The sequence below is a fragment of the Lentilitoribacter sp. JB5-8 genome, from assembly GCF_055693385.1.
The window spans coordinates 468,024-525,694 of record NZ_CM146332.1; the positions used below are offsets into that span (position 1 = coordinate 468,024).

56 protein-coding genes, 1 pseudogene and 1 riboswitch (2 of these 58 cut by a window edge) are annotated in these 57,671 nt (G+C 45.9%); of the genes and pseudogenes, 29 read left to right on the forward strand and 28 right to left on the reverse strand.

All coding sequences use genetic code 11. The annotated features are described in order from the left end of the window. The 10 genes and pseudogenes from ACZ1GZ_RS02240 to ACZ1GZ_RS02285 form a co-directional block, all read left to right on the forward strand. Nucleotides 1–946: the 3' portion of a DUF1775 domain-containing protein gene (locus ACZ1GZ_RS02240; RefSeq protein ID WP_472666797.1), read on the forward strand. Its footprint begins 41 nt before the window's first position; the window shows 946 of its 987 coding nt (coding positions 42–987); its start codon lies off the left edge, out of view; the stop codon is at nt 944–946. Then, nucleotides 943–1,551 (forward strand): SCO family protein, encoded by a 609-nt coding sequence (locus ACZ1GZ_RS02245; RefSeq protein WP_472666798.1) that lies wholly within the window; start codon nt 943–945, stop codon nt 1,549–1,551. Before ACZ1GZ_RS02240 ends, ACZ1GZ_RS02245 begins: the two co-directional genes overlap by 4 nt. 249 nt (nt 1,552–1,800) lie before the next feature. Beyond that, nucleotides 1,801–2,020: riboswitch (cobalamin riboswitch) on the forward strand. 103 nt (nt 2,021–2,123) lie between these two features. Continuing rightward, on the forward strand, nt 2,124–2,528 hold the full coding sequence (locus ACZ1GZ_RS02250) for a DUF1636 family protein (RefSeq protein ID WP_472666799.1): 405 nt from the start codon (nt 2,124–2,126) through the stop codon (nt 2,526–2,528). Further along, nucleotides 2,525–3,304: an ABC transporter ATP-binding protein gene (locus ACZ1GZ_RS02255; RefSeq protein WP_472666800.1), complete on the forward strand. Its 780-nt coding sequence runs from the start codon at nt 2,525–2,527 to the stop codon at nt 3,302–3,304. The genes ACZ1GZ_RS02250 and ACZ1GZ_RS02255 overlap by 4 nt, the downstream gene beginning before the upstream one ends. 16 nt (nt 3,305–3,320) lie before the next feature. Next, nucleotides 3,321–4,253 (forward strand): ABC transporter substrate-binding protein, encoded by a 933-nt coding sequence (locus ACZ1GZ_RS02260; protein ID WP_472666801.1) that lies wholly within the window; start codon nt 3,321–3,323, stop codon nt 4,251–4,253. An 85-nt stretch (nt 4,254–4,338) separates the two neighbouring features. Next, nucleotides 4,339–5,303, forward strand: a pseudogene (locus tag ACZ1GZ_RS02265) (FecCD family ABC transporter permease). Nucleotides 5,304–5,535: 232 nt separating this feature from the next. Next, complete coding sequence (locus ACZ1GZ_RS02270) at nt 5,536–6,768, forward strand: ABC transporter substrate-binding protein (RefSeq protein WP_472666802.1); 1,233 nt, start codon at nt 5,536–5,538, stop codon at nt 6,766–6,768. 115 nt (nt 6,769–6,883) lie between these two features. Next, nucleotides 6,884–7,747, forward strand: coding sequence for an ABC transporter permease (locus ACZ1GZ_RS02275; RefSeq protein WP_472666803.1), 864 nt, complete (start codon nt 6,884–6,886; stop codon nt 7,745–7,747). Next, a complete protein-coding gene (locus ACZ1GZ_RS02280) occupies nt 7,744–8,568 on the forward strand; it encodes an ABC transporter permease (protein ID WP_472666804.1) in 825 nt (274 codons plus the stop codon). Before ACZ1GZ_RS02275 ends, ACZ1GZ_RS02280 begins: the two co-directional genes overlap by 4 nt. Further along, on the forward strand, nt 8,565–9,602 hold the full coding sequence (locus tag ACZ1GZ_RS02285) for an ABC transporter ATP-binding protein (RefSeq protein WP_472666805.1): 1,038 nt from the start codon (nt 8,565–8,567) through the stop codon (nt 9,600–9,602). Before ACZ1GZ_RS02280 ends, ACZ1GZ_RS02285 begins: the two co-directional genes overlap by 4 nt. A gap of 6 nt (nt 9,603–9,608) precedes the next feature. Here the strand turns inward: ACZ1GZ_RS02285 and ACZ1GZ_RS02290 are convergent, their stop codons facing one another. The 5 genes from ACZ1GZ_RS02290 to ACZ1GZ_RS02310 all read right to left on the reverse strand — a co-directional run bounded on the left by ACZ1GZ_RS02290 (nt 9,609) and on the right by ACZ1GZ_RS02310 (nt 13,834). Continuing rightward, a complete protein-coding gene (locus ACZ1GZ_RS02290; RefSeq protein ID WP_472666806.1) occupies nt 9,609–10,298 on the reverse strand; it encodes an ABC transporter ATP-binding protein in 690 nt (229 codons plus the stop codon). Further along, nucleotides 10,298–11,053, reverse strand: coding sequence for an ABC transporter ATP-binding protein (locus tag ACZ1GZ_RS02295; RefSeq protein WP_472666807.1), 756 nt, complete (start codon nt 11,051–11,053; stop codon nt 10,298–10,300). The genes ACZ1GZ_RS02290 and ACZ1GZ_RS02295 overlap by 1 nt, the downstream gene beginning before the upstream one ends. Then, entirely contained in the window at nt 11,046–12,032 is a 987-nt protein-coding gene (locus tag ACZ1GZ_RS02300; RefSeq protein ID WP_472666808.1) for a branched-chain amino acid ABC transporter permease, read from the reverse strand. The genes ACZ1GZ_RS02295 and ACZ1GZ_RS02300 overlap by 8 nt, the downstream gene beginning before the upstream one ends. Next, a complete protein-coding gene (locus ACZ1GZ_RS02305; RefSeq protein ID WP_472666809.1) occupies nt 12,029–12,937 on the reverse strand; it encodes a branched-chain amino acid ABC transporter permease in 909 nt (302 codons plus the stop codon). Before ACZ1GZ_RS02305 ends, ACZ1GZ_RS02300 begins: the two co-directional genes overlap by 4 nt. A gap of 96 nt (nt 12,938–13,033) precedes the next feature. Then, nucleotides 13,034–13,834 (reverse strand): DUF4198 domain-containing protein, encoded by an 801-nt coding sequence (locus tag ACZ1GZ_RS02310; protein ID WP_472666810.1) that lies wholly within the window; start codon nt 13,832–13,834, stop codon nt 13,034–13,036. 46 nt (nt 13,835–13,880) lie between these two features. Here ACZ1GZ_RS02310 and ACZ1GZ_RS02315 point away from each other — a divergent pair, with 46 nt between their 5' ends. Then, complete coding sequence (locus ACZ1GZ_RS02315) at nt 13,881–14,996, forward strand: HupE/UreJ family protein (protein ID WP_472666811.1); 1,116 nt, start codon at nt 13,881–13,883, stop codon at nt 14,994–14,996. Between the two features lie 107 nt (nt 14,997–15,103). Beyond that, entirely contained in the window at nt 15,104–15,844 is a 741-nt protein-coding gene (locus ACZ1GZ_RS02320) for an SDR family oxidoreductase (RefSeq protein ID WP_472666812.1), read from the forward strand. Nucleotides 15,845–15,873: 29 nt separating this feature from the next. On the opposite strand, the gene ACZ1GZ_RS02325 is transcribed toward ACZ1GZ_RS02320, so the two are convergent. The 4 genes from ACZ1GZ_RS02325 to ACZ1GZ_RS02340 are packed head-to-tail and all read right to left on the reverse strand — an operon-like array spanning nt 15,874 to nt 19,115. Continuing rightward, nucleotides 15,874–16,893, reverse strand: a complete 1,020-nt coding sequence (locus tag ACZ1GZ_RS02325; protein WP_472666813.1) for a LacI family DNA-binding transcriptional regulator — start codon at nt 16,891–16,893, stop codon at nt 15,874–15,876. A gap of 29 nt (nt 16,894–16,922) precedes the next feature. Next, nucleotides 16,923–17,813: an NAD(P)-dependent oxidoreductase gene (locus tag ACZ1GZ_RS02330; RefSeq protein ID WP_472666814.1), complete on the reverse strand. Its 891-nt coding sequence runs from the start codon at nt 17,811–17,813 to the stop codon at nt 16,923–16,925. 12 nt (nt 17,814–17,825) lie between these two features. Beyond that, on the reverse strand, nt 17,826–18,338 hold the full coding sequence (locus tag ACZ1GZ_RS02335) for a gluconokinase (RefSeq protein WP_472666815.1): 513 nt from the start codon (nt 18,336–18,338) through the stop codon (nt 17,826–17,828). A 9-nt stretch (nt 18,339–18,347) separates the two neighbouring features. Further along, complete coding sequence (locus tag ACZ1GZ_RS02340) at nt 18,348–19,115, reverse strand: SDR family oxidoreductase (protein WP_472666816.1); 768 nt, start codon at nt 19,113–19,115, stop codon at nt 18,348–18,350. Nucleotides 19,116–19,204: 89 nt separating this feature from the next. Here ACZ1GZ_RS02340 and ACZ1GZ_RS02345 point away from each other — a divergent pair, with 89 nt between their 5' ends. Together ACZ1GZ_RS02345 and ACZ1GZ_RS02350 are read left to right on the forward strand one after the other, a co-directional pair. After that, the gene (locus tag ACZ1GZ_RS02345; protein WP_472666817.1) at nt 19,205–20,149 is read left to right on the forward strand and encodes a 2-hydroxyacid dehydrogenase; all 945 of its coding nucleotides are present in this window, start codon (nt 19,205–19,207) and stop codon (nt 20,147–20,149) included. A gap of 15 nt (nt 20,150–20,164) precedes the next feature. After that, nucleotides 20,165–21,196 carry an L-idonate 5-dehydrogenase gene (locus ACZ1GZ_RS02350; RefSeq protein WP_472666818.1) on the forward strand — a complete coding sequence of 344 codons (1,032 nt, stop codon included), beginning with the start codon at nt 20,165–20,167 and terminating at the stop codon, nt 21,194–21,196. A 13-nt stretch (nt 21,197–21,209) separates the two neighbouring features. Here ACZ1GZ_RS02350 and ACZ1GZ_RS02355 read toward each other — a convergent pair whose 3' ends face one another. Continuing rightward, nucleotides 21,210–21,629 carry a GlcG/HbpS family heme-binding protein gene (locus ACZ1GZ_RS02355; protein WP_472666819.1) on the reverse strand — a complete coding sequence of 140 codons (420 nt, stop codon included), beginning with the start codon at nt 21,627–21,629 and terminating at the stop codon, nt 21,210–21,212. Between the two features lie 69 nt (nt 21,630–21,698). Between ACZ1GZ_RS02355 and ACZ1GZ_RS02360 the strand changes: the two genes are divergently transcribed. Further along, nucleotides 21,699–22,598 (forward strand): SMP-30/gluconolactonase/LRE family protein, encoded by a 900-nt coding sequence (locus ACZ1GZ_RS02360; protein WP_472666820.1) that lies wholly within the window; start codon nt 21,699–21,701, stop codon nt 22,596–22,598. 28 nt (nt 22,599–22,626) lie between these two features. On the opposite strand, the gene ACZ1GZ_RS02365 is transcribed toward ACZ1GZ_RS02360, so the two are convergent. Next, nucleotides 22,627–23,646 carry a LacI family DNA-binding transcriptional regulator gene (locus tag ACZ1GZ_RS02365; RefSeq protein ID WP_472666821.1) on the reverse strand — a complete coding sequence of 340 codons (1,020 nt, stop codon included), beginning with the start codon at nt 23,644–23,646 and terminating at the stop codon, nt 22,627–22,629. Between the two features lie 137 nt (nt 23,647–23,783). On the opposite strand from ACZ1GZ_RS02365, the gene ACZ1GZ_RS02370 reads away from it, so the two are divergent. The 3 genes from ACZ1GZ_RS02370 to ACZ1GZ_RS02380 are packed head-to-tail and all read left to right on the forward strand — an operon-like array spanning nt 23,784 to nt 27,425. Continuing rightward, entirely contained in the window at nt 23,784–25,316 is a 1,533-nt protein-coding gene (locus ACZ1GZ_RS02370; protein WP_472666822.1) for a sugar ABC transporter ATP-binding protein, read from the forward strand. Between the two features lie 3 nt (nt 25,317–25,319). Next, nucleotides 25,320–26,342, forward strand: a complete 1,023-nt coding sequence (locus ACZ1GZ_RS02375; protein WP_472666823.1) for an ABC transporter permease — start codon at nt 25,320–25,322, stop codon at nt 26,340–26,342. Nucleotides 26,343–26,372: 30 nt separating this feature from the next. Continuing rightward, nucleotides 26,373–27,425 (forward strand): substrate-binding domain-containing protein, encoded by a 1,053-nt coding sequence (locus ACZ1GZ_RS02380; protein ID WP_472666824.1) that lies wholly within the window; start codon nt 26,373–26,375, stop codon nt 27,423–27,425. Between the two features lie 410 nt (nt 27,426–27,835). Here the strand turns inward: ACZ1GZ_RS02380 and ACZ1GZ_RS02385 are convergent, their stop codons facing one another. The 3 genes from ACZ1GZ_RS02385 to ACZ1GZ_RS02395 all read right to left on the reverse strand — a co-directional run bounded on the left by ACZ1GZ_RS02385 (nt 27,836) and on the right by ACZ1GZ_RS02395 (nt 30,948). Next, nucleotides 27,836–28,981 carry a substrate-binding domain-containing protein gene (locus ACZ1GZ_RS02385; protein WP_472666825.1) on the reverse strand — a complete coding sequence of 382 codons (1,146 nt, stop codon included), beginning with the start codon at nt 28,979–28,981 and terminating at the stop codon, nt 27,836–27,838. A 78-nt stretch (nt 28,982–29,059) separates the two neighbouring features. Then, nucleotides 29,060–30,187 carry an ABC transporter permease gene (locus ACZ1GZ_RS02390; protein WP_472666826.1) on the reverse strand — a complete coding sequence of 376 codons (1,128 nt, stop codon included), beginning with the start codon at nt 30,185–30,187 and terminating at the stop codon, nt 29,060–29,062. After that, entirely contained in the window at nt 30,184–30,948 is a 765-nt protein-coding gene (locus tag ACZ1GZ_RS02395) for an ATP-binding cassette domain-containing protein (protein ID WP_472666827.1), read from the reverse strand. The genes ACZ1GZ_RS02390 and ACZ1GZ_RS02395 overlap by 4 nt, the downstream gene beginning before the upstream one ends. Before the next feature lie 553 nt (nt 30,949–31,501). Between ACZ1GZ_RS02395 and ACZ1GZ_RS02400 the strand changes: the two genes are divergently transcribed. The 9 genes from ACZ1GZ_RS02400 to ACZ1GZ_RS02440 all read left to right on the forward strand — a co-directional run bounded on the left by ACZ1GZ_RS02400 (nt 31,502) and on the right by ACZ1GZ_RS02440 (nt 40,914). Beyond that, a complete protein-coding gene (locus tag ACZ1GZ_RS02400) occupies nt 31,502–32,638 on the forward strand; it encodes an MHYT domain-containing protein (RefSeq protein ID WP_472666828.1) in 1,137 nt (378 codons plus the stop codon). A 128-nt stretch (nt 32,639–32,766) separates the two neighbouring features. Further along, a complete protein-coding gene (locus ACZ1GZ_RS02405; RefSeq protein ID WP_472666829.1) occupies nt 32,767–33,621 on the forward strand; it encodes an FAD binding domain-containing protein in 855 nt (284 codons plus the stop codon). 24 nt (nt 33,622–33,645) lie between these two features. Then, nucleotides 33,646–34,137: a (2Fe-2S)-binding protein gene (locus ACZ1GZ_RS02410; protein WP_472666830.1), complete on the forward strand. Its 492-nt coding sequence runs from the start codon at nt 33,646–33,648 to the stop codon at nt 34,135–34,137. Further along, nucleotides 34,134–36,554, forward strand: a complete 2,421-nt coding sequence (locus ACZ1GZ_RS02415) for an aerobic carbon-monoxide dehydrogenase large subunit (RefSeq protein WP_472666831.1) — start codon at nt 34,134–34,136, stop codon at nt 36,552–36,554. Before ACZ1GZ_RS02410 ends, ACZ1GZ_RS02415 begins: the two co-directional genes overlap by 4 nt. A gap of 94 nt (nt 36,555–36,648) precedes the next feature. Next, nucleotides 36,649–37,515 (forward strand): AAA family ATPase, encoded by an 867-nt coding sequence (locus ACZ1GZ_RS02420; RefSeq protein ID WP_472666832.1) that lies wholly within the window; start codon nt 36,649–36,651, stop codon nt 37,513–37,515. Beyond that, the gene (locus ACZ1GZ_RS02425; RefSeq protein ID WP_472666833.1) at nt 37,516–38,709 is read left to right on the forward strand and encodes a vWA domain-containing protein; all 1,194 of its coding nucleotides are present in this window, start codon (nt 37,516–37,518) and stop codon (nt 38,707–38,709) included. It abuts the gene before it with no gap. Then, the gene (locus ACZ1GZ_RS02430) at nt 38,709–39,545 is read left to right on the forward strand and encodes an XdhC family protein (RefSeq protein ID WP_472666834.1); all 837 of its coding nucleotides are present in this window, start codon (nt 38,709–38,711) and stop codon (nt 39,543–39,545) included. The genes ACZ1GZ_RS02425 and ACZ1GZ_RS02430 overlap by 1 nt, the downstream gene beginning before the upstream one ends. Before the next feature lie 38 nt (nt 39,546–39,583). Then, the gene (locus ACZ1GZ_RS02435) at nt 39,584–40,087 is read left to right on the forward strand and encodes a CoxG family protein (RefSeq protein WP_472666835.1); all 504 of its coding nucleotides are present in this window, start codon (nt 39,584–39,586) and stop codon (nt 40,085–40,087) included. Nucleotides 40,088–40,299: 212 nt separating this feature from the next. After that, nucleotides 40,300–40,914, forward strand: coding sequence for a copper chaperone (locus ACZ1GZ_RS02440; RefSeq protein WP_472666836.1), 615 nt, complete (start codon nt 40,300–40,302; stop codon nt 40,912–40,914). Nucleotides 40,915–40,927: 13 nt separating this feature from the next. Here ACZ1GZ_RS02440 and ACZ1GZ_RS02445 read toward each other — a convergent pair whose 3' ends face one another. After that, on the reverse strand, nt 40,928–42,703 hold the full coding sequence (locus ACZ1GZ_RS02445) for an SLC13 family permease (protein ID WP_472666837.1): 1,776 nt from the start codon (nt 42,701–42,703) through the stop codon (nt 40,928–40,930). A gap of 116 nt (nt 42,704–42,819) precedes the next feature. After that, on the reverse strand, nt 42,820–44,034 hold the full coding sequence (locus tag ACZ1GZ_RS02450; RefSeq protein ID WP_472666838.1) for an acyl-CoA dehydrogenase: 1,215 nt from the start codon (nt 44,032–44,034) through the stop codon (nt 42,820–42,822). 197 nt (nt 44,035–44,231) lie between these two features. Between ACZ1GZ_RS02450 and ACZ1GZ_RS02455 the strand changes: the two genes are divergently transcribed. Then, complete coding sequence (locus ACZ1GZ_RS02455) at nt 44,232–45,392, forward strand: amidohydrolase family protein (protein ID WP_472666839.1); 1,161 nt, start codon at nt 44,232–44,234, stop codon at nt 45,390–45,392. Next, nucleotides 45,389–46,498, forward strand: coding sequence for a CaiB/BaiF CoA transferase family protein (locus tag ACZ1GZ_RS02460; RefSeq protein WP_472666840.1), 1,110 nt, complete (start codon nt 45,389–45,391; stop codon nt 46,496–46,498). The genes ACZ1GZ_RS02455 and ACZ1GZ_RS02460 overlap by 4 nt, the downstream gene beginning before the upstream one ends. Here the strand turns inward: ACZ1GZ_RS02460 and ACZ1GZ_RS02465 are convergent, their stop codons facing one another. The 12 genes from ACZ1GZ_RS02465 to ACZ1GZ_RS02520 form a co-directional block, all read right to left on the reverse strand. Beyond that, nucleotides 46,499–46,936 carry a MarR family winged helix-turn-helix transcriptional regulator gene (locus ACZ1GZ_RS02465; RefSeq protein ID WP_472666841.1) on the reverse strand — a complete coding sequence of 146 codons (438 nt, stop codon included), beginning with the start codon at nt 46,934–46,936 and terminating at the stop codon, nt 46,499–46,501. A gap of 70 nt (nt 46,937–47,006) precedes the next feature. After that, nucleotides 47,007–47,591, reverse strand: a complete 585-nt coding sequence (locus tag ACZ1GZ_RS02470; protein ID WP_472666842.1) for an amino acid synthesis family protein — start codon at nt 47,589–47,591, stop codon at nt 47,007–47,009. Next, the gene (locus tag ACZ1GZ_RS02475; protein ID WP_472666843.1) at nt 47,588–48,169 is read right to left on the reverse strand and encodes an amino acid synthesis family protein; all 582 of its coding nucleotides are present in this window, start codon (nt 48,167–48,169) and stop codon (nt 47,588–47,590) included. The genes ACZ1GZ_RS02470 and ACZ1GZ_RS02475 overlap by 4 nt, the downstream gene beginning before the upstream one ends. Further along, entirely contained in the window at nt 48,162–49,025 is an 864-nt protein-coding gene (locus ACZ1GZ_RS02480; protein ID WP_472666844.1) for a UPF0280 family protein, read from the reverse strand. The genes ACZ1GZ_RS02475 and ACZ1GZ_RS02480 overlap by 8 nt, the downstream gene beginning before the upstream one ends. Then, a complete protein-coding gene (locus tag ACZ1GZ_RS02485; protein WP_472666845.1) occupies nt 49,022–50,527 on the reverse strand; it encodes a 6-hydroxynicotinate reductase in 1,506 nt (501 codons plus the stop codon). Before ACZ1GZ_RS02485 ends, ACZ1GZ_RS02480 begins: the two co-directional genes overlap by 4 nt. Continuing rightward, nucleotides 50,520–53,237: a molybdopterin-dependent oxidoreductase gene (locus ACZ1GZ_RS02490; RefSeq protein ID WP_472666846.1), complete on the reverse strand. Its 2,718-nt coding sequence runs from the start codon at nt 53,235–53,237 to the stop codon at nt 50,520–50,522. The genes ACZ1GZ_RS02485 and ACZ1GZ_RS02490 overlap by 8 nt, the downstream gene beginning before the upstream one ends. Beyond that, nucleotides 53,234–54,064 carry an FAD binding domain-containing protein gene (locus ACZ1GZ_RS02495; protein ID WP_472666847.1) on the reverse strand — a complete coding sequence of 277 codons (831 nt, stop codon included), beginning with the start codon at nt 54,062–54,064 and terminating at the stop codon, nt 53,234–53,236. Before ACZ1GZ_RS02495 ends, ACZ1GZ_RS02490 begins: the two co-directional genes overlap by 4 nt. Nucleotides 54,065–54,156: 92 nt before the next feature. After that, entirely contained in the window at nt 54,157–54,762 is a 606-nt protein-coding gene (gene pncA / locus ACZ1GZ_RS02500) for a bifunctional nicotinamidase/pyrazinamidase (protein ID WP_472666848.1), read from the reverse strand. A 76-nt stretch (nt 54,763–54,838) separates the two neighbouring features. After that, nucleotides 54,839–55,534, reverse strand: a complete 696-nt coding sequence (locus tag ACZ1GZ_RS02505) for an ABC transporter ATP-binding protein (protein ID WP_472666849.1) — start codon at nt 55,532–55,534, stop codon at nt 54,839–54,841. Then, nucleotides 55,527–56,258, reverse strand: coding sequence for an ABC transporter ATP-binding protein (locus ACZ1GZ_RS02510; RefSeq protein WP_472666850.1), 732 nt, complete (start codon nt 56,256–56,258; stop codon nt 55,527–55,529). The genes ACZ1GZ_RS02505 and ACZ1GZ_RS02510 overlap by 8 nt, the downstream gene beginning before the upstream one ends. Continuing rightward, nucleotides 56,246–57,190, reverse strand: coding sequence for a branched-chain amino acid ABC transporter permease (locus ACZ1GZ_RS02515; protein ID WP_472666851.1), 945 nt, complete (start codon nt 57,188–57,190; stop codon nt 56,246–56,248). The genes ACZ1GZ_RS02510 and ACZ1GZ_RS02515 overlap by 13 nt, the downstream gene beginning before the upstream one ends. Further along, nucleotides 57,187–57,671, reverse strand: the 3' portion of a protein-coding gene (locus ACZ1GZ_RS02520; RefSeq protein ID WP_472666852.1) for a branched-chain amino acid ABC transporter permease. The gene runs 442 nt beyond the window's last position; 485 of the gene's 927 nt are visible here — the last part of the coding sequence; its start codon lies off the right edge, out of view — the gene reads right to left on this strand; the stop codon is at nt 57,187–57,189. Before ACZ1GZ_RS02520 ends, ACZ1GZ_RS02515 begins: the two co-directional genes overlap by 4 nt.

A 57,671-nucleotide genomic window follows, 5' to 3' on the forward strand; every position in this document is an offset into this window, starting at 1 on the left:
CACAACGCTTGCAACAACAGCATTTACTACTTTAGCCAATGCCCATGCGACATTTGATGTAAAGGAAGCAGCCATAAATACCTATCAAAGATTAGCCATTCGCATCGGCCACGGCTGCGATGAGCAATCGACCGAGAAAGTTACCATCACAATTCCAGAAGGAATCATCTCGGTAAAACCAATGCCGAAAGCTGGTTGGTCACTTGAAACCATTACCGGCGATTATGCAAATGAATATGAAAACCACGGGCGAAAAATCACATCCGGTGTTAAAGAAATTATTTGGTCTGGCGGCGAACTCAAAAACGCGCATTATGACGAGTTTATCTTTCGTGCCCGTTTCACCGACGAATTAGCCAAAGGTAAAATGCTCTATATTCCAGTTGTACAAAACTGCGCAACCAGTGAATTATCATGGAGCGAAATCCCGGCAGAGGGTCAAAATTCACATGATCTAAAAAGACCCGCACCGGGTATCTTGATCAAAACAGCTGCAGCTGAGCATTCAGGGCATCACGGACATAATGCCCACGATATGCAAACTGTCAGTGTGGGTGATTTGAAAATTACATCTCCAATCATCCGTGCCACGCCCCCAAATGCACCTGTGTCTGCGGGATATATGATGATCCAGAACAACGGCGCTGAATCCGATCGCTTGATCGGTGGTACGGCCGCTTTTGCCGGCAAAGTTGAAGTGCACGAAATGAAAATGGAAGGCGATATCATGAAAATGCGAAAAATCGCAGGTGGCTTGGAAATTCCGGCAGGTGGCGAGGTCACGCTGAAATCCGGTGGCTTGCATGTCATGTTCATGAAGCTTGCAGAACAAATGGTCGAGGGAGAAACTCGTAAAATCACACTTGAGTTTGAAAAGGCCGGCACTGTGGAATTTGAACTACCCGTTAAAAAGGTAGAACGCGGACATCACGGACATTCAAAATGAGTGCACTTGGTTCGATAAAAACTGGAGCTTGGGTGGCGATAGTCACCCTACTTCTTTTCATGGCTGCGCTTTTGTCCTATCAATTTTTGATCAAAGGAACTGACAACCAATATATGTCAGGAATGAAGATTGGTGAGCCGTTCAAGCTTATTGATCACAATGGTGATACAATCACAGACCAAGCGCTTAGTGGACACCCTATCGCGGTCTTTTTCGGCTTTACCCATTGCCCAGAAGTGTGTCCAACAACACTTTATGAACTTTCGACCTGGCTGGATGAATTGGGCAACGATGGCCAAAACATCAAGTCATATTTTGTCACGATTGATCCAGAACGCGATAGCCCTGATGTTATGAAGTCGTATGTCGAAAACTTCACAGACCGGATCATCGGCATTACCGGAAAACCAGATGATGTCGAAAGGCTTGCAAAATCCTGGCATGTTTATTGGAAGAAAATCCCGCTCGATGATGATGATTATACAATGGACCATTCCGCCTCTATCTTTCTTGTAGATGCTAAAGGTCATTTCAAAGGTACCATCTCTTTTGGTGAAAACCCTGATGTCGCGATACAAAAACTTAAGAACTTAGCCGAAGGATAAGAAAACTATCTCATTTTTCCTTTTTTGGTTTGCTTCCATTGCATTTGTTATGTAATAACGTTACATTATCTTATCTACAGTTCATGTAGGTAAGCTTTCTCGCTATGAGACAATTCAAATCCGGAGTATTTTATAAAACAGGCAGGTCGTTAAGTTGCGATTTATCAGCCGTATTCTCAGCTCACAATTTTCACCAATATAACATCCATAAAATGCTTGGCCGCTCATTGACTTGATCAATGATTTGAGCCAAGACTGAATTTATATGGTTTCTGGAAGGCAAAAGCACAACCGGAATGAAAAGGGAATATGGTGAGGAGTAGCCAGTAGGCGCCAAATCCGTAACTGCCCCCGCAACTGTAAGCGGAGAGCGAACCCAAAATCACCACTGAATGGCAAGAACATTCGGGAAGGATTGGGCAAGCATCGACCCGCAAGTCAGGAGACCTGCCATATAAAATGCAACTTCAACCCGGACGGGGTGTTCGGACAGGAGATTAAAATGAGCTACGGAATTTATCCGTCTATATGCGTCTTCCTGCACCATACCCCGCGCAATCGCGGAGGGCGATATGGGACAGAAAAACCACAGAATAAGTGTTTGCACGTCCTGCAGACACACGAATGAAAATTGTCTTCCTGGCATTAATTTGGTTCAAAGGTTAAGCACCGCCTTAGCCGCGACCAGCCGTCTCGTGGGTGATGATTTTGAAATGTCCGGATATGTTTTAATGACCGAATGCAAGCGCGCTTGTACGCTTGGTTTTCAATGTTCTGAAGATGAAATACTGATCTTCGGCGATATACACCCTCAATCTGATATCAACGATCTGATCGGTTACGCAAAACATTATTCACAAACAACAGGCACCGCGTCTGGTCCAACCACTCTACCAGGTAATTTTGATCTAAACGCGCTTTCACAGCGCCCCGCTGCGATGATTATGTCTGAACGTTGCGAGATGCTAAACTCATGAATGCTGCAGATATAACTTTAAAAAATGTCAGCTGGAAATCGAGCCGCGAGGGTGAACTACTATTGCATCCCACCAGCTTCGAACTCAAAGCCGGTAAAGTATTAGGCATTGTTGGTCCAAACGGTGCTGGTAAATCCACGCTCTTGAGAATGGTTTATCGTTATCAAAAACCAACAAGTGGTGAAGTTCTCATTGACGGTGAAAATATTTGGAAAATGTCACCTCGAAAAGTAGCACGAAAGATCGCTGCGGTGCTCCAGGAACATCCTTCATCTTTTGGTCTAACAGTGCGTGAGATCATTTCACTGGGGCGCACTCCGCATCAATCCGGCATGTCTTCAGGCGGAAAAAAAGACGGGGAAATAATAGATCGTGTTATTACAAAATTGGGCCTGGAAAAAATTGCGACGCGAGATTTGGGATTACTCTCTGGCGGAGAAAGACAACGCGTCATGGTAGCACGTGCATTAGCGCAAGAGCCACAAATTCTGATTTTGGATGAACCTACCAATCATCTGGACATACGTCATCAGCTTGAAATTTTAAAACTCATTCAGGACCTTGATCTGACGATTTTAGTCTCCTTGCATGATTTAAATATGGCCGCAAAATATTGCGATTCTATTTTGCTACTTAAAGACGGCCATACCATGGATTTTGGTCCACCAGAAACGGTTTTGACTGAACAATTAGTATCGGAAATATTTCGGGTCGACGCGCATCGAGAAAGACTTGCCCCGAGCAACATTGAACATTTCTCATTCCACATAAATTAATATCGGATAGTACCTTATGAAACTGACTTCATTAACAATTGCCGCAACACTTTTTACATCTGCAGCGCTTGCCCAAACAACCGTTCAAAGCTGCGACCGCGAAATACACTTTGACACAATTCCAAAAGCTGCAGTATCGCACGATGTGAACCTAACCGAAATGATGCTTGTATTGGGTTTAACCGATCATATGGTTGGTTACACCGGCATTTCAGGATGGAAAACACTGGATGAGCAAATGCGCGAAGGTGTTAAAGAATTACCTGAGCTTGCGGAAAAATATCCGAGCAAAGAAGTGCTGATCGGTGCCGATGCAGACTTCCTTTTTGCTGGCTGGAATTACGGCATGAAAGTTGGTGGAGAAGTCACGCCTCAGACACTTAAACCATTCGGCATAAACGTATATGAGCTCACAGAAAGCTGCATTCATATTTCAAAAAAAGACGCAGCGAGCATGGATGATATGTACAATGACATACTAAACCTTGGCGCAATTTTTGATGTAGAAGAGCGAGCCAATGCGCTTGTAAAGGGATATAAAGACGAGCTGGCAGCCTATACAGCAAGCCTTGAACCTTTGGAAAACGCACCACGTGTATTCATTTATGATAGTGGCGAAGAAACACCGTTTACAGCTGGGCGTTATGCAATGCCAAATGCTCTGATTGAAGCGGCTGGCGGGGTCAATATCATGAACGATTTTGAAAAAAGCTGGGCAACTGTTGGCTGGGAAGCAGTTATCGAGCGTAATCCGCAAATCATTGTTATCGTCAATTATGGAACAGTAACAGCTGAAGAAAAGCGTGCTTTCATGATGTCAAACCCAGCTTTTGCTGACATCGATGCTGTGAAAAACGATCGCTTTGTAACGCTTGAATATGTCGAGGCGACGCCTGGCCCACGCAACATTAAAGCTGTTAAAACGCTCGCAACCGCGTTTCGTAAATAGTACAAAGTAGCAGTTCATAGTGACCAATCATCATTCGAAAAAAACTTATCGGTTGGCTTTATTAGCGGGTTTTCTCTCGCTCATAATGTCTATTACCGTGGCGGTGAGCGTAGGTGCAATATCTATACCTTTCTCAACGGTTTGGGGGTTGTTGCCAATAAATTCGTAAATGATGTGATTCCGGTTGATTGGTCAGCAGGTCGAGAAGCGATAATCTGGGAAGTTAGATTGCCAAGATCATTACTTGCATGTCTTGTGGGGGCTGGACTGGCAATTGTTGGCGCCAGCCTTCAAGCGGTGACGCGAAACCAACTCGCAGACCCGCATCTTTTAGGGATCTCTGCAGGCAGCGCATTTGGCGCAATCCTCGCCCTGCTACATACCGGCTTATTCCTTGGATTGGTAACCGTGCCGTTACTAGCATTTTTGGGCGCATTAATTGCAACCTTACTTGTGCTGGCTGTTTCCAGATTTGCCTCTGCAACCAGCGCAGATAAACTCATTTTGGCAGGTGTAGCGGTTTCATTCATCGTCATGTCACTCGCCAATATCCTTATTTTTCTGGGTGATCCACGTGCGACGCATACAGTGGTATTTTGGATGTTAGGTGGCCTTGGATTGGCGCAATGGGAACAGCTGATCTATCCTTTAATCATTCTATCAATTTGCGGTGGATACCTGCAGTTAAATGCCGCAAACTTAAATGCGATGACGGTTGGTGATGAAACTGCATCTACCCTGGGAATTGCAGTGACCCGATTTAGACTAATCGTTTTTGCAGTTGGCGCACTTATTACCGGTGTCATGGTGGCATTTTCAGGGATAATCGGATTTGTCGGTCTCATGATACCACATATCGCTCGATTATTTGTTGGCGGTAGCTACACCCGGGTTCTCCCCGTTTCTGCGCTTCTAGGAGCGATATTTTTAATATGGGCTGACATCATCTCTCGCACAATCATGTCTCCAGATGATATGCCAATTGGCATTGTAACCGGGCTGATTGGCGGTTTCTTCTTTATTTGGCTTTTGCGAAGCCGTGTTAAATAAGCGACTAAAACAAGCTAAAATCTCGATTTTTTACATTCAAACCACCAATTTTGATAATTCCTATCAATAAAATTGGTGGGTACCCGGCAATTCAACATATTGTGATGGCACAGATGATAGACGAACATCGATCTATTCGTTACCACGTGAATTTATAAATTGGGAGGTCTTGAGCTTTCTTGGGGTAAACAGACCGCTCAAGCAATAATAAAAAACACAATTGTGAGGAACCATGAATAAAATAATTAAAACAACATTGTTTGCGACTGCCGTGTCGCTTGCATCAGTAAGTTCGCACGCTGATACAGCCGATGGCACGGCACTTTTAAACAAATCATGGGATGAAATTAAAACCATCGCCAAAGGCGGCGAGGTAAACTGGTTTATGTGGGGCGGCTCCGATAGCATCAACCAATATGTTTCTGAATATATCGGCGGCATCTTAAAGGATGAATATGATATCACACTCAACCGCGTCGGCATTAGTGACACTGCAGAAGTGGTCAACATTGTACTCGGCGAAAAAGAAGCCGGCGTGATGGATAAAGGCACCGTGGACATGATTTGGATCAACGGTGAAAACTTCCGTACGATGAAACAGGGTAATCTTGCCTATTGTGGCTATACTAATTTACTACCAAACAATGCGCTGGTGAACTGGGACAACCCATCGATCGCCAATGATTTTGGTGTGCCCGTTGATGGGTGCGAAGTCCCTTGGTCAAAAACACAATTCTCATTCACTCACAACACAGCAACTGTTGAAAACCCGCCTCGTTCAATTGGAGAATTAATTGAATGGGTTAAAGCGAATCCGGGTCAATTTACATATCCTGCACCACCTGATTTTAACGGCGCGGTTTTCGTCCGTCATGTATTTTATCATGCTGCCGGCGGCGTTGAGAACCTTTTGGGTGAATTTGACCAAGCTAAATATGATGAGGCCTCAGCCAAGACATGGAAGATTCTCAATGATCTTGAGCCTTATCTCTGGCGCGAGGGAAAAACCTATCCAAAAACAATTGCAGCTCATGAGCAGCTTTATGCAAATTCAGAAATCGCACTCACATTTAACTACGAGCCAGCTGGCGTCGGCATTAAAATTGAAAATGGTACATTCCCACCAACAAGCCAAGGCTATGGTTTAACAGACGGAACAATTGGCAACACTAATTATACGATCATCCCGTTCAATTCGCCAAACAAAGCCGCTGCACTTGTTTTGCAGAATGTCCTTTTGTCAGGAAAAGCACAGCTTGAAAAAGCCCAGCCTGATGTATGGGGTGCAGCGCCAGCGATTGAGATTAATCGTACTGCTGACGACATTAAAGCCAGCTTTGCAAAGATCGAACGTCATCCAAAAGTGGCGCCAGCTGAAGAGCTTGCAAAAAACGCTTTACCAGAACTTCAAGCCTCATGGATTTCAGCAATCGAAAAAGGCTGGATTGAAAATGTAGGGCGATAAGTAAACACAATTCCCGCAGTTAAACTTAGCTGCGGGATCAATCTCCAGCTATCACCTGTCGTGTATCATTCAAGACGCCTGTTAACGCAGAGATTTCTGGGGTAAAGTCAGCTTAATGTCAGACCGTTCAAAAATAATTTTACTATTGTTTCCAGCAATGCTTGTCATTGTCACATTATTCTTTGGCGGGCTAATTATCGGCCTGATGCGCAGCTTTAACTACATGCCGATTATTGGACTTACAGAGCCCAATTTCAAAGCTTATTTTTCTATATTTTCTGATATTGAGTTTTATCACTCATTCTTACTCACATTTCATATCGCCTTCACTTCAACGGTGATTTCGTCAATCCTTGCAATTGGCGCAGCACTTCTACTAAGACGAAGCTTTGCCGGAAAATTTATTGTCAACTTCTTGTTCCAACTCAATCTTACTATCCCTCATTTGGTTGGCGCGATCGGTATGCTTTATTTATTCTCTCAGTCAGGAAGCTTTGCGCGGCTAGCAGCTGAATGGCAAATCATTTCTCGACCAAGTGATTTTCCGGCGCTGATATTCGATCCATATGCAATCGGTATCATCATGCAATATGTCTGGAAGGAAGTGCCCTTTATTGGCGTGATCGTGCTGGCCAATATGCAGTCAATAGGGGAAGATTATGAAAGCGTTGCTCGCTCACTTGGCGCAAATAAATGGCAGTCCTTTCGCCATGTCTTATTACCTATGATTTTTCCGGGCGTTTTATCGGCATCAATCATTGTCTTTGCCTTTACATTTGGCGCTTATGAAATCCCAGCATTGTTGGGTGCAAACTATCCTGCAGCTTTGCCAGTGCTCGCATATCAAAAATATACAAATGTTGATTTAGCCGCACGTCCTGAAGCCATGGCAATGGCAGTTATCATTGCAATTTTATGCGCAATTTTAATTTGGATATATATTAGATATTGCCGGCAACGAATTCGGGGGCGCGCGTGAGAAATAGTAAAAACACCCCTCTTCAAAATCTACGAGTTCTAGCAGGTATCGTGCTGATTACCTGGCTGGTACTCCCACTAATCCCATTGGCAATCTGGTCGTTTGCAAAAGGCTGGTATTTTCCAGATCTCCTACCAAAACGCTGGACACTTAATGCCTGGGAATACACGTTCTCTGATACAGCCGGCGTTTTGGACAGCCTTTGGGTCACAATTTGGATTTCACTTGCTGCGACAGCATTATCAATTTTGGTAGGTGTACCGGCAGGCCGCGCATTGGGGATGTATAAATTTAAAGGCAAGGAACTGGTTGAACTTATGATCTTAGCGCCGGTAATTGTACCCGGCATCGCGGTGATCCTTGGCATCCACTCTATCTTTATATTCTTAGGCTTAAACAACACAATCACTGGCGTTGTGCTTGTTCATCTAATACCGACATTACCCTATATGACGCTGGTAATGTCGGGCATATTTGCAAATTATGACCCCGCATTTGAAGATCAAGCACGCAGCTTAGGTGCGTCACCAATTAAAACTTTTTGGTATGTCACATTACCCGCAATCATGCCCGGAATTATCGTTGGCGGGTTATTTGCGTTTTTAGTGTCATGGAGCCAGTATATATTAACACTGTTGATCGGGGGCGGGCGCATCATAACGTTACCACTGCTATTATTTAATTTTGCAACATCTGGACGTAATGACATCACTGGTGCCATTGGAATGATATATATTCTCCCTGGCATTATTGTTTTGTTACTCACTGCCAAACATCTTTCTGGCCGCAGTGGAGCAGTTGGAGGCTTTGGTCAAATTTGACACATGTTTCAATCAAAAACCTCTCTAAAACTTATAAAGGTTCCAACACACCAGCTTTGGATGATCTTTCATTAGAAATCCCATCAGGTGAACTCACAGCGCTTCTGGGACCATCAGGTTGTGGTAAAACCACAACGATGAAAATGATTGCAGGCCTTTTAGAACCAACCTCAGGCGACATTACATTTGATGGGCGATCCGTCTTAAACGACAAACCCGAAAACCGCGGTGCGGTGATGGTATTTCAAAACTATCTGCTGTTTCCGTATATGAGCGTTGCCGACAATATTGGTTTTGGTTTGAAAATGCGTAAAACTGCCCCTGAGCAAATAAAAACCCGCGTCAATGACATGCTTGAATTGGTTAAACTTCCCGATCTCGGAACTAGAAAGCCAAGTGAGCTATCAGGTGGACAGCAACAACGTGTTGCCCTAGCTCGGGCGCTCATTATCCAACCACAAGTTCTGTTACTGGATGAACCTTTATCTAATCTCGATGCACATTTACGATTTGAGATGCGAGATCTTATTCGCTCACTTCAGCAAGAGATGAATATCACCACAATATTTGTCACCCACGACCAAGAAGAAGCTGTTGTATTGGCCGATAAAATTGCGCTCATTTTAAACGGAAAAATGAAGCAATACGATACACCACAATCTTTTTACAAATCCCCAATTGACGAAGCAACTGCTCGATTTTTCGGGTGCCATAATTTCATCAAAGGGTCGCTAAAAGGTGGAATATTTGAATGCGCGCTTGGGAAACTTACCGTTTCAACAGCATTAAAAAACGGCGATGGCGCACTAACAATCCGCCCCGAAAATATAAAAATCTCTCAAGATGGATCGCAAGGCAATACATTTACAGCCTCAGTTTCAAACATCGTTTATATGGGTACACAAACTCGACTTAAGCTAAAACTGGGTGGATCTGATTTGGAAGCAATTGTTAATCCAAACGAAGCCGAAAATTTGCAAATTGGCGATGAAATTCCCATCCATCTCCCACCGGATGCGATTTGGAAAATTTAGGCAATTTTATACGCCTAGATAACGATCTTTTATCTCATCTGAGAGCTTGTCTATACCACCGCTCCAAACCGTCTCACCGCGTGCAAGAACCACAGCATGGTCAGCAATCTGTGATAATTCTTTCAACGATTTATCGACCACTAAAATCGATAGATTTTCACCAGACTTTAGCGTCTTAATCGCAGCCCAAATTTCCTGACGTATAATGGGTGCCAAACCTTCCGTGGCTTCGTCTAAAATTAATAGCTTTGGATTGGTCATTAAAGCGCGCCCTATGGCAAGCATCTGCTGCTCCCCACCTGACAAGGTTGAAGCGATTTGCAACCTGCGTTCCGCTAATCGTGGAAACAACTTCGTCACACGATCAAAATTCCAACTGCCAGAACGCGCAGCAACCATTAAATTTTGCTCCACATTGAGATTGGAAAAACAACGTCGCCCTTCCGGCACAAGACCGATACCAAGTTTAATTGCTTCATGCGTCGGCAGATGTGTCAGATCATTGCGCCCAAAATAGATGGAACCGCTGCGATAAGGTAGCATGCGGCAGATGGATTTAATGGTCGTCGATTTACCAACCCCATTACGTCCCAAAAGCGCAGTTACACCACCCTCTTGCACAGTTAAATTCACCCCAAAGAGCGCTTGTGTAACACCATATGATGCGGTGAGGTTTTCAACATTAAGAAGCGCCATTAAAGGTCATCCTCTTCACCAAGATATGCGTGACGGACTTCTTTTTTGTTGCGAATATCCTCCACACTTCCTGTTGCAATCAACTTACCATAGACTAGAACACTGATGCGGTCAGCAAGCGCAAAAACAGCATCCATATCATGTTCAACCAAAAGAATTGGTGCCTCATGTTTCAACTCGCTCAACAATGATGTCAGCTCACTAGCACCTTCATTGCCAAGTCCGGCCATCGGTTCATCTAACAAAAATACTTTTGGTCTAAGTGCCAGTGCCATTGCAAGCTCAAGTCGGCGACGTTCCCCGTGCGAAAGTTCAGAAGCAGGTATCGACAATCGATTTTCCAACCGCACTCGACGAGCATGGTCTTTCACTTCATCAACCAATTGCCTCTTCTTATGTGCATTCGAAAACAAATTAAATCCCAGTTGCTCGCGCCCAAGCAAAGCAAGCAATATATTATCTTCAACCGTATATAATGGTATAACAGCAGATACCTGAAAACTGCGTCCCAAACCAAGCCGCACCCTCTGGGCAACATCGAGGGATGTCATATCCACTCCATCAAGTTCAATGGCCCCATGGTCTGGTCGAATACTACCAGCAACTTGGCCAATGATTGTTGATTTTCCTGCGCCATTTGGCCCGATTAGGGCATGAATTTCGCCCTTATTGACACTAAGGGAGACATCTTGGCTTGCATGCACAGCGCCAAAACTCTTGGAAATATGATTGATGTTTAGTACAGCGCTAGGCATTGTTCACGCCCTTTTTCTTTATCAAAACACCTGCAATTCCACCTTTGGCAAACAGCACAATCATCAACAATAAAAAACCCAAATAAATGTGCCAAAACTCACTCAAACCGCCAAGGATTTCTTCCAATGCTACAAATACTATTGCGCCAAGAACTGGGCCGATTAAACGCGCCACGCCGCCCAAAATGACGAATATCATGATCTCTCCAGAAATGGTCCAGGAGAACATTGAGGGGCTAACATAGCGATTAAGATCGGCAAATAACGCACCCGCGAGCGCAGTGATCATACCGGAAATTACAAATGCGATGAGCTTTAAACGTTTCGAAGAGATACCAACTGTTTCCACCCGTGCAGGAGAAAAACGTACAGCATTAAGCGCCAGACCAAACGGCGATTTATTCAGAGTTCTAACGACAAGCAAACAAATTGTTAGCAGTGCAAAACTTAGTAAGAAGAATGAAGCAGGATCGAGGGTATTAACCCCTGGGAACCCACCGCGGACATAGATAGACATGCCATCTTCGCCGCCATAAGCACTCCAAGAAATAGCGAAATAATAAAACATCTGCCCAAAAGCGAGCGTAATCATAATGAAATAAGCGCCATCAGTACGTAGGCAAAGTGAACCAACAACGAAAGCAGCTACCCCACCAATAACTATCGCTAAGGGCCAGGTGATGAGCATTTGCTGTGTGCCCTCAATTAATAACCAGCCGTCATAAATTGGCATATAATTTTGCGCATGTGTTGCAAGAATTCCGACAACGTAACCACCGATACCAAAATAGGCTGCATGACCAAAACTGATCATACCACCATTACCAAGTGCCAGATTTAGCCCAATGCCGGCAAGCGCGAAAATTGCTGCACGCGTTGCAAGCGTCACCCAATAGGTCTCACCAATTGCATTGGCAAAAAGCGCGAAACCCAACAAAACAACCCACACCACAATTGTTAGGTGCCGTTCAATCATCATGTGGCACCTCCCATGAGACCCTTAGGTCGTATGAGCAAGACCATCGCCATTAAAATATAGATTATCATTGAGGATAATATGGCGCCAATGTCTTGCGAGCCAAATAAAGCGATACTCCATATTGGCAATAAATATGCACCTAATGTCTGCACAAGACCAATCAAGATCGCACCGACCAATGCACCCTGAATGGAACCAATACCACCAACCACAATCACCACAAATGCTGTGATTAATACAGGCTCACCCATACCAACTTCTACAGACTGCAATGTACCCACAAGCGCACCTGCTAGCCCAGCTAGTCCGGCACCAACGGCAAATACGAGCGTATATAAGAATGATATATTCACCCCAAGCGCTGAAATCATTTCCCGATCTGATTCACCTGCCTGTATCTGAATACCAATGCGCGTACGGGTGATTAATAGATAAAGACCAGATGCAATGAGCAAACCAATGCCAATCAACACCAACCGAAACAGCGAGTATTCAATCCCAAAAGGAAGAGACACTGGCCCAGACAACATGTCTGGAATATTTAAATAAAGCGGAAATGATCCAAAAATCATCCGAGTACCTTCGGAAAAAATCAATATCAATGCGAAGGTGGCAAGCACCTGGTCAAGATGATCCCGCTGATATAACCGCCGAATTACCAAGAGTTCGACCAACACCCCAGCCAATGCTGCAGCACATGCACTTGCAATTAATGCAAGCATATATGAGCCGGTTTGGTTTGCTACAAACGCTGCGGCGAACGCACCCACCATGAACAATGATCCATGAGCTAGATTGATTAACCCCATCACACCAAAGACCAGCGTTAGGCCAGCCGCCATTAAAAACAGCATTACCCCAAGCTGAAGTCCGTTTAATATCTGTTCGATTAAGAGTGAGGTCATGAAAAGTGATCTGTTAACAACCCGTATTGAGTTACGGTAAGTGTAGGTTATATGAGTTCATTGCAGCATTGATATACGACAATAAGATTTAAGTCTCTAGTCTTTCGCATAGGTCAATGATGCCCATAGCGTCTCCCAAACAGCGCCTTGTTCATTACCTTGGGCAGCCTGTCTAATCTGCACGGTATCAACGAGATAAGAATGACCACTTTCGATCGGCAAGAGCGCAACACCTTGATCATCAGTTCTGTGCAAGGTCACCTCGACGTCTCCTGAAGGCTGCTTATCAAATAGTTCGATCTGAACACCAACCAATATCTCACCTTGATAGAGAGCTTTAATTGGCATGCCATTTGATGTGTCATCTCGATATGGATTGGCCAACGCCACTAACTCAATCTCAAGCCCTACCTGGCGATCAATGCCTTGTGCATGTCCGACGCCCACCAAGGATTTGGCAAATCGGCGGTAAATCTCTTTAAAACCAGTTTCCGGAAATCCAAGTGCTAAATGCTTTTCTTTATCAAGGTCAAAATCTTTGTGATTGATGAACTTTTGGAACTTCTCCCATTCAGAATAAGACAGCGAGTTTGATTTTGATTCAACGATCAAGATTGCCAAGCCCTCTTCTTCAATCTGCGTTGATATTGCCGGGCGCTGACCTAAATCTCCGTCAATCATCAGTTGAGATTGTCCAACAAACATGTCAAACTTCTCATAACGATCACGAATATAAGAATAGGAACTTCCCTTAAAATTTTGGCCATTGCGAAGATCTGCTACGACGATATCCGATGCGGCGATCGTATAGTCTTTTGGCTCGATCCAAAATTCATGCGCTGTCACCGAGGTAACGTTTAAAACCACTAAGAGACTTAAAAACCGAGCATAAATCATGAACTTCTCCGATACCAAGGCCAGTATAATCACTACTGCGCACCTCTTGATACTGTCAACTCTTCTTGCTGTGTGCACAGCTTGGATCAAGCCAGCGGTCTCGCATGAATTGCAGCCAGCTATTGCCAATTTCACAATATCGGAAAAGTCTGTAAACGGAACGCTCGAATTGTCTTTGGAACCCTTGATTTCGGGGATGGATTTGAGCGAGCTTGAGAACACTGATGATGCACCAGAGGCTGGGCAATATGACACACTTCGCGCGTTATCGCCCGAAGACCTTAAGTCAAAATTTGACGAAGTCTGGCCAGACATCAAATCGAAATTTCTACTTAATTCAGGAACAAATCCTCTCGATATTACAATTGATGAAATCATTATCCCAGACGTCGGCGACATTGAATTAAGCCGCTCGTCAACACTTCAGATTTCTGCTGACTTACCAGATGATGGTTCAGATATCTCCTTTGGCTGGAATGCAGAGCTGGGTGAAATTATTGTTCGGCAAATCAATAATGATGGGGAAGTTGGTTATGCCAAGCTTCTGGCATCGGGCAGCATTTCTGATCCTATGCCGCGCTCAGGCATGGTTGAGGTAAACTGGCTAGATAATTTCCTCAATTATATTGTGATCGGTTTTGAGCACATTATTCCAAAAGGGCTCGATCATATCCTGTTTGTTTTGGGACTGTTTTTCTTTTCGCTGAAAATGAAACCACTCATTTTGCAAATCACTGCTTTTACGCTTGCCCATACCGTAACGCTTGCCCTGGCAACATTGGGGTTGGTGTCAGTTCCAGCTTCCGTTGTTGAACCGCTCATTGCGTTATCCATTGCCTTTGTTGCTTTGGAAAATGTTAAAGGCGGAAAAATAGGTCTTCGTCGAACGGCCATCATTTTCGCATTCGGCCTTTTACACGGTCTTGGCTTTGCATATGTCTTGGGCGATGTTGGCCTTCAACCATCTCAATTTGTTTCAAGCCTCATCGCCTTTAACATCGGTGTAGAAATCGGCCAACTCAGTGTTATAGCGATTGCTTATGTTGTCCTTGGCCTGACCTTTGGCAAAAAACCGTGGTACCGCTCATATATCGCGATACCAGCATCGGTCCTGATTGCAGCAGTTGGGATTTATTGGACCATCGAACGGGTATTTTTTTAGAGATTTCATGAATATTTTTTCATAACGCACTATATTTGTTATCGATAACTATTTATAAGTCATCATGAGATTAAGTCGCAAGACTACAATAGACTAGGGAGAAAAACATGAGCAAAATTGCACTTATCACAGGTGGAGGTTCTGGTATCGGACTGGCATGCGCAAAAACACTGGCTGAGAATGGTTACCAAACGATCTTAACAGGCCGCCGCTTGTCAGCACTTGAAGATGCGTGCAATGCCATTGGTGAACAAAGCTCAGCCATTGCCTGCGATGTCACATCTCCAGACGATGTTGAAGCGCTTTACGAAAAGATCGAAAAGGACTACGGCAGATTGGATGTTTTGTTCAATAATGCAGGCAATAATGTCACCGCAGCACCAATTGGCGATGTTCCGGTTGAAGATTTCATAAAGGTGATCAATGTCAATTTGATCGGCGCATTCACAATGGCGCGCGGCGCATTTAATCTCATGCGCAAGCAAGACCCGCAAGGTGGTCGAATTATCAATAATGGCTCGATCTCCGCGTCGCTACCGCGCCCTGGATCTGCTCCTTACACATCATCCAAACATGCAATCACTGGTCTCACGCGCTCTATCTCACTTGACGGGCGCCCTTATAATATTGCTTGCGGACAAATTGATATTGGTAATGCAGCATCTGACATGACGGCAAAAATGAGCGGCGGCGTTCCACAAGCTGATCTATCAATTAAACCTGAGCCAGTTATGGATGTGCAACATGTGGCAGATTCTGTTTTGCACATGTCAAACCTACCATTAAGCGCCAATGTTCAGTTCATGACGGTGATGGCGACAACCATGCCATTTATTGGTCGCGGCTAACTGCAATCTTTATAGTTAGTTAAATTTGATTAAGCGCTTTGGCGCTTGATCAAAATTGGTTCCGTTTTCACAATTTTAGCGGATTTTGTATCACCATCATCGGATAGCAATTCAATTATTTTTTCAGCAGCAAATTTACCGATTTGCGCTGCACCCACATCAATCGTTGTAATTGATGGATTTAAGAACTGCCCGAGTTCATATGCGCCGAACCCGCCAATCTTAACGTCGTTTGGTACATTCATACCCATGCGCTGACATTCGGTAATGGCGCCAAATGCGATCAGATCCGAAACACACATCACAGCTTCTGTATCTGGCCATTCTTTCATGATAGAGCGAATGCCACTCGCACCCGGCTCCATAGAAAATGGCGCCAACTCCTGAAAAGAAACACGCTCACTTGCAAGCCCGTGCTTTTCCATCGTGTTGCAAAAACCAAGATAACGATCACGACCACGGCTATCGCGTGAATTATCGCCCCCAATGAAACCGATCTTTTTGTGACCTTGCGCAATGAAATGCTCAAACATCAACTCAGAGGCTTGCAAGTTTGAAAACCCAACAACGTGATCAATGGGTTTTTCAGGCACGTCCCATGTTTCAATTACTGGGATACCTGAATTTTCTAAAAGCAACCGACATCGATCTGTATGCATCCCACCGGTGACGACAATCGCTTCGGGGCGCTTTTTTAAAAGCTGCTCGACTAGCTGCTCTTCGCGATCCACATGGTAATTTGTATAGCCCAAGAGAACTTGCAAATCCTGCTCGGCCAGACCATCTGAAAACGCTTTGACCGTATCTGCAAAGTTGCCATTGTTAATGGATGGAATGGTAATTGCGACAAAACCGGATTTACCGGATGAGAATTCGGATGCTCTGGTATCAAGAACATAACCTAATTCGTCCGCCGCTTTTTGAATTTTCTCACGCGTCGATTTACTCACCGATGTATCAGGTTTAAGAGCACGAGAAACAGTCATGCTGGATACACCAGCCAGGGTCGCCACATCAGCCATAGTGGGCAGCTTTGTTTTGTTTCTCAATTTAAAGCTCCATCTCTGTTGAGCGAAAACTAATCCGCCTTAAGGACGTTTCTATCCGGTCCTTTAAAATATTCCATCAACACAGGCAAATCTTCTTCGCCCAATCCGGCCGCTGTCAGCATTTTATATATTTCCATACAGGCTGCGGTGATCGGCATAGAGGTATTCGTTGAAATTGATAAATCCTGCGCAAATTTTAGATCTTTGATCATATTGGCAAGTCTGCCTTGGCGTGTGTAGTCCTTATTTGCATAACGCGGCATAAATTCTTGCAAGATTGCACTATCTGCACGACCACCTGCCAATGCACCAGGAATTTTCGACGCATCAACACCAGCATCAAGCGCCAATTGAGTAGCTTCCGCCACAGCGACAAAATTTAACCCACACAGAACCTGGTTGATAATTTTCGTGGTTTGTCCGGCACCGCTCGGCCCCATATGGGTCATATTAGATGCAAGCAGCTTTAAACATTCCATTGCTCGAGACACATATGTGTCTTCACCGCCAATCATTAAGGTCAATTCACCGATCAGAGCCTTTGGCGCACCACCGGATAATGGCGCATCGACCCAACCGATATTATGCTTTAAGGCTTTCGCGGCAAATTCTTTTGTTTCTTCAGGTCCAACCGATGACATATCAATAAAGATCGTATCCGAATTTGCACCAGAAGCTGCACCACCTTCGCCAAAGGCGGCAATATCGACAATGCGCGATGCGTTTAAACTGAAGATCACAAAATCAGCATCTGATGCTGCGTTCCCGGCAGATGAAGCAGCGCTCGCACCCTTATCGACAAGCTCCTGAACCCGAACTTGATCCAAATCAAAAACTGAAAGCGCGCAACCAACTTCTAATAGCCGCGTTCCGATAGCGCCACCCATAGCGCCTGCACCGATTAATCCTACTTTAAACACTGTCAGACACCTTTATGTTTGAGCTTTAATTTTCGAAATAATATCGGAAACAATTTCATCCGTTGAGCCACTGATATCCACCACAATTGACTGTTCCCGCTCGATCAATGGTTCAAGCGTTGCAAACTGACTTTTCAGCAAACTCAATGGCATAAAATGCCCACCACGTTTGGCCATGCGATCTGCGATGAGTTCTTGCGAACCGGACAAATGAATAAATGTCACCCGTTCGCCAGCCTCTTGTTCAATCAAATCACGATAGGCAAGTTTTAACGCCGAACATCCGGCAAAAATTATACCTTCCGCGCTGGCCATTTCCTGACCTATAATTTTCAACCACGGCCAGCGATCCTCATCGGTTAAAGGCGTGCCATCACTCATCTTTGCAATATTGCTTTCAGGGTGAAAACCATCACCTTCAAGATAAGTCCCGCCAAGCTGGTCAGCGAGTGCATTTCCTATGGTAGATTTGCCGCAACCGGCAACACCCATAACAATGTAAAGTCTTTTGTTTTGATATGACATATCAAACTATTACAGACTTGCTGTGATTCCGCCATCCACATAAAGCGTATGACCATTTACAAAACTGGATCCTGCAGAGCTTAAGAAAATACAGGCGCCAACCAGTTCTTCAACATTTCCCCATCGCCCTGCAGGAGTTCTTTTCTCAAGCCATGCGCTGAATTCTGGATCAGCAACCAGCGCAGCATTGAGAGGAGTATCGAAATATCCGGGTGCTATTGCGTTACACTGAAGGCCATATTTCGCCCAGTCTGTCGCCATGCCTTTTGTCAAATTGCCCACCGCACCTTTTGTTGCTGTATAAGGCGCAATGCCTGGTCGCGCCAATGCGGTTTGCACTGATGCGATATTAATGATTTTACCTGCTTTACGTTCGATCATGTGGCGAGCTACAGCCTGACCTACACTGAACACTGACGCAATATTAGTTGATAGTAACTTTTCAAACATATCCGCTGGGAAATCTTCAAGCGGCGTGCGGTGCTGCATGCCAGCATTATTGACCAAAATATCGATCGCTCCTTGCTCTTTTTCAAACTGATCCACAGCTGCTTTAACCGCTTCATGGTCGGTCGCATCAAAGGCCAGTTCATGCACTGTTGCACCGATCGTTTTAAGCTCCGCGGCCGCCTTCGCAAGCTTGCTTTCATCACGTCCATTGAGCACAATTGCCGCGCCCGCTGCCGCTAATCCTTTTGCCAGCGCAAAGCCAATTCCCTGCGATGATCCGGTAATCAATGCAGTTTTTCCTTTAAGGTCAAAGAGGGCGTGTGTCATTTATTCACTTTCAATTTTTAACTGGACAGGTATTGGTTCGGTGTATAAATGTTATCGATATCAAAAGCAAGCCAATTTAGGATTATTGAATGTCAAAAGTAGAAATTTTACAGATGGGCCCCTATTCGGAACGGGATGAAAAGATGCTCGAAGGTGCATTTACTGTTCACCGATATTTTGACCAAAAAGATAAGGCTGGCTTTTTAAAAGATCATGCAGATTCAATCAAAGCCATCGCCACACGCGGCGACTTGGGAGCTGATAAAGCGCTGATTGATTCTTTGCCAAACTTAGAAGTCATCAGCATTTATGGCGTCGGATATGATGCGGTTGATATTGATGCCGCCAAAGAGCGCGGCGTTCACGTCACCAATACCCCTGATGTTTTAACCAAAGATGTTGCTGACCTTGCGGTTGCCATGATGTTAGCGCTCGGGCGACGCGTCAATGAAGCGGCCGATTGGTCAAGAGGCGATTGGGCTAAAAAAGGCATGTTCCCGCTCACAAGACGCGTTCATGGTAAACGCGCTGGCGTGCTCGGTCTTGGACGCATCGGCTATGAGATTGCCAGACGCCTGCAAGGTTTTGACATGGAAATCAGCTATAGCGCACGTGCAGCGCATGAGCTGAAAGAAAACTGGAAGTTTATCGCAGACCCGGTGGAACTTGCTAAAAATTCGGACGTGCTATTTGTCTCGCTTGCAGCATCCAAACAGACCCATCACATCGTCAATAAAGACGTTATGGATGCTTTAGGGCCCGATGGCATGGTGATCAATATTTCACGCGCATCGAACATTGATGAAATCGCACTCTTAGACGCGCTTGAAGCCAAAACACTCGGCTCAGCTGCGCTTGATGTGTTCGAAGGCGAACCGGATATTAATCCACGTTTTCTAGAGCTTGATAATGTGCTCTTACAGCCCCATCATGGGTCCGGCACAGTGGAAACACGCGAAGCCATGGGCGATTTGGTTTTTGAAAACCTCAAAGCTCATTTCGATGGCAAAGAACTGCCAACACCCGTTGTGTAATTTATAGGATTTATTATGCGTTCAATCGTTATTCACAAAGCCAAAGACCTTCGCATTGAAGAGACAGATGTGAAGGCACCCAAAGCTGGAGAAGTCCTCGTGCGCATCGCGACCGGCGGTATCTGCGGCTCGGATTTGCACTATTATAATCACGGTGGCTTTGGCACCATTAAAGTCAAAGAGCCAATGATTTTGGGTCATGAAGTGTCTGGCTACATCGAAGAGGTGGGCCCGGAAGTAACCGATCTTTCTGTAGGTGATCTCATCGCGCTTTCACCCTCCCGTCCGTGCAACAAGTGCCAATATTGTTTGGAAGGTAAACAAAACCATTGCGAAAATATGAGGTTTTATGGCTCAGCCATGCCTTTCCCGCATATTCAAGGTGCGTTCCGCGAGATGATCGTTGCCGATGCATCTCAATGCGTTAAAGCCGACGGACTAACATCGGGTGAAGCGGCGATGGCCGAGCCTTTGTCAGTCTGCTTACATGCAACTCGCCGCGCTGGTGATATGCTGGGTAAAAAAGTTCTGATCACTGGCTCGGGTCCAATTGGCACATTAAGCGTATTGGCAGCGCGTGCTGCCGGAGCTGCAGAAATTGTTGTGACAGATCTTGAAGATCAGGCACTGTCATTTGCGACTAAAGTTGGTGCGAATAAAACTATTAACATGATGACGCAAGCGAGTGAGCTTGATGTTTATAAGGAAGGCAAAGGCTATTTCGATGTGCTCTTTGAATGTTCAGGCGCAGCACCTGCACTTGCAGCAGGCATATCGGTTATGCGCCCACGCGGCATTGTCATGCAGCTCGGTTTAGGTGGTGACATGTCCATCCCTATGCAGGCGCTTACAGCCAAAGAATTGGATTTACGTGGTTCATTCCGCTTCCATGAAGAATTTGCCATGTCTGTCAAACTCATGCAGCAAGGTCAGATCAACGTCAAACCACTTATTTCACACACGGTGAAATTGGATGATGCGATCTCCGGCTTTGAGATTGCAGGCGACCGCAAACAAGCCATGAAGGCGCAAATCGAATTCTCCTAAGGCTCAGTCAAATTTAAAATTCGACATCCGCGCCCACAGCTTCCAACGCTGCCATTGCAACGGCTATATCTTGTTCAGGTGAACCAGAGCCGATGCCAATACCTCCAACACAAATACCATCCTTAATAATCGGCAGGCCACCACCCAGGCCTGTCACATTCCCCCCGGTGGCTGCGCCGATCGCTGGGCGGACAGCTTCAGGAATATTTGAGCTCGGTGCACGGATAGAGGCCGCCGTTAAGGCTTTCGACATAGCGCTCTTGCGGCTCAAAAATTTGGCACCAGTCATGCGAATTTCAGCGAGAAGTTCACCACTTGCATCGACAATGACAATACATTGCGGTTGGTTAATTTCTTCCGCTTTGTTTACTGCAGCTTGTAACATCGATAAGCTTGCTGCGTGCGTTAATAAAAGGCTTGTTTGAAAATTCATGTGGGAATTCCACTTGCTGTTTACGAAATATATGTTATCGATATCAAAAAAACATGCGGAGATAAATAGATGTCTTTCTTTGAAGCAGCAGATCCTGTCTTTTCCACTTATGTATTGGGAAATGCACCATTAAAACAGCTCGCCACAGGGTTTGATTGGGTGGAAGGTCCAGTTTGGTTTGGTGACGCAAATTGTTTGCTGTTCTCAGATATCCCGAACAATCGCATCATGCGCTGGAGCCCGGATACTGGTATCAGCATTTATCGTGAGCCGGCTAATTTCACCAATGGTCACACACGCGATTTGCAAGGTCGTCTCGTCTCCTGCGAACACGGCACACGCCGGGTTACCCGCACAGAGCATGATGGCACGATCACAGTGATCGCAGATAGTTATGAAGGTAAACGCCTTAATTCTCCCAATGATGTTGTGGTGAAATCTGATGGTTCAATTTGGTTCTCAGATCCCCATTACGGCATTATGACCAATTATGAAGGCCATAAATCCGAGCAAGAACTTCCCTGTCAGGTCTATCGAGTAGATCCAGAAACAGCTGCGATAAATGCAGTTGTCACTGACCTTGATTGTCCCAATGGTTTGGCATTCTCAAAAGATGAGAAAACACTTTATGTCGCTGATACCGGTAAGATTTTTGATGAGAATGCCAATCGCCTTATCCGATCTTATGATGTAGATGATCAAGCAGTTTCAGGCGGCAAAGACTTTCACACGGTTTCTGCAGGCTGTGCGGATGGTTTCCGCTTAGATGAAGACGGCAATATCTGGACATCAGCTGGTGACGGCGTTCACTGCATTAGCCCCGAAGGTAAATTCCTGGGCAAAATATTGGTCCCAGAAACAGTTTCTAATATCTGTTTTGGTGGTCGCGCAAAACATCAATTGTTTATCACCGCAACAACAAGTCTTTACGCGATCAAACTCAATCGCAGCGGCATTCAAAAACCCTAGCAGACTTCAATATTATACAGTCTCACACCTAAACAGTCTCACCGGGGATCAAGCGTGTTTCAACAACATTGACATCCTTGGTAGGTTCGTTGCGGATGCGTGCCACAAGTGCCTCAGCTGCGGATTTACCAAGCGTCTCGGTCGCAACCGTTGTTGTGGTCAGTTTACGCGGTAAAACAGATGTGACCTCCATACCGCCCCAACCGGCAATCGCAATATCACTTGGGATCTCAATGCCATGCTTTTGGCAATAGAACATGCCGCCAACCGCCATGGTGTCATCTTGATAATAAATTGCGTCTATGTCGCTGGTTCTATTCAGCACATTTTCAGTACCGTAATAGCCAGGGTAAAATCCCGCATGATCCACCAGTATTTCTTTTGACACCAATTGCAGTGAGCTGTCATTCAGCGCGGCTTCAAATCCATCGAGCCGGATAAGGTTGGTGCTGCCTTCATTCCGGTTTGCACCGATATAAGCGATCTTGCGATAGCCTTTGGAGAGCATAAACCGACCCATCTCATAACCACAATCATAATGATTAAACCCAACAGATATATCCAAAGGGCTGGTGTTGAGGTTCCACATTTCAACAATTGGGATTGCTTGCGCTTTTAAAATCTCGATGGTGGCAGGCGTATGTTTGCGCCCGCTTAAAATCACACCGGCAGGTCTCCATGCGAGAATAGCACGCAGCCATTCTTCTTCGGTTTCTGGTGAACGCTCATGTGCACCAATCATCGTCTGATAGCCATATTTTAAAAAAGTTCGGTCAATTGAGTCCAGAACAGGCCCATACAATCCGCTTGTTAAACTAGGAACCGAAACACCAATTAAAGTCGATGTATCAAATGAACCAAAGGCTGCGGCAATGCGGTTCGGCACATAGCCCAGCCGTTCCACTTGCAACATGACCTTCGCTTTTGTTTCTTCGGTAAAACCGCTGGCATTTCGCAACACCCGCGATGCAGTCATCTTTGATACACCTGCTGCCTGCGCGACTTCGCTCAGAGTCGCACCACCTTTTTTACTCGATTTTTTCGCCATTACCGCTTCTGTCTACAAATTTAAGTGATCGATAACATTTTGCTTGACTTTCTAAACATATGCAAGACATTATAGAGATACGTTACCGGTAACCTAACAATTTCGAGTCATTTTATCGGTGAAAGGGAGGAAGTTTTATGCCGAAGTCCACACAGGATGGCTTGTTTTTCGATGACATTGTCAAGTCATTTGGAGGAACGCTCGCACTGCGCGGAGTATCACTGCACGTCGCGCGCGGTGAAATTGTTGCGCTTTTAGGTGAAAATGGGGCTGGTAAATCTACTCTAATTAAAGTTCTTGGTGGCATTCACCAACCTGATCAAGGCCAAGTCTCGATCGATGGCATACATTACACACACTCTCCCTCGCGATTGGATGAGCGACAGGCTGTGGCATTCATTCACCAGGACTTGGGTCTTGTCGAATGGATGACCATTGCGGAAAATATGGCGCTGTCCCAAGGATACGCAAAAAAGATGGGGTTCATCGACTGGAAGTCTGCGGAAGAAAACGCAAAAATCGCACTTAAAAAAGTTGATTGCGATTTTGATCCGACAACGCGAATCTCCGATTTAAGCCGTACAGAAAAATCACTTGTTGCCATTGCACGCGCACTGGCCGTTGAGTGTGATTTTCTTGTGTTGGACGAACCAACGGCCAGCCTCCCTGCGGACGAAGTGGAACGATTGTTCAATGCGCTTCGTCCGCTAAAGGAGGCAGGTGTCGGAATGATCTATGTCTCACACCGCTTAGATGAAGTTTTCAAAATTGCGGACCGCGTTGCCGTTCTGCGCGATGGCATGATGGTGGGAATGCGAGACATTGCCCACACCAACCCGCCGGAGCTAGTGAACTTAATCGTTGGCAAGAAGACCCGTGAAATTGATAGGCCAGACGTTGATCTTGGTGCACCTGTCATTCAAACAAAAGATCTAAGGTCAGGCATTGCCGGCCCGCTTGATTTGAAAATCAACCAAGGTGAAGTTGTCGGACTAGTTGGGTTACGCGGTGCAGGTCATGAAGAAATTGGCCGCAGCTTTTATGGGTCCAGTCCTTTTACCGGCTCAATTTTACTCAATGGTCAAACACCAGATTTATCCAGCCCACGCGCTGCGATGAAATCAGGGGTCGGTTTGGTCGCAAGAGATCGCGTTGTGGAATCCATTGCGCCAAGTTTAACCATTCGCGAGAACTCCTATATAAACCCAGAAGCCATTGGGCGAAATTTATTTTCATTTATGTCACCACGACAAGAAGATAAAAACTCCTATGAGCTTGGCAGAGAACTAGGGCTCAGTCCCAATGACCCTACGCTTGCAATTGAAGCATTATCAGGTGGAAACCAGCAAAAAGTCGTCGTTGGGCGTTGGCTCGCTACAGGCCGTAAGTTGCTCATTGCCGAGGATCCGACCGCAGGCGTTGACGTAGGTGCAAAAGCCGAAATTTATGCCCTTTTGTTTGAAGCCCTCGCAACAGGCATGGGTGTGATTGTTGTGTCGACCGACTTTGAAGAGGTTGCTGCGATCTGCCACCGCGCCATTGTATTTAGTCGCGGACAAATCGTTGATGAATTGTCTGGCGTTAGCCTCTCTACAGAAACACTGATCCAAGCTGCTTCCGCTGGGGAAGCCAATCAAAATTCACCCGCCGTAGAAGCGGGCAGGAGTTAAAAAATGCAGTCCATTGAATCCAGCGCTCTCGAGCCAACCAAAGCTGAGTTAAAAGATTTGAGCTTCGGCGAAAAGCTCGTCCGTTTTATTCCGGTTTACGGGCTTCTTATACTAACGATATTTCTCATCGTTCTATTTTCAATCATGCTCCCGGATACGTTCCCCACAATGTTGAACTTGCGGGCAATTTTATCTGATAAAGCGATCATCGCTATTTTAAGTTTAGCTGCAATGATCCCCATGGCAGCGGGCCGCATTGATCTAACCGTGGGTTACGGCATTGTGATTTGGCATATCTTAGCAATATCACTGCAAACACTTTATGGCTTTCCATGGCCAATAACAGTCATCATCGTTTTGCTGCTTGGCGCATTCGTCGGTTTTCTAAACGGCATTCTGGTGGAAGTTGCAAAAATCGACTCCTTTATTGCAACGCTTGGCACCGGTACTGTTTTGTACGCACTTGCACTTTGGCACACAGGTGGTCGCCAAGTGGTCGGTGCGCTACCTGACGGATTTTACGCGCTAAGCAGCACTTTCGTATTCGGTTTACCGATCACAGCTTATTATGTATTCGCGATCACAGTATTGCTTTGGCTGATCCTCGAATACACCCCAATTGGGCGATACTTGTATGCGATTGGTGCCAATCAAAAAGCTGCGGAGCTTAACGGCATTCCAACACGCAAATTTGTTGTTGGCGCGTTTATTTCTTCTGGCGTCATGACAGCACTTGCGGGTGTCATTCTTGCATCAAAACTAAGAATTGGTCAGGCGAGCGTTGGCCTTGAGTATCTATTGCCAGCACTCGTTGGTGCCTTCTTAGGATCAACGACCATTAAGCCAGGCCGCGTGAATGTCTGGGGCACAATTATTGGCGTCTCCATTCTTGCGGTCGGCATTTCAGGAATTCAGCAATTTGGCGGTTCATTCTGGGTTGAACCGATGTTTAACGGTGCGACCTTGTTGGTTGCCATCGGAATTGCTGGCTATGCGCAAAGACGCAAAGGCGCAGTCAAAAAATAACGAAATTCATCAGCAACTATGGAGGAAATAATGCTGAAACGAACATTTATGAAAGTCCTGCTTGCAGGCACTCTTATGGCAGGCACAAGCTTCTCTGCAGCTTATGCCATGGACAAATGGGATGGACCAACAACAGGACCGAAGGCCGCAGCAGATAAAACAATTGTGGTGCTTGCCGGCGATCTTAAAAACGGTGGTATCTTGGGCGTCACAAACGGTGTTGCAGAAGCTGCTGAGAAAATCGGTTGGACCGTTCGTGTGCTTGATGGCGCGGGATCTATTTCTGGTCGCACAGCTGCATTTGGTCAAGCCATGGCACTTAAGCCGGATGGAATTGTGATTAATGGCTTTGATGCGGTTGAACAACAAGCAGCGTTAGAAACTGTTGCTGCAGCTAATATTCCAATGGTCTCTTGGCACTCAGGTCCAAAAATTGGGTGTGATGCACCAGGTGGAATTTTTGCCAATGTGTCAACCGATGCGATGACTGTTTCAGAAACTGCAGCTGAATGGGCCATCGCCGATGGCGAAGGCAAACCAGGCGTTGTTATCTTCACAGATTCAACATATCAAATCGCGATTGATAAAGCTGACCGAATTCAGGAAACCATCGAAAAAATGGGTGGCACTGTGTTGGAATATGTTGACACACCAATCGCCGATACATCTGCACGTATGGGTCCTTTAACAACATCGCTTCTACAAAAGTATGGCGCGAAATGGACACACGCGCTTGCGATCAATGATTTGTATTTCGACTTTATGGGCCCTGCATTGGCAGCTGCCGGAATTTCAGGCGATGGTGCACCAAAAGCAGGTTCCGCTGGTGATGGATCCGAGGCTGCTTTCCAGCGCATCCGTACGGCTCAATATCAGGCAATTACTGTAGCTGAGCCACTTAACTTGCAAGGCTGGCAGCTGGTAGATGAGCTTAACCGTGCTGTTCAAGGCGAAGCATGTTCAGGCTATATTACATCACCAGCACTTGTGACCGAAGAAGGTCTTAAAGCGATGGGTGATAGCAATCAGTTTGATCCGCAATCTCCTTATCGTGAAGCTTATGCAACAATCTGGGGCAAGTAAGATTTCACAAATCCCATACTCCAATCAACCTAAGGGCGGTTTTATGAACCGCCCTTTTTTTGTCCACCAGAATCCAGCAACAGGTTTCAGCAACGTGGTTCACATATCTACTTGAAGAGCGTGTAATGCACTTGTTTAAGAAGAGCAAAACTTCGAATGCTTACATGCAGCTCTAACTAACTCACCTCTGACAACACACATCAATTGCTGACGTCATCAATAAAAAGTCCTCGCCACGTACGCTACCATCTCCACGAAACCGAATGGAGACATGAAACTTGTCGTGAATAGATGAATTTATTCTAAGAGAAGTAAGGGTAAAAAATAAGGCCACGCATCGGGCTAAGCGTGGCCTTTGGGAGAGGCGGGGGAATTGATGAAAAAAAGACGCCTCTATCTAAAAGAGGTGACTACCGCTTGAGCGCGCCAACACCTGAGAAGCGGAATGCTTCTTTTTCAAGACTATCAATTTCCTCAGCACTCATCTGATCATGAGCAACTGTAATGCGACCCAAGAACACAAACGGCAACTCACCTGCACGCTCTTCCATATCGGCTTTGATGGCTTCCGCTGTCGCAGCACCAACATCATCACCCATACGCATTGGCGTTGCATCTAGCTCACCACGACGGATCGCATCCAGCTCAAGGCCAGTACCACCCCATCCGGTAGAGAAGACTTCTTTCTCTTTACCAACAGAGACTTGTGCTTCTACAGAACCCATAGCCATTGCTGTGTTCGCATTGTGGATCACTGTGGCTTCAGGGTAAGATTGCAGGATCAAAGATGTGCCGGCAAATCCACCTTCACGCTGGTACTCACCGTAATGTTCGTAAACAGTTGTCCAGTTGCCTTTTTCTTCAACGCAAGCTTTGAAATCGCCAGAACGTTGATTATCCGTAATACCTGGGATACCGCGGTTCATGGCCATCGTAACACCTTCACCAAGACGCCCAAGCATGTAGTCACACATTGTCAACGCACCAGCTGCAGATGAGAAATCAAACCATGCATCCGGTTGGTTTTCCAGATCCTTGAGCGGCGTATGGAAAGCCCAGACATAAGTCGTTAGCGCGTCTTCTCCCGCGAGTTTGGATATGTTGTCCGCCTGAACGGCCAATTCAGATGGACCGAACACAACATAGTCATAAATGTCTTTATCAAGAACGACCTGATTAGTGTAAGTTGACTGCAATGAATGCTCGATTTGACGTGACGCAAACTCAGTTGTCTCATATTTAATGCCCAGCTGATCCAGACGCTTTGTCATAGCGAGATAGTTGCGAGCCCAAAAATCCGATGTATCCGAAGAAGGGTAGATCAGTGCGATTTGGATCGGCTTATCTTGCGTACCTGAAAATGGTACAGCTTCTGCACCAACAACTGCCTGCATTGCTTCCAATGCACCGTCGGCATTCACTTCACCTGGCACCCAGTGATCGCGATCTGCGATACCTGGAAGCTCCTTAAGTGGAAGCTTTGAGTGGCCATCGGCCATTGCTGCGCCTGTAAAGGCGATCATGGCTGTTAATGCTGTGGTCGTAAATAATCTCATATTGGTTTCCTCCCTAGTTATGAGAATGTTTGAAACTGACCGAGGAATCCCACGGCCAATTCTTTTAATGGGCCTGATTTAACCGCTCGCCGTGACCTCACCAGCGGTGATACCGCCAATGGCAAGGAGTGCGATTAACAGACCGATAATGATGGCAACGAGTTGCGTGGTTTTCCTCCCCTCGGCGGACTTCAAACCCGCAAAGAGACCCATGGCACCATCCCTGTCTTTCTTCTGAATCCAGGCGTAAAGTGCGACCGAACTGATGATCACGAAGCCGGATGCAACAGGCTGCCAGAAAAACTCAATGCGCAGCGTTACCAAGGCGTTCAACATCATAGCGAGAAGCAACACACCGGAGAATGAACCGATCATCGAAGCACGTCCGCCGAACAAGGATGTGCCGCCAACAACAACAGCTGCAATAACGTGTAGGTTAAAGAACGGAGCCATTGTTGCTTGGATCGCATTTTGCTTGCCCGTTAGCATCAGGCCTGCAAGCGCAGCACAGGCACCGCAAAGCACGTATGCATACAATTTATGACGGTTCACACCGATGCCGGTCAGTTCTGCCGATTCAGGGCTGGAACCGATAGCCACGGTATAGCGACCAAAATAAGTACGCTTTAATGCGAAATAACCAAGTGCCATAACCAACATGCCAATAACAGCCGGTGTTGGGATGAGAAATGGCGTCTGCCCGCGACCAAGTTCAGTCAACACTTCCGGGAAGCGGGCAAGAACAAGACCCTTTGCCAACAATAGCGCAAGACCTTTGTAAACGAGGTCCATCGCCAACGTTCCAATAAGATCAGGTACATTAAAACGTGTGATGATGAGGCCGTTGATGAGGCCGAGCAACGCGCCAATCGTCAAAGCGATTGGAATTCCGACATAGATTGAGAAGCCATATTGCTTGACCAGAAACGCCATGATGATGGACGAAAGCACCGCAACGGAGCCGACCGAAAGATCAATCCCTCTCAGCGTAATGACATAGGTCATTGCCATGGCCATTGGCATGTAAAGCGCTGCATCCTGAAGGATCAGTGTTAAATTGTCAGGCCGGAAAAAGCGGGCCGGCGAAGCGACTGCCATGAAAAGAAAAATTGCAAAAATCATGGCCATCGGCGCGATGATTGCCATATAGGGTTCTATCCGTTCCGAGAACGGTTGTTTATGTGCATCTGCAGCTTGGATACTCATGCTGCGTCCTCCTTTGCGCCTACGATCATGCCCAATACTTCTTGAGTAGAACTCTCAGCTGTTTTAACAACGCCAACATTTTGGCCGCGACGCTGAACGTGGACGCGGTCAGCCACCTCAAATACATCGTCCAGTGAATGGCTAATTAGGATCACAGCAAGGCCTTGCTCCTTTAGCGCTTTGATCAATTTAAGTGTCCGCGCAGTTTCCTGTGGTCCCAAAGCTGCCGTTGGCTCATCCATGACAAGAACGCGAAGATTGGTGTTGTAAACAGCGCGCGCAATCGCAACAGCCTGACGCTGACCACCAGACAGACTATCTGTTTGTGCGTCCAGCGAGCGTAGGCGCACACCAAGGCGCTCCATAAGAACGCGTTCCGTTTCAGAACGCATTTTCTTGTTGTCTAAAAGCGTGATTCCGAGAACTTTTTTGGTTAATTCGCTACCAAGAAACATGTTGGCGGCAGGATCAAGGTGATCGGCCAAAGCCAATGTTTGGTATACAGCATCAATGCCCACATCAATCGCGTCAGCGTGTGAGTTCATTTCAAGCGGTTTATCATCCAAAGTGATCGCACCTTCAGTGGGCTGATATACCCCGGTGAGAACTTTGATGAGCGTGGATTTACCGGCGCCATTATCGCCAACGATAGCTAAAACTTCGCCGGCATATGCATCCATATCGACATCGTTGAGTGCAACAACGCCACCAAATCTTTTGACGATGCCACGCATCGAGATTATGGGTTTTTTATCAGTCATTATTCCTCCAAAAAGGCAACAAAATACTGTTCCCTGAAAATCGCCATCGCGACCAGGGTCAATGAATTTGATCCGCCTAATATTTCCTCCAGATGATCATCATTTAAAACGATCGATCATTGGCTACATAATCACGTTATCGGTAACATGTGTCAAGTGTTATCGTTAACATTTTTGTTGCTTAGTACGCGCAGAAGCCAAATTTCAAAAAATTCACATCAAAGCGAAACACGTTCATCGCTTGATTTTGTTACATTTTTGCAGTGCACCTAAGGGCGAAAATAATCACCTCATTTTTTCGATTTTGGCGTAAATAATTTTACGAAAGCGCATAAATTCAAGGGTATTTGAAAGCATATTGCCGTAGCGAGAACTGAAAAATAACTTCATCCAACCACACGTTTTTGCAGCGGATCAGTGTAAATAAAATCAATAGGTTGTATGAAATCTTACATCTTACGCAAAACAATCATCGAGAATAACGTTGACCATAAGCCATCACCCTCAATATAAACATGCGGGGGAATTGGGAGAGAAGTCGCAAGTGCTAGAGATGTCGCATAACCATTTGTTGATCTCGGCGTCATTGATTGTTGCAATGATGGCGGGCTTCACTGGGCTTAGTGTTATGCAAGGTGCGTCGAGCCTCAATCTTGTTGAGCGCAAGCGTGCGGTGATCATGGCAGCGATCACTATGGGCACTGGAATTTGGTCAATGCATTTCGTTGCGATGCTCGGGATGAAATTGCCCGTTCCGTTTTTCTACGATGCGCTGATCACGCTTGCATCCGCTCTGGTGGCTATATTAGTTGTTGGCATTGCATTATTAATCATGCACTTCATGCCGCGCACAACGCAGTCCAAAACCATTGCAGGAATAATTGTGGGTTCGGGAATTCTCGCTATGCATTATTTGGGCATGTACGGAATTCAGCTCGTCTCTCCAATTTATTCCGGACTTGGAATTATCATCGCCATCGCGACGTCGATTGTCTTGAGCACAAGTATGATTTTTATCGCCTATAAAGAACGCGAGAACAGAAACATTATTGGCGGCACTATCCTGTTCGGAATTGCGGTTTTCATGGTGCATTTTGTAGCAATGGCAGGAACCGATTTTAAAGAGATCAGCAATGCGTCAATTCCTGATTTACGTCTGAGTAATGAAGTTTTAGCGCTCGGTGTTGCTGTTGCAAGCTTTGTCATCAGCGGTGCGTTTTTGCTCATGAGTGTTAGTCTTCTGCCATCAGATATGAAAGTTGATCTAGGCGAAGAAAACGCAAATGAAAATACAGAACCTGATCAAAGCCAGCAAATCACAGAACCCGCCGCAACCACACAAGTTGAGAAAAACTGGGTTCAAATTCCTTATGAGAAAAACAATCAGACCCATTTCATAAAGGTAGATCAGATCGCAGCAATCCGTGCTGAAGGTCATTATACTGTATTATACTCTACAGATGAAAAGCATTTTTGCCCTTGGAACATCTCGGAAATGAAAAAGAGATTATCGGGTGAAGGGTTCTTACAAACCCATCGAAGTTACCTCGTTAACCCACGTCATATTAGCAGCTTTGAGCGCACAAAAGACAACGGTTATTTACTTTTCTCACAATTTAGCTCTTTTGAAAAAGTTCCGGTAAGCCGCTCAAAACTCAACGAAGTTCGCAAAGAATTAGACCTCGGCTAACAAGCCAATATCGCATTTCGTGAAGAATCTTCGCATTTCGTGCGGCAACAGCGCCGTTGGAAAATCAGCGGATGCAATCTTATAAAGCCTCTTATTAGTTTACAGCCATCACTTAGATGGAGGAACTAATGATACCCGCAGCATTTGAATATCATCGCCCCGACACGATCGATGGCGCGATAAAAATAATTTCAGAGCATGGCGATGAAGCGCGCGTGATCGCAGGCGGTCACAGCTTGATCCCAATGATGAAGTTGCGCATGGCAGATCTGTCTCACCTCGTTGATTTGCAAGAAATTAGCGAACTGAAAGGCATTATCTTGGAATGCCAATCTGTAACAATCGGCGCAATGACCACGCAACATGAATTAATCACCCATGAAGAACTTGCAAAGGTCGCACCAATAATAAACGAAGCAGCGCTTCAGATCGCCGACCCGCAAGTCAGATATATGGGCACCATTGGCGGCAATGTTGCAAATGGTGATCCGGGAAATGATATGCCTGGATTAATGCAGTGTCTGGACGCAGATTATATATTGGTCGGGCCAAACGGCACACGCACAGTTAAAGCGCGCGACTTTTATGAAGCCGCATACTTCACCGCGCGTGAAGAAGAAGAGATCCTAACGTCAATTACGTTTAACTCTCCTGTTGGTGGTTATGCCTATGAAAAGCAAAAGCGCAAAATTGGCGATTATGCCACAGCGGCGGCTGGCGTTCTTATCACCAAAGAAGGCGGCAAATGCACCCATGCATCTATTGCGCTTACCAACTTAGCCGACACCCCGATTTATTGTGAGGAAGCGGTTGCGATCCTAACAGGTTCAGACCTAAGCGCAGATGTTGTTGAAGCAGCAACTGTCGCGGCAGTGAATGCCAGCGATCCTGGTGAAGATAATCGTGGACCAATCGAATTTAAGAAACATGCAGCGAAAATCGTCATTCGTCGTGCCATCGAGCGCGCGATTGAACGGGCTTAGTAAGCTGCGGGAGGAAAAATTATTATGTCGAAAATGCATATTAAAATGAAGGTAAACGGCGAAGAAGTGGAAACACTTGCTGAACCTCGTGAACTGCTTATCCACGTTCTTCGTGAGCGCCTGGATATCACAGGCCCACATATTGGTTGCGAAACATCTCATTGCGGTGCTTGCACAATTGATATGGATGGAAAATCAGTGAAATCTTGTACCGTGTTTGCAGCACAAGCCAATGGTAAAGACATCACAACCATCGAAGGTCTGGGCGATCCAGATGGGCTGCATATCCTACAGGAAATGTTCAAAGAACATCACGGCCTACAATGCGGTTTTTGCACCCCTGGTATGATCACACGTGCGCATCGTTTGCTACAGGAAAATCCAAATCCGACAGAAGATGAAGTTAGATTTGGCATGGCAGGCAATATCTGTCGCTGCACTGGCTACCAAAACATTGTGAAATCAATTTTGGCAGCAGCAAATGAAATGAACGCTACGAAGGAGGCAGCACAATGAATGAGATGACACCTCCAAAGGAAGAACGCTCTGAAGCTCTTAAAGGATTGGGTTGCTCACGTAAGCGCGTAGAAGATGCGCGCTTTACGCAAGGAAAAGGCAATTATGTTGATGACATTAAATTGCCCGGTATGTTGTTTGGCGATTTCGTGCGCTCACCATATCCACACGCCTATGTAAAAGGTATCAACACCGATGCTGCGATGGCAGTTCCTGGCGTTGTAGCTGTTTTAACCGCCGCTGATCTTGAACCGTTAAACCTTCACTGGATGCCAACACTTGCTGGCGATAAGCAGATGGTGTTAGCCGATGGGAAGGTTCTTTTCCAAGGTCAAGAAGTTGCGTTTGTCGTTGCAAATGATCGTTATGCAGCAGCGGATGCGGTTGAGCTGGTCGAAGTTGAATATGAAGAGCTTCCACCGCTTGTTGATCCATATAAAGCAGAAATTGAGGGTGCACCGATCCTGCGTGAAGATATCGCAGATCAAAAAGAAGGTGCTCATGGTCCACGTCGTCACCCAAACCACATTTTCACTTGGGAAGCTGGCGATAAAGAAACAACAAGCAAAGTCATTGATGACGCTGAAGTTGTTGCAGAAGAAACCATGTATTACCACAGAACGCATCCGTGCCCGCTGGAGACATGCGGTTGTGTTGCGAGCATGGACAAGGTCAATGGTAAACTAACCGTGCATGGAACATTCCAAGCACCGCACGTTGTGCGAACTGTTGCCTCCCTTCTTTCTGGTATTTCAGAAAGCAATATCCGCGTGATCTCACCTGATATCGGCGGTGGTTTTGGTAACAAAGTGGGCGTGTATCCTGGCTATGTATGTTCAATCGTTGCTTCAATTGTGACTGGAAAGCCCGTTAAATGGATTGAGGATCGCATTGAAAACTTAACCTCAACAGCCTTTGCCCGTGATTACTGGATGCGTGGTAAAATCAGTGCCACGAAAGAAGGTAAGATCACAGGACTTGATGTACATGTGCTTGCTGACCATGGTGCATTTGACGCCTGCGCAGATCCGACAAAATTCCCAGCAGGGTTTATGAATATCTGTACAGGATCTTATGATATCCCAACAGCTTATTTGGCCGTTGATGGTATCTACACCAACAAAGCGCCGGGCGGGGTTTCATATCGTTGTTCATTCCGCGTAACGGAAGCTGTTTATCTCATCGAACGCATGATCGAAGTTCTTGCGATTGAGCTTGATATGGATGCAGCTGATCTAAGACGCATGAATTTCATCAAGAAAGAACAATTCCCGTATCAAGCAGCGCTCGGCTGGGAATATGATTCAGGTGACTATCACACTGCGTGGGATAAAGCGTTGGAGGCTGTTGATTACAAAGCTCTTCGCGCTGAACAAGCTGAACGTGTTGAAGCATTTAAACGCGGTGAAACACGCAAGCTTATGGGTGTTGGTCTGTCCTTCTTTACAGAAATCGTCGGTGCTGGTCCGGTTAAAAACTGTGATATTTTGGGCATGGGTATGTTTGATTCATGTGAGATCAGAATTCACCCAACAGGTTCTGCAATTGCAAGACTTGGCACCATTTCACAAGGTCAAGGACACGCAACAACTTTTGCGCAAATTCTAGCAAGTGAAATTGGCATCTCAGCTGATGACATCACGTTAGAAGAAGGCGACACTGATACTGCCCCTTATGGTTTGGGCACCTATGGTTCACGTTCAACACCCGTAGCTGGTGCAGCAACGGCAATGGCAGGTCGCAAAATCCGAGCGAAAGCTCAGATGATTGCAGCTTACTTGCTTGAAGTGCATGATGGTGATTTAGAGTGGGATGTTGACCGCTTTGTTGTTAAGGGCGCACCTGAGCGCTTTAAAACGATGAAAGAGGTTGCATATGCAGCTTATAACCAAGCGATCCCGGGCGTTGAGCCAGGGCTTGAAGCTGTAAGCTATTATGATCCACCAAACATGACATATCCATTTGGGGCATATGTGTGCGTCATGGATATCGATGTGGACACAGGTGTAACCGATATTCGTCGCTTCTATGCATTGGATGATTGCGGAACACGCATTAACCCAATGATCATTGAAGGTCAGGTTCATGGCGGACTAACAGAAGCACTTGCCGTCGCACTTGGTCAGGAAATTGCCTATGACGAAATGGGTAATGTGAAAACTGGTTCTTTGATGGACTTCTTCTTGCCAACAGCTTGGGAAACACCAAACTACGAGACCGATTATACGGTTACGCCAAGCCCGCATCACCCTATTGGTGCTAAAGGCGTGGGTGAAAGCCCGCATGTTGGTGGCGTGCCATGTTTCTCAAATGCGGTGCAAGATGCATTCCGTGCATTTGGTTTGAAGCACACAAATATGCCGCATGATCACTGGCGTATTTGGCAGACGGCAAACAAGCTTGGTCTACACGACTAGAGCAAACTGATTGGGGCAATTGGCCAGTATCAAGCTGATTGCCCCAATAAAAAATGCACACCAAAAAATGCACACCAATGAAGACGGGACTGACATGAGTTGGACAGATTTAAAATCAGATCTGAGCAATAGCGGCTATGTGGCAACAGACCAGTTGTCGATGGCGCTGCATATCTCATTATCACTTGGGCGCCCATTACTGCTTGAGGGGCCAGCCGGGGTTGGCAAAACCCAAGTTGCAAAAACACTCTCTGAAATCAAAAACACAAAGCTGATCCGCTTACAATGCTATGAAGGTCTAGATGCATCCTCCGCAATTTATGAGTGGAACTACCAAAGACAACTCCTAGCAATCAGCGCATCCAAAGAAAATTCTGAACCAGATGAAGAGGAGATTTTTTCAGATAAATATCTCCTACGCCGACCGCTGCTAGATGCAATTTCACAAGAGCAATCACCGGTTCTGCTCATTGATGAAGTTGATCGCGCGGACGAAGAATTTGAAGCTTACCTGTTGGAAATCCTATCTGACTTTCAGGTTTCAATTCCAGAACTGGGAACCATTAATGCGATCTCAAGACCACATGTGATCCTCACGGCAAATGGAGCACGCGATTTATCTGACGCGCTACGCCGACGTTGCATTTATTCATTTGTTGAATACCCCGATAAAGCTGCAGAACTAGCGATTTTAAACAAGCATCATCCGCACTTAAATGCGCATCTTGCTGCTCAAATCGTTGGATTTGTACAAGCGCTTCGCGAAGAGGAACTTGAAAAAGTTCCCGGTGTCGCGGAGATGTTGGATTGGGCTGCAACTATTGCAGGACTTGGGCTCAATGATTTATCCGATGATCCTATGTCATTGCATGCAACGCTTGTGTGCCTTTTAAAAACACAAGCTGATCAAGCATCTATCCCAACTGAAATCGCGCAAAAACTTGTTGGAAAGGCAGCTTAGATGCCTTTGCCAACCAAATTTCCAACGCGCTCGGAAACCGTATCTGAACGGATTGTGGATTTCATGGAGCATCTTAGAAGTCAGGGCTTACGGCTTGGGGTTGCTGAAACGCATTTGGCGCTTGAAACGCTATCTGAGATTAACATGACCAATCCCGATGAGGTGAAGCTTGCGCTGAAATCAGTTTGCGCAAGTGATGCTGATCAATATGCAAAATTTGATGATTTGTTTAAAGCATTCTGGTTCAACCACACGAGAAAAATCGAGCGTCATGACCCAACTGATAAGCCGGCAAACAAAAGCCATTGGTCCAATCTAAGCCAAAACGATGATGGGATGACATCCTCTGGTGTGGGCAAACAGGATCTGCCCGATGATGAGAGCAACGACGGTGAAGAAGCTTCACAATCGGGCGAAGGTAGGCTTGTTGCATCTGAGATCTACAACATAAACAAAGCCGATTTACGCGAATTTATGAAACCTGAAGATCAGGAAAAAGCAAAACTAGTTGCTGAGAAACTTGCCCGCGCAATTAGAGATCGACGTTCTAGGCGCAGACGTTCTGCCCTTAAAGGTGCAGCGCTGGACTTACGCAAAATTGCCCGTAAAAGCATCTCAACTGGTGGCGTTCCGTTTAAGCTTACAAAAAGATACAAGCCGGATCGCCCGGTCCACCTTGTGGCAATCCTCGATGTGTCCGGATCCATGACGGTCTATTCAAGAATATTCCTCTCTTTCTTAAAAGGGCTGGTGAGTGCTGATCAACGCACGGACGCATATTTATTTCACACCCAGCTGGTGAAAATTTCCGATGCATTACGTGATCCGGATTCGTTTCGCTCCATCAATCAGCTCTCAATGATGGCGCAAGGTTTTGGCGGTGGCACAAAGATCGGTAAAAACATTGAAATGTTCAACAAACAATATGCGGCACATTCTGTGTCCAGCCGGTCCGTTGTCATCATATTATCTGATGGTTACGACACCGATCCACCTCATGTTATTTCCAATGCGCTTGCCCGTTTAAAGAAAAAAGGTTGCAAGCTCATATGGCTCAATCCGCTCAAAGGCTGGAAAGATTATCAACCTGTTGCAAGCGGCATGGCAGCTGCATTGCCGCATCTGGATTTATTTGCACCCGCAACAACGCTCAATGATCTTTCAGCGCTCGAACCACATTTAGGTAGACTATAATGATCGATGTAGTTGACATTCATGACACAGTTTCAAAGCTCAAATCTTCGGGCGAGGCTTTTGCGCTGGCGACCGTTGTCAGGACAATTTCCGTAACCTCGGCAAAAACCGGTGCCAAGGCCGTTATCATGGCAGATGGCTCAATATCAGAAGGTTGGATTGGTGGTGGATGCGCCCGCGCTGCAGTTTTAAAAGCAGCAAAAGAAGTCATCGCAGATGGAACAACCCGATTGGTATCCATTCAACCCGAAGAACTTTTAAAAGAACAGGAAATAGAATCTGGCATCACGAAAGATGGTGTAAAATTTGCCACCAATATGTGCCCAAGCAAAGGAACAATGGACATCTTTGTTGAGGCGATTTTACCACGCCCTGAACTTGTTATTTTCGGGGCAAGCCCGGTAGCTATTGCACTTGCTGCACTTGCCAAACCCATGGGATTTGCAACGACCATTTGCGCGGACACAATTGAGCACGACAAGTTTCATTACGGCGATAAATTCGTTGACGGTCTGAGCTATGACACGAATACCAACAATAAACGCTATGTCATCATCTCAACACAAGGGCGTGGCGATCAAGCATCGCTGGAAAGCGCATTGTCACTAAATGCAGAATTTGTCGCCTTTGTTGGAAGCCGAAAAAAGGCTGAGAAGCTAAAAAGTAATCTGGTAGCAAATGGCATCTCACAGGAAAATCTCGACACGATCAAAGCACCAGCGGGTCTGGACATAAATGCAATTACGCCAGAAGAAATTGCGCTCTCCATCCTTGCCGAGCTCACACAATTTAGAAGGGCTGATCAATATCAGTCCTTCCGATCAGACAATGGCTGATCACCAATAAATCCATATAATTTAAAGTAGGACAAAAAATGGAAATAGAAGACGAAATCTTTATCAATGCACCCCGCGATGTTGTGTTTAAATCACTCAACGATCCGGATATTTTAAAACAATGTATCCCGGGTTGCGAAGAACTGACCAAGATCAGTGATACAGAGCTAACGGCCAAAGTCGTTCTAAAAATCGGCCCCGTAAAAGCAAAATTCTCTGGAGATGTAGAACTCAACAATGAAGGCGCGCCGGATTCATTCTCGCTCACCGGAAGTGGCAATGGCGGCGTCGCAGGTTTTGCAAAAGGTGGCGCTGACGTTCAACTTATCGAACAAGATGGCGGCACGCTCCTTAAATATGTCGCAAAGGCTGATATTGGCGGAAAGCTCGCTCAGCTTGGTAGTCGCCTTGTTGTCAGCACATCTAAAAAGCTGTCTAAAAACTTCTTTGAAGAGTTTGATAAAGCCGTCACTGGTGGTGATTCTACACCCGATGAAGCGGAAGAAAAATCCGGCTTCTGGAACAAGATCGTCGGAGATTAATAAAGTTCCAAGATATGCCCAAATCAATTGAAAACCCAAAAGCTATGAGCTATCCGCTCGTCACAAAGTCGACGCCCTTTAGGGGGACGAATACGCTGGTGGTTCCTAGCAGTGATATCATAATTGGCATTTCGCTTTTAGCTTGGGTATATCTCATCATCCAATCTTTTCAGTTTGCTGTTGAGGGATCAGCAGCAGACTTTGGACCCGGGATGATGGTTTTCGATTGGCTTTATCAAAAATCGAAATTGCTAGGAGAGTACGGCTATTCGGTTTGGTCAATTTGCGTCACCAAAATCGAAGCTTGGGGATTGGCTGACTTTTCTCGTGCATTTTTAATGTGGCAAATTATGATTGGCGCAATGATGCTTCCAACATTATTGTTACGCATTCAAAACAACCTGAAAATTGTCAGTAATTATAGCTTACTCCTACAATATTTAGCTGGCTATGTACTCATCTGGATGTTGTTTTCAATTCCGATGGTCGTTATGCAATGGGGTCTGCAAGTCAACGCGCTGCTGAATAGTGGCATGAGCGTAAACCAGCCATTAGTCAGTGGATTTTTATTGATCTTTATGGGCGTAACACAACTGCGTATTCTCAACAAACGCGCGACAGATAAACCACGCGTTATTCAACAGAACTCGACATTCGTTTCAGGGTTTTATAGCGGATTAGACTGTATAAAATTCAGCTGGCCATTGATGATAAGCATGTTTGTATTTGGATTGATGAATGTGATTTATATGTCCGCTCTGACCATCCTAATGATGGCATTATTTAAAAGAGAAACTAAACAAGTCAGCATCAGATCAACGGTTTAAATCTCACCTTACCCTAAAGCGGCCAGACCAGTAAAATCATCGGAAATGCGACCGCAATAACCAATAGCTCCAAGAGCAAACCCATCTTCCAATAATCACCAAAGTGATACCCACCAGGCCCTAAAATGATCGTATTATTTTTGTGACCAATTGGCGTTAAGAACGCGCAGGATGCCGCGACAGCTACCGTCATCAACCATGCATCGGGATTTGTCCCTGTAGCCGTTGCCATGCCAATACCAATAGGCGCTGCAATCAACGTTGTGGCGACATTGTTTAAGAAATCCGACATGGTCATAGTCACAACCATCAAAACAAGCAAGGACACCCAGGCTGGAAATCCATCGGTGACTGATAATATTTGTGACGCAATCAGCTCAGCACCACCAGATTTTTCAAACGCTTCAGCGAGTGGAATTAGGCTCGCAAGGAGCACGACGACTTTCCACTCAATGGAATCGTAGACTTCGGACCCAGACACAAGACCAATGGCGATCATTCCAATCACTGCAACACACAGTGCAACAGGCAAAGATACCACGCCCAAAACTGCAGCTCCAATGGCAGCTAAGAATATCCCTATTGAAATACCTGCTTTTGAGCGTTGTACCACTTGTGTCTCGCGCCCTTGTAAGGGAAGAACACCCATAGCAGAGATCGCAGCCGCATTGCTTTCAGCTGTACCCAAAAGAAGTAAAACATCACCAGGTCGAATTGTGAGTAGTCTCACGCGATCTTTAAATTTTCGCCCGTTGCGCGAAACACCCAGTAGCGTCACAGAATAAGAATATAACAATTTCATACTGCGAGCAGTTCGATCAGCAATACGAGCATCTTCTGGTACAATGACTTCACTCAGTGTCAAACCGCCAGAGGTTACTCTGCCCGAATGCTTCTCCGAACCGGAAAACTCCAAGGCTCCCTGGCCCATAAACGTTTCAATGGCTTTTGGTTCACCTTCAACCACGAGAAAGTCACCCGGGCGAATTTCTTGCCGCCCCGCATAGCCAGGCAATCGTTTCCCGCGGCGAACAAGACCCAAAATATGTAAATCGTGCTGATCTGCAAGCGGATAAAGATCAGACACCTTTGTCCCCTCTTCAACAGAATTATCACCCACCCGTAATTCGGCAATATATCGCCCCTTTGCAAAATCATGCTCTTGATCGAGTGCGCCCTCTCGCTTGGGTAAAAAACGCCACCCGATGAGCGAGACAAACGCAATCCCCATGATCGCAACTGTGAGGCCAACAGGTGCAAAATCGAACATTCCAAAAGGCGTGCCAATCGCGTCCTCTCGATAAGCTGCAATCACAATATTGGGCGGTGTGCCGATCAACGTGATCATACCACCAAGTATGGTTGCAAATGAGAGCGGCATTAATGTTAAACTCACAGCACGTTTGGCTTTAGCAGCTGTATCGATATCCAACGGCATTAAAAGCGCGAGCGCAGCAACGTTGTTGATCACAGCAGAAAGCCCCGCGCCAACAATCGCCATAATCGCGATATGTAATGGAAGCGGTCGGTCTGAATCTAGGAGTCTTTGCGCTAGCTTTTCAATCGCGCCAGATCCGACAAGCCCGCGTGATACGATTAACACTAAAGCAATGATGGCAACCGCGGAATGACCAAAGCCTGAAAAAACGCTTTCGGTTGGAACCAAGCCTAAAATAGTGGCAAGCACCAACGCACCAAAAGCAACAAGATCATATCGTATTCGGCCCCAAACCAGTAAAACGAAAAGAACCACAAATATCGAAATAATCATCGTTTGATCAGAAAGCATTTTAAAATATCAATCCCGTTTTCTTCCAATTATGCTTATATCACTTGAAAGCGCGGGGTATATTAAAAATGTTATCTAACCAATTTTCGTCAGTGAACAGTTGGAACTAATCAAAATCAGGCAAACGCCTGTAGACCCGTTTGCGCCCGACCTAAAATAAGTGCATGCACATCATGCGTGCCTTCGTAAGTATTCACGGTTTCCAAATTCACCATATGACGGATCACCGGAAACTCCATGCTGATACCATTACCGCCATGCATGTCGCGTGCGTTTCTTGCGACATCCAGCGCCTTACCGCAATTGTTTCGCTTAATCAAAGAAATCATTTCAGGCGCTGCATTTCCTTCGTCCATCAAACGACCAACACGTAAGGCTGCCTGCAAGCCAAGGGAAATTTCTGTCTGCATATTTGCAAGCTTAAGCTGGAACAATTGAGTTTGTGCAATTGGCTTATTAAACTGCTTACGATCAAGCCCATATTGTCGAGCAGCAAACCAACACGCTTCAGCAGCACCCATAACACCCCATGCAATGCCATAACGTGCTCTGTTTAAACATCCAAACGGACCTTTTAGCCCTGCGACATCTGGTAAAAGCGCATCCTCACCAACTTCTACATTATCCATGACAATCTGACCGGTGATGGATGCACGCAAAGATAATTTGCCTTCGATTTTCGGCGCTGAAAGACCTTTCATACCTTTATCCAGAACAAAGCCTTTGATCTTACCGTCATGCGCATCAGATTTTGCCCAAATAATAAATACGTCCGCAATTGGCGAATTGGAAATCCACATTTTCGCGCCATTAAGCACATAACCGCCATCAACTTTTTTAGCTGTCGTGCGCATTCCTGCAGGGTCAGAACCCGCATCTGGCTCCGTTAAGCCAAAGCAACCAATTGTCGTACCAGCAGCTAATCCCGGAAGATATTTTTTACGCTGCTCTTCGGTGCCATAGGCGTAAATGGGATACATGACCAAACTAGATTGCACGGACATCATTGAGCGATATCCGCTATCAACACGCTCAATCTCCCGCGCAACCAAACCATAACTCACATAACTTGAACCAAGACCACCATAGCTTTCTGGGATCGTAATACCGAGTAGGCCCATCTCACCCATTTCAGCAAATATTGCTGGATCTGTATGCTCTTCTTCAAATGCTTCATTTACACGACTTTGCAGCTTGTCTTGTGCATATTCAAACGCGCTATCACGTATCATACGCTCGTCCATATCTAACTGAGATTCCATATGAAACGCATCATCCCAAACAAATTTAGAAAGATCTGGGCGGCTCTTTGCCGGTAATTCATTACTCATATTCATTCCTCCAGTCAGACCCGCAAGCGGCATTATATTCGTTAGTATGCTAATAATTAAGCTTAAAGGTGTAAAGCCAAGAAATGTCAGTTTGTGAAAATGTCGCAAGCAATTGACTAATAGTACAGCATGTATAATTATTTGCACACAAACGAATTCTAACCAGGCTGAATTCATCAATCGGTGAGGGAAAACTTATGAAACTAGTTATCAAAAATATAGGTCAAATACTGTCTGGAAAAATAGAAGAGCCGATCTTTGAAGGTGATTGCTTAATTGCAGTAGATGGAAAAATCTCAGAATGGGGGAACGAAAAGGACCTCGATACTGAAGGTGCAGACACGCTTGTCGATGCACATGGCGTGACGCTTGCACCGGGTTTAATCGATAGCCATATCCACCCTGTTGTGGGCGACTATACCCCGCGCCAACAACAATTGCATTGGATTGATTCAACTCTACATGGCGGCGTAACAACTATGATTTCAGCTGGCGAAGTGCATATGCCTGGTCGACCTAAAGATGTGGTTGGCTTAAAAGCCATGGCGATTGCGTCCCAACGTTGGTACGAGAACTTCCGCCCTTCAGGAGTTAAGGTCCATGCAGGTGCTCCTGTAATTGAACACGGTATGGAAGAACATGATTTTAAAGACCTCGCAGATGCTGGCGTGAAATTACTAGGTGAAGTGGGTTTAGGCACTGTGAAAGACGGCAAAACCGCGCATCAAATGGTGGAATGGGCAAGAAAATATGGCATTCAAAGCACAATCCATACGGGCGGCCCATCTATTCCCGGATCTGGTTTGATTGATGCTGATATGGTTTTAGAAACCGGGACTGATGTTGTCGGCCACATCAACGGTGGTCATTCCGCATTGCCTGATGATCAAATCATCTGTTTATGTGAAAGCTGTAAAGCAGCATTGGAAATTGTACACAACGGCAATGAGCGCGCCGCTCTATTAACACTGAACACAGCTCGCGAATTGGATAAACTTGATCAAGTTATTTTAGGAACTGACGGGCCAGCAGGTTCAGGTGTTCAACCGCTTGGTATAATGCGCATGGTGGCAATGCTGTCATCATTGGGTAATGTACCGGCGGAAATTGCTTTTTGCTTTGCCAACGGCAATACAGCGCGCCAACGAGATCTTGATGTTGGTTTGATTGAAAAGGGCAAAAGCGCGGATTTTGTTTTGATGGATCAGGCACAGCATGCACCAGGTAAAAACCTGCTTGAATCCGTTCAACTTGGCAACCTCCCAGGCGTAGGCATGACAATTATTGATGGCGTTGTGCGCAGTGAACGTAGCCGCAACACGCCTCCTGCGCAGCGTTTACCGGAGATCATCACTTGAACACGCCGTTAGACGGGCTCAAAGTTGTTGAGCTTGCCAGAATTCTGGCAGGTCCATGGATAGGTCAAACACTCGCTGATTTGGGCGCTGAAGTTCTTAAAGTCGAGAGCAAAAATGGTGATGATACCCGGCGCTGGGGACCACCTTTTATTGAACGAGATGATGACATATCAGCAGCATATTTCCACGGTACAAATCGTGGCAAGGATAGCATTTGTATCGACTTCAGCAATGAAGATGATCTTAATAAACTCATTAATATTATCGCCGAAGCGGATGTACTTATTGAAAACTTCAAAGTTGGCGGACTTGAGAAATACGGACTTGATTTTAACTCAATCCATAAACTAAATCCCAAGCTGATTTACTGCTCCGTTACTGGCTTTGGACAGGACGGTCCTTATGCCCATCGCGCGGGATATGATTTTCTCATTCAAGGCATGTCCGGCATTATGGATTTAACCGGGGAACCAGACGGATCACCGCAAAAAATTGGTGTTGCTTTCGCGGATATATTTTCCGGTCTTTATGGGGTGATCGGCATTCAAGCAGCACTTACAGAACGCATGCATAGTGGACTTGGGCAGCATATTGATATTTCGCTGCTTGATTGCATGACCGGTGTTTTAGCAAATCAGGCAATGAACTATTTAGCGTCAGGCGATACACCCACAAGAATGGGAAATGCGCATCCTAACATTGTGCCCTATCAAACGTTCGAGGTCTCGGATGGCTACATCATCATTGCTTGCGGCAACGATCGTCAATTCCAGTCACTGTGCAAGGTGTTAAAACTGGAAGAGCTTGCAAGTTATGATGACTATCTCACCAATTCAAAACGGGTTGAAAATCGCACTGAACTTGCACCGCTGATACAAACTGCTTGTTTGAAATGGGCAAAGCTAGATTTATTGGAAGCACTCGAAGATGCAATTGTCCCAGCTGGTCCGATCAACACTGTTGCAGAAGCGCTTGAAAACCCACAGATACAACATCGAAATTTGCAAATTAATCCAGAGGGTATCCCTGGATTGCGTACGCCGATCACTTTTTCAAGATCCAAGCAGAATAATACCAAGGCATCACCCAAATTACCGAGGAAGTAGCTACGAGATTTTTTGAAGCAATTTTACAAGCGTTGCGCGTTCTGCATCATTTAAAGGCGACATCGTTTCTTCGGTAATTTTTGCACCAATCTCTTCAAGCCCCCCAACGATTTCTCGACCTTTATCCGAGAGCGATATAACTAGCCGACGCTTATCCTCAAGGTCAGGCTTTAATTCGACGAACCCTTTATCCTTGAGCCGTTCAACAACGCCTTTTACCGTCGCCACATCCATACCGGCGAGGCGACCAAGGTGGTTTTGCGAAACTTTGCCTTTTTGAGAGATTCGTAATAGCGCAGAAAACTGCGTTGGAGTTAGTTTTTCTATCGTGTGTAATTTAAATATCTCTGCATGACGTTGATGCGCAAGCCGAAGCAAATACCCGACTTGGTTGTTTAAATTATAACGATGTGAGGTACCATCCGAATTCTCAGTCATATTCAAAGCTTACAAGGAAAGACATAACTTACACAATACCGGATTGGTTCAATAAATCGTCGTCCACCGATTAACGCAAACCATCTTCGCCTTTTGCATCTTCATGTGTAAGGCCACCAACGCGCGGTAATGGGCGACCACTATCTGTCACCGCAACCGCCACCATCAATTCATTTGCGCGCGGCGCATCATTTAATCGCACTTCAATACCATCAAAATGACTACGCACATAAGCAGCATCCTTGTGTCCAAGCGGCACATCAAGCACCTGTCCCGGACTTCCCATCTTTTTAGAGGAAGCAACCAGTGCCGCACCTTTTTCAACTGATTTACGCAATGGTGCACCGAGTTTTGGATGTAAAATGGCTGCGGCATGTTCAAGCTCGCCATTTTCGCCCACCATTACAGATTTGCCATAACTTTCTGCCTCGGAAGGAGAGATACCTAGAGCTGCAACGCATTTATCACCCAAAAGTCCGCCAAGCGCGGCACCCATTTCCATCAGTTCAGATAGATCCTCTTGATAAACACCAGCAAATGGATTTTCGATCACTGCAACAGCAACAGCTTTGCGTGTGGCAGGCGAGATTTCACGACCAATCTCACGATGTGTTTCTTCCACATTTACCGCAATTTTTCTGATCTTCATGCTCATCGTAATCCATCCTCTCCCTTAATCTCAGACGCTTCAAGTCCACCGGACCGTGAATGCACGCGTGGACCAGTAGACATCACTAAAGCAAGCGCCATCTCACTAGCACGTGGCGCATCGTTGCATCCCACTTCCATCGCATCAAAATGACTGCGCACATAAGATGCATTAACATGGGTAATCGGCACATCAAGTCGCGCGCCTACACCAGCTACTTTTTTTGTCGATGGAACAATCGCATTTGAATTTGCCAATTGATCACGCATAGCGTAACCACCAGGCGCATGCCAAAGTGCACCATGCTCTAATTCACCAGCTTCTCCAATGATCGCGCCTTTGCCATAGCCCTGGATTTGATCAGCACCGCCGAGCATTTGAACAAGCTTTTTCGACATATCGAGCCCCAATGGTTTTAGATCATCCATAAAACCTTGAATATCTTCCTCATACCGACCTGAAAACGGATTTTCGATGATCGCAAGTATTGACGCCCGCTTAATTGGTGTTTCAGCGATCGGTCCGCCTTCGTGATAAGTCTCTTCAACAGACGTGACCAGTTTTCTTAAAATGACATCAGGCATACTGGATCATCCTTTCTTGTATTATGAGATTATTTTGTCCAATTAAACATTGTTGGTTCTGAAAGAAAATAGCCGCACTTTTAATCAATCCCGCTTTCAAAAACGCCTCTGCTTTTTCTTTACCTTGTTCAACTGCGATATGTTGGTCTTGAAGCGATAAATCCTCACAGCCAACCACGACCAATTTGCCTCCCAAATCACTATCAGGGCTCAATTCAGACGCAGGTTTTCGCGCCACTAGAGGATGATCAGGGATATCAACAGCATTGGCAATGAGCGTAGCAGCAACATCGGCCTGAGCTGCGCTCTCTGCTAATACCGTTACACTATCGGCAACACCCAAACTGTGACTTCGTCCATGGCGACCGCTTGTTGCTATTCCTGAAATATTGTCACCTGCATGAATATCAATTCGCCCAAGCTCGACACCCTTATGCGATTGCATCGAGGTGATAAATCTTTGCGCACCATGAAGATAAAGAGCGATATCTCCGCCATTATTTACATAGGCTTTTTCAAAATTTGCTGAATTTCGCATTGCCAATAAGATTGTATCAGCAACCGCACCTGCTACCGAAGCCATGCGAGTAACAAAATGATCATTTGCATAAGGGCGAGTTGCTTTGTGCATAAGATTTGCAATATCACCTTTTGGGCGCATAGTATCATCCAATAAGGGTAATCTTAAAGCAGGCAGTTCCGCCGCAAGTTCTTCCAGAACGGTTTCAAACCTCTCAATTGCAGCCTTAAACGCGTTATCTTGGTCACGATCGACAGAGATGATCAAATCAATAGGGCCATGCTGAAGATGAAGCCTTTGACCACAAGGTAAAATTGCTGCACTTGGCTTCATCATGATGTTGAACCATCTGCTTTTGTTTTAACCGACCATTTATAATTTGATGCACGCATCGGATTATGATCATTTTGACCCAATGCGACTTTACGCGTTTTTTGCGCGTTTATGTCTTCAACTTGTTTGATCTCATCAACATAGCCACCCAAAACACCATAATCACTGGCACGCATGGAAAACTCAATAGGTGCGACAAGTGCAGGTGTCGGCACATACCCAAATGAGTTTGTCGGCATGTCTAAAACATCAACCATGACAGTAATGCCACCACCAGGCCAAACATAGGCTTCAGCACCACCGCAAGACACATGGGTCAGTGAATTTTTAACAGACTTGGTCAACCGAACTGGATTCTCGGTCACGCCCGCACGTAAACTACCCCCTGCTCCGCCCATAAACAAAACGGAACACACAGATGGCTCGCAATTTTCCGCTATCAATTTGCAAGAGCTCAAAAGTTTCGGAGGAATTTCAGCTGGTACAGGTTTTAGATCTTTGTCTAACACAAAATATGCAAATTGTTCGCCGGTTGTCGACACCATCAGCATCGTCATGCCTTCGCGTGCAAGTTTTGCGTTAAAAGGCCCCAAAATTGTCAATGGATCTTCAATATCCGTACCACCCCAACCAATTCCTGGTTCGGCAACTTGAAAATAACGACCCGGCGTTGATCGACGTCCCAGCATTTTGATACCTGTTGGAGGAATATCGAGCTGTTTTCCAGCCTCATGCTCGGACAATACGCCAGTGATGTGGTCATCCACCACGACAACTTCATCAACTTCATCAAGCCATTGCTTTGCAAACATGCCAATTGTGGCGGAGCCACAACCAACGCGCATAAGCTTTTCTTCAACGCCGTTAATAATCGGGGGTTTTCCCGCCGCAACAACAACACTTACCTGGTCATCAGCTTCACCAATAAGCAACTCAACCGCGTCTCGGTTGCACAGCTTTAGCAGCGTATCACAGGTGACGCGCCCTTCTTTTTTTGAACCGCCAGTCAAATGTTCCACACCGCCAAGCGATAACATTTTTGAACCATATTCAGATGTCATAACATGGCCAACGGGTTCACCATCAACACGAACGACATCGCGTTCATGACCAATATGACGATCCGTATCGATCTTCACTTTCACACCGCAATAAGAAAAGATACCTTCGGTGACAACGGTAACCATATCAACACCATCTATGTCCTGACTGACAATAAACGGCGCTGGCTTATAATCCGGATAAGTCGTGCCGGCACCGACGGCAGTAATAAATTGACGATCACCTTTGACGATATCACCATCCCAATCATCGCGATCTGTGCCAGATAAGAACGGTACAATTTTGTGCTCAGTTTCATGTAGAACGGTTAAGGGATCAAGGCGCACCAATTCACCATCATGGTTTGCATATCGATCGCAAGCACCAGATTTCCCATCCGCGATGTAACACATGACGGGGCACGCATCACATCGAATTTTTTCAGGCTTTACACGATCAGTCATTTTCCAAAGCCCTTATAGCCATTCTTACCCGTGATGGCGTTGCCGGAACCTTGGTAATTCGCGCACCTGTTGCAGCATAAATGGCATTTAATATTGCGGGTGCTGTTGGGACGAGAACGTGTTCACCCAACCCTTTTGCACCAAATGGCCCATGCGCATCTGCATCTTCAATGATAAGCGTTTCAACCGGAGGCATATCCCCAATCGTTGGGATCAAATAATCATGCAAATTCTCGGTCCGTCCAGGAATATACTCTTCCATAAGCGCCATACCGAGCCCTTGCGCAATACCACCATGCACCTGCCCCTCAACAAGAACAGGATTGATAGCAAGACCCACATCATGCGCTGCGATAAATTTAATCGGCTTGACCGTTCCAAGTTCGGTATCAACTTCCATGATCGCCATTTGCGCCGCATAGCCAAATTGCGCATATGGCGACCCTTGACCATTTTCATCAAGCGGCACTGTTGGCGGATCATAAGTTTCTTCAGCGCGGAATACATAACCCTCATCATCAGAAGCTAAAGTCTTCAGATCAAGCAAATGGTCTTTGCCATTTTCCCGAACGCGAATAATCGATCCGTCAAAGACCAATTCGCTCTTCTCGCTCACATTAAAACGCTGCAAAATATTTGCCCGCAACGCTTCGCCAGACAATCGCGCAGCATTTCCTGAAACAAAGGTTTGGCGGGAAGCAGAGGTTTTTCCCGCATCAGGAGTAATATCTGTATCTGGTCCAAGCAATTGCATATTTGTGACGGGCACACCCAGCGCTGTCGCAAAAATTTGACTGATAACCGTGTTTGCACCCTGACCAATATCCATTGCACCTTGATGAAGCACAATGGTACCATCTGCTCTTATACCCGATTTGATCGTTGATGGGTTGGGAAGCGAGGTATTGCCACATCCATACCAACCTGAAGCAACTCCGACACCGCGTTTTAACACATCATTTTCTGCATTAAATTCATCGCAGGCTGTGCGCTCCTTATCCCAATGGGGTTTGAGCGCTTGCAAACATTGTTTGATGCCCACCCCTTGACTAAAAACCTGCCCGCAAACCGTTGGTTGACCCGCTTCGAGCGCATTTAAAATACGAAATTCAAGTGCATCCATCTCAACTTTGTTAGCCAACTCATCAAAAAGAGATTCTTGCGCAATGGCAGATTGCGGAACACCAAATCCACGGAAAGCACCCGATGGCGGATTATTGGTATAAATACCTTTCGATTTGGCGCGGTAATTTTCGATCAAATATGGACCAGAGGCATGTACAGGAACACGGTTCGCAACCGTTGGGCCCCAACTGGCATAAGCGCCCGTATCAAAGCCACCAAGGAAATCAAAGCCTGTAATTTTACCGTCGGAATTTGCACCGATCTTTAAATGAATATCTGAAGGGTGACGCTTTGTTGTACTTTGCATAGATTCAGTGCGTGTATAAGTTAGGCGCACAGGTTTACCAGTCTTGATCGCCGCCATGGCAAGAATGGGCTGAACAGAAATGTCGAGTTTTGAACCAAAACCGCCACCCACGCTCGAAGGAATAATCCTAATCTGATCTTTGCTTTTGCCCAGAATAATTTCCAACGCTTCCTGATCCATCACAGGCGCTTGTGTACAGGCATGAATGGTGACTTTTTCATCTATAACTTCAGCATAGCCCGCTTCAGGTTCAATATACGCGTGCTCGACAAAACCTGAATTAAAATGCCCTTCGACCACAAACTCAGAAGCTTCGATTGCTGATGGCGCATCCCCGCGCTGCACAAACCCTTCGCACATAAGATTGTTCTCATGTTTGTCATGAAGCTTAGCTGCATCATCTTGTTGCGCTTTATGTATATCCTGCGAGGCATCCTTTTCCTGCCAAGTAATGGGAAATTCATCTGGATCAAAATCTCGGATAAATTCAGGTGTAGCTACGAGTGCGGCAACTGCTTCACCGCGAAATCGAGCTTCGTTTACCGCGAAAACTGGTTGATCCTGAAACTGTGGGATCACCCCAAACGCGTTTTCACCTTCAATGTCATTGGCAGTTATAATTGCTGAGACTTCTGGATTGTCTTGCACAAAGTCATCCAAATCACCAAGCTCGAAACCTGCCCGCGGGTAAGGTGATCGTATGACAAAAATTTCAAGCGTTCCGGCTGGTGCAATATCATCACCATATAAATCTTGCCCTGAGACTTTTTTTAGACCGTCAAGTCGGCGTATCGAGCTGCCAACATGACCTGCACCATTGGATAAATTAGGTGCAGCATTTAAAACCGCGTCGATTATTTTACGGTAACCGGTGCACCGACATAAAACACCGCCCAACGCATCCTTAACCTCACCCTCGGTCGGTGTTGAATTCTCGCGCAGCATCGCAACTGCTGACACAATCATCCCCGGCGTGCAGATCCCGCATTGCGCGGCACCATGATCTAAAAAACTATTTGCAAGATCATCGACAATCGGTTCATTGGTATAAAGTCCACTCAAGGTTTCAACACTTTTGCCTTCGATCTGATGCGCTGGCGTCAGACATGCACAAACTACATCACCATCGACCAAAACGGAACATGCACCGCAGTCACCCGCATTGCAGCCAATTTTAACATCACGCGCACCAACGCGCTCGCGCAACATTTCTGACAATCGCTCACCTGGGACGGGATCGGAAGATACACTATTGCCATTGAGCGTAAATTTCGTCATGACATTGCCGCCCTAACTAATGCGCGCTTACACTGCTGAGCGACAACATCCATGCGGTACTCACAACTTCCACGCACATCATCAATTGGCGAAAGCACCGATAAATGTCGCTCGGTGATCTCAATATTCTCTACCTTTTGACCAATAATATCTGCTTCAAGCTCAGTTAAACGTTGCGCAACAGGAGAGCATGCACCAACTGCGATTTTGGCACTTGTGATAACTCCGTTTTCATCGCAAGTGATATTTGCAGCAGTCATAGTAATTGAAATGACTAGATATCGACGACTACCAAGCTTTTCAAAGGCAGATTTCTCTAAGACATCTGGTTTTGGAATAAGCACAGCTGATAAAATTTCATCGCCGGCAAGTGATGTTTTCCGAACATGTAAAATGAATTCCGATAACGGCATGGTTCGCATACCATTTGCCGCACTGATAAGCTCAACCTGCGCATCTAATGCTAAAAGCGGTGGCACGCCATCGGCGGCTGGAGAAGCATTACAAATGTTTCCACCTATGGTGCCGGCATTTTGAATTTGAATACTGCCCACTTCTTTTGCCGCTTGTTTTAACGCATCAAAACCTGCGGGAAGTTCCGCCTTTACGATATCAGACCATGTTGTGGCAGCACCAATACGATAATGATCGCCAAATAATTTAATACCAGACAATTCCGGAATTGAGGTAAGGTCGATAAATTTACGCGGTGAATGCCCTTGCTTTGCGGACGGATATAAATCGGTTCCGCCAGCTACAATCCTGCTGCCTTTAACCGCATATAGCCGAAGTGCGGTTTCCAGATCTGTCGGAGTTTCGTAGTGCAAACCTCACCTCTTTATCATTTGTGTACTAACGATAAAGAGGCGAACTTATTTTGTCAAACTGAAATACTTTTGTGCTTGGTAAAAACGATAAGCTAAAGCAAAGTGACACCGGCTTGAGACATGCCGATGCGCGCAGCATCAAGCGAGCCATCAAAATCAATTGCGCGGCATAATGATTGGTCAACGGTCACATCAAAACCAAGCTTTGCGCCATCAACTGCAGAAAAGTTGACGCAAAAATCTGTCGCCAAACCGACCATCAATAGTTTTTCAACACCCCGAGATTTTAGATACCCATCAAGTCCTGTTGGCGTCGTGTGGTCATTTTCAAAAAACGCCGAATAGCTGTCGATCTGAGGCCTAAATCCTTTACGAACAATCATATGGGCGGAGTCCACATTGAGATCTGCATGAAACTCAGCGCCATTTGATCCTTGGATACAGTGATCTGGCCATAAAACTTGTGGTCCATATGGCATGTCAATCAGCGACATAATTTCAGCGCCTTCATGCGATGACGCAAAAGAAGAGTGTCCTTCCGGGTGCCAATCTTGTGTTAAAACAATGGTTTGAAACTCTGACATAAGCGCATTCACGCCTGCAACAATCTGATCGCCTTCGTTTACTGCAAGCGCACCGCCGGGACAAAAGTCATTTTGAATATCGATTACAATTAATGCTTCGTTTGCAGCTCTCATTTTTGGCAATCCTCATGTTATGCGTCGCAAGACATTATCTTAAAAAACTAAGTTGCGGCAAGAGATTGCCTGAAAATCAAACACCCAAATAACGTTTAATTTTCTCCGGCGAGGCACCTAACTCTTTTGCGGTGAGGGTTTCAACCGATTTGCCATTTTCAATCATCGTAACCCGATCCGCCAGCGCCAAGACAGCATCGATCCGTTGCTCAACGAGAACAATGGCAAAACCTTCTTGCTTCATTTTCAAAATGACTTGCCTAATCTGCTCAATCATTGAGGGTTGCAAGCCTTCGGTAGGCTCATCCAACAACAAAACTTTGGGTCGAAGTGCTAATGCGCGCGCAGTCGCCAGCATCTGTTGTTCACCACCTGATAAAGTCCCTGCACGTTGATTAAGCCTTTCGCGCAATCTTGGGAATAAATCTAAAACCCAATCCTTGGTATCTGAACTCACATTGCGCACCATCAGACCCATCTCGATATTTTCAGACACTGTTAGTTCTGGAAACAATCGGCGCCCTTGCGGGATATATCCAATGCCACGCTTGGGTATTTCATGCCCCGGCAACGTGTTGATCAGCTCATCTTCAAGCGAGATACCGCCATCAGAAATCTGAACAATCCCCATGATCGATTTCAAAAGCGTTGTTTTACCCGCGCCATTTCGGCCCATTACACATAAGATTTCACCAGCTGCAACACTGAGCGACACGCCGTGCAATACTTCAACCTGCCCATATCCGGCATATATGTCTTTTACATCAAGCATCTTCCGACGTACCTAAATATGCGCTTTGGACAGCTTTATTTTGCTGAATTTCTGTTGGCGAGCCCTCAGCAAGCAATTCCCCAAAATTGAGCACAGCGATATGATCCGCAGATTTCATCACCACATCCATATTGTGCTCGATTAGTAAGATTGTCGTCTCACCAGCAAGAGATTTGATAAGCGCTATAAATTCTTCAACTTCAGATTCGGATAAGCCTTGCGTTGGCTCATCCAAAATAAATAGTTTAGGATTTTGGGCAAGCCCCATAGCAATTTCTAAAATGCGCTGATGTCCATAGCTCAGATCGCCTGCGATTTGGTCCGCACGATCTAACAAGTTTACTTGCGAGAGCACCTGCGACACCCCGTCAGCGATGTCTTTTGTTTTAAGTTTTTTTGCACGGCGTAGCGATAATTCAACATTACGCGCAACGGTAAGCCCTGGGAAAATTGAAGTGATTTGAAAGGTATAGGCAATGCCAAGCTGAATGCGCTGATGTGCGGGTAAGGCGCTAATATCCTGACCATTGAAAAACACCCGACCTGATGTCGCGGGAATTCTTCCACATAACATGCCAACAAAAGTTGTTTTGCCGGCACCATTTGGTCCAATAAGCGCGGTAATAAGCCCCTGCTGTAGCTTGAAATTAATATCGGTATTAGCCTGCAAACCACCAAAGGATTTGCTCAAGCCTTGTGTTTCTAAAATCGTTACGGAAGCCAAGGTAGATACCTCCGTCTTAATTCGCCGGCTAAACCTTGCGGTGCAAACAAAGTGAGCAACACCAATGCAAGACCAGCAATAAGCATATAAGCGGGTGTTATCGCGCTGGAATAATCAATTAAGTAGAACATGAAGATCGTACCTATCAGCGGCCCGATGGTAACCCCGGCACCACCCAACAACACCCAAAGCAGAGGGAAGATTGAATATTGCACCGTCGCAAATGTCGCGCCAGCATATCCAAATAACAGCGCGTAAGCGGCACCTGCAGACCCGGACATCACGCCTGAAATTATAACCGCCTGAAGCTTTAATCGCATAACATCATATCCAAGCATGGTCGCGCGTTCTTCATTTTCGCGGATAGCGACAAGCGCTAAACCAAAGCCGGATCGGACAATATGAGCGATGATGAAAAAGCAAATTGCAAATAACAACAGAGCTGCAAAAAAACGTCCCATCGGGCTGGTCAGATCAATCATGCCGATCATACGGTCCGCCTGCTGAATAACAAAGCCCTCATCGCCGCGGGTATATTCACCAAAATATAAGATTGTGAGGTAACCCGCCTGGGCAAACATTAAGGTCACAATCATAAAGGCGACACCAGTTGTTCGCAGGGCTAAAAATCCGACGCAGATAGAGACAATTAAAGCCAGCAACAATCCGACAACTATTGCAGCAATCGGATTAAAATCGAAAAACTGCATAGCAAGACCAAGCCCATACATGCCCGCCGCAAAGAACAATGCATGCCCCAAACTTAATAGACCCGTATACCCAAACAATAAATTATAGCCCATTGCATAAACGGCCAGCACCAATATGCGTGCTAAATTTCCTGAGTGATATTCAGGTAGGATGAAAAATGATGCAGCGAGAACGGCAACGACACCGATATGTAACCAATTTGAACGTTGGGCATCCGTCATGAGCGAATTTTCCCCATCAATCCTTGAGGTCTAAAGACCAGCACCATTGCAACTAATAATGTCGCCAAAATCTTGGCAAGCGTCGGAGAGAAAAACACAGAGATAATCCCATCGCTCATACCAATGAGTATCGCGGCAATGACAGTCCCAGGTAGGCTACCCAAACCACCAATGATCACAACAATGAATGATAAAAGAAGTGGGTCATGGCCCATCAAATAATGCGCTTGCTGGACCGGAACCACAAGCACGGCGCCCATTGCGGCCAATCCTGCGCCCAATCCAAACACCCATGCATATACGCGTTTAACCGGGACACCAAAGGCGCGCGCCATCTCGCTATCTTGTTGTGTGGCACGCATAATGAGACCAATTTTAGTTTTGGTCATTAAAACCCAAAGTGCTGTTAAAATCGCAATCGCAGCGACGATGATGAAAAGCTTATAACTGGTGATGGAGAGACCCCAAGGCCAATAGATCT

Excerpts from the sequence above, each read along its gene's own strand:
- ACZ1GZ_RS02405 (WP_472666829.1), top strand. The coding sequence starts at position 32,767 with ATGATACCCGCAGCATTTGAATATCATCGCCCCGACACGATCGATGGC.
- ACZ1GZ_RS02305 (WP_472666809.1), bottom strand. The coding sequence starts at position 12,937 with ATGACCTCACTCTTAATCGAACAGATATTAAACGGACTTCAGCTTGGG.
- ACZ1GZ_RS02250 (WP_472666799.1), top strand. The coding sequence starts at position 2,124 with ATGGGACAGAAAAACCACAGAATAAGTGTTTGCACGTCCTGCAGACAC.
- ACZ1GZ_RS02515 (WP_472666851.1), bottom strand. The coding sequence starts at position 57,190 with ATGACGGATGCCCAACGTTCAAATTGGTTACATATCGGTGTCGTTGCC.
- ACZ1GZ_RS02390 (WP_472666826.1), bottom strand. The coding sequence starts at position 30,187 with ATGAGTATCCAAGCTGCAGATGCACATAAACAACCGTTCTCGGAACGG.
- ACZ1GZ_RS02320 (WP_472666812.1), top strand. The coding sequence starts at position 15,104 with ATGAGCAAAATTGCACTTATCACAGGTGGAGGTTCTGGTATCGGACTG.
- ACZ1GZ_RS02310 (WP_472666810.1), bottom strand. The coding sequence starts at position 13,834 with ATGATTTATGCTCGGTTTTTAAGTCTCTTAGTGGTTTTAAACGTTACC.
- ACZ1GZ_RS02365 (WP_472666821.1), bottom strand. The coding sequence starts at position 23,646 with ATGGCGAAAAAATCGAGTAAAAAAGGTGGTGCGACTCTGAGCGAAGTC.
- ACZ1GZ_RS02350 (WP_472666818.1), top strand. The coding sequence starts at position 20,165 with ATGCGTTCAATCGTTATTCACAAAGCCAAAGACCTTCGCATTGAAGAG.
- ACZ1GZ_RS02355 (WP_472666819.1), bottom strand. The coding sequence starts at position 21,629 with ATGAATTTTCAAACAAGCCTTTTATTAACGCACGCAGCAAGCTTATCG.
- pncA (WP_472666848.1), bottom strand. The coding sequence starts at position 54,762 with ATGAGAGCTGCAAACGAAGCATTAATTGTAATCGATATTCAAAATGAC.
- ACZ1GZ_RS02420 (WP_472666832.1), top strand. The coding sequence starts at position 36,649 with ATGAGTTGGACAGATTTAAAATCAGATCTGAGCAATAGCGGCTATGTG.
- ACZ1GZ_RS02360 (WP_472666820.1), top strand. The coding sequence starts at position 21,699 with ATGTCTTTCTTTGAAGCAGCAGATCCTGTCTTTTCCACTTATGTATTG.
- ACZ1GZ_RS02275 (WP_472666803.1), top strand. The coding sequence starts at position 6,884 with ATGTCAGACCGTTCAAAAATAATTTTACTATTGTTTCCAGCAATGCTT.
- ACZ1GZ_RS02490 (WP_472666846.1), bottom strand. The coding sequence starts at position 53,237 with ATGACGAAATTTACGCTCAATGGCAATAGTGTATCTTCCGATCCCGTC.
- ACZ1GZ_RS02415 (WP_472666831.1), top strand. The coding sequence starts at position 34,134 with ATGAATGAGATGACACCTCCAAAGGAAGAACGCTCTGAAGCTCTTAAA.
- ACZ1GZ_RS02370 (WP_472666822.1), top strand. The coding sequence starts at position 23,784 with ATGCCGAAGTCCACACAGGATGGCTTGTTTTTCGATGACATTGTCAAG.
- ACZ1GZ_RS02480 (WP_472666844.1), bottom strand. The coding sequence starts at position 49,025 with ATGATGAAGCCAAGTGCAGCAATTTTACCTTGTGGTCAAAGGCTTCAT.
- ACZ1GZ_RS02380 (WP_472666824.1), top strand. The coding sequence starts at position 26,373 with ATGCTGAAACGAACATTTATGAAAGTCCTGCTTGCAGGCACTCTTATG.
- ACZ1GZ_RS02435 (WP_472666835.1), top strand. The coding sequence starts at position 39,584 with ATGGAAATAGAAGACGAAATCTTTATCAATGCACCCCGCGATGTTGTG.
- ACZ1GZ_RS02445 (WP_472666837.1), bottom strand. The coding sequence starts at position 42,703 with ATGCTTTCTGATCAAACGATGATTATTTCGATATTTGTGGTTCTTTTC.
- ACZ1GZ_RS02255 (WP_472666800.1), top strand. The coding sequence starts at position 2,525 with ATGAATGCTGCAGATATAACTTTAAAAAATGTCAGCTGGAAATCGAGC.
- ACZ1GZ_RS02345 (WP_472666817.1), top strand. The coding sequence starts at position 19,205 with ATGTCAAAAGTAGAAATTTTACAGATGGGCCCCTATTCGGAACGGGAT.
- ACZ1GZ_RS02295 (WP_472666807.1), bottom strand. The coding sequence starts at position 11,053 with ATGCCTAGCGCTGTACTAAACATCAATCATATTTCCAAGAGTTTTGGC.
- ACZ1GZ_RS02245 (WP_472666798.1), top strand. The coding sequence starts at position 943 with ATGAGTGCACTTGGTTCGATAAAAACTGGAGCTTGGGTGGCGATAGTC.
- ACZ1GZ_RS02410 (WP_472666830.1), top strand. The coding sequence starts at position 33,646 with ATGTCGAAAATGCATATTAAAATGAAGGTAAACGGCGAAGAAGTGGAA.
- ACZ1GZ_RS02260 (WP_472666801.1), top strand. The coding sequence starts at position 3,321 with ATGAAACTGACTTCATTAACAATTGCCGCAACACTTTTTACATCTGCA.
- ACZ1GZ_RS02375 (WP_472666823.1), top strand. The coding sequence starts at position 25,320 with ATGCAGTCCATTGAATCCAGCGCTCTCGAGCCAACCAAAGCTGAGTTA.
- ACZ1GZ_RS02400 (WP_472666828.1), top strand. The coding sequence starts at position 31,502 with ATGTCGCATAACCATTTGTTGATCTCGGCGTCATTGATTGTTGCAATG.
- ACZ1GZ_RS02335 (WP_472666815.1), bottom strand. The coding sequence starts at position 18,338 with ATGTCATATCAAAACAAAAGACTTTACATTGTTATGGGTGTTGCCGGT.
- ACZ1GZ_RS02465 (WP_472666841.1), bottom strand. The coding sequence starts at position 46,936 with ATGACTGAGAATTCGGATGGTACCTCACATCGTTATAATTTAAACAAC.
- ACZ1GZ_RS02470 (WP_472666842.1), bottom strand. The coding sequence starts at position 47,591 with ATGAGCATGAAGATCAGAAAAATTGCGGTAAATGTGGAAGAAACACAT.
- ACZ1GZ_RS02505 (WP_472666849.1), bottom strand. The coding sequence starts at position 55,534 with ATGCTTGATGTAAAAGACATATATGCCGGATATGGGCAGGTTGAAGTA.
- ACZ1GZ_RS02290 (WP_472666806.1), bottom strand. The coding sequence starts at position 10,298 with ATGGCGCTTCTTAATGTTGAAAACCTCACCGCATCATATGGTGTTACA.
- ACZ1GZ_RS02440 (WP_472666836.1), top strand. The coding sequence starts at position 40,300 with ATGATGGTTTTCGATTGGCTTTATCAAAAATCGAAATTGCTAGGAGAG.
- ACZ1GZ_RS02300 (WP_472666808.1), bottom strand. The coding sequence starts at position 12,032 with ATGATGATTGAACGGCACCTAACAATTGTGGTGTGGGTTGTTTTGTTG.
- ACZ1GZ_RS02455 (WP_472666839.1), top strand. The coding sequence starts at position 44,232 with ATGAAACTAGTTATCAAAAATATAGGTCAAATACTGTCTGGAAAAATA.
- ACZ1GZ_RS02450 (WP_472666838.1), bottom strand. The coding sequence starts at position 44,034 with ATGAGTAATGAATTACCGGCAAAGAGCCGCCCAGATCTTTCTAAATTT.
- ACZ1GZ_RS02340 (WP_472666816.1), bottom strand. The coding sequence starts at position 19,115 with ATGACACACGCCCTCTTTGACCTTAAAGGAAAAACTGCATTGATTACC.
- ACZ1GZ_RS02485 (WP_472666845.1), bottom strand. The coding sequence starts at position 50,527 with ATGACTGATCGTGTAAAGCCTGAAAAAATTCGATGTGATGCGTGCCCC.
- ACZ1GZ_RS02270 (WP_472666802.1), top strand. The coding sequence starts at position 5,536 with ATGAATAAAATAATTAAAACAACATTGTTTGCGACTGCCGTGTCGCTT.
- ACZ1GZ_RS02475 (WP_472666843.1), bottom strand. The coding sequence starts at position 48,169 with ATGCCTGATGTCATTTTAAGAAAACTGGTCACGTCTGTTGAAGAGACT.
- ACZ1GZ_RS02425 (WP_472666833.1), top strand. The coding sequence starts at position 37,516 with ATGCCTTTGCCAACCAAATTTCCAACGCGCTCGGAAACCGTATCTGAA.
- ACZ1GZ_RS02385 (WP_472666825.1), bottom strand. The coding sequence starts at position 28,981 with ATGAGATTATTTACGACCACAGCATTAACAGCCATGATCGCCTTTACA.
- ACZ1GZ_RS02430 (WP_472666834.1), top strand. The coding sequence starts at position 38,709 with ATGATCGATGTAGTTGACATTCATGACACAGTTTCAAAGCTCAAATCT.
- ACZ1GZ_RS02395 (WP_472666827.1), bottom strand. The coding sequence starts at position 30,948 with ATGACTGATAAAAAACCCATAATCTCGATGCGTGGCATCGTCAAAAGA.